This is a genomic window from Paenibacillus sp. TCA20 (assembly GCF_000732325.1).
Classification (GTDB): Bacteria; Bacillota; Bacilli; order Paenibacillales; family Paenibacillaceae; genus Paenibacillus; species Paenibacillus urinalis.
The window spans coordinates 1-57,671 of record NZ_BBIW01000016.1 but is presented as its reverse complement, the minus strand read 5'-3'; the positions used below and the strand labels follow the sequence as shown (position 1 = coordinate 57,671).

The following is a 57,671-nucleotide window of genomic DNA, read 5'->3' as shown; positions in this document are numbered from 1 at the left end:
ATCTGATAACTCTTCGACTTTTAACGTGTAAAATTTACGCTGAACATTCAGGATGACATCCAATCCCTGCTCCTTCAAACGTTTGAAATCCGTAAAACCATGCCTGAAGAACAACTTGAATTGGTATAGGAGCTTATATTTCCTTTTCATCTCTACAGCCAGGAAGCTGTCTTTCATAAACTCCAAAATCCGCTTTGGTGTCTGCCGGTAAAATGACCACTTCTCTACAGACTGGACATCCTGCCTGGCATAATAATGCTCAAAATGCTCCTGTTCAAGTAAATAGGCTGACAACTTCTGCATAAGTTGTGCCTTCTCCCGATCCAGTTCCATCAAGCGGTGAATACGTTGATCCAGATCTTGTAGTTTGGCGTTTAATTCTTCCTCTGACACTTCACTTGACCATTCCGAAACATCCCCATTTGGTAGATTGGCAAAAAACTTTTTCTTATTCTCTTGTTTGCCCAAACTAGCTACAAAAAAATGGTAACCTTGCCGTTCCATCTTTTCTTGTACATTCAGAACTGCAGCGTTGTTACCGGAAACAACCGCTACCTTCTTCCCCTGTATAACCGACAGATTCGCAAGGATGTTTAAGATCGTCTGGGTTTTACCAGTACCTGGAGGTCCCTCGATAATACTAATGGTGCTTTGTAAAGCCTGTTCAAGTGCAGTTCTTTGACTCAAATTGTACCTGAAAGGAAAAATCAGTTCGCTTGTAACCGGAATATCACGCTTTATAGGTTTTTTCAAAAGGTATTGGCTCAAAGCACTTTCCGGATCTACATAGTTTAACTTTGCAAATTCCTTTGCCAAAAAATCTTCCTTTTTCTCGTCTTCATCCTCACTCTTCGCAAGTTTTGAAATCGCACGCCAATAGTCCAGAATCTGACGCCCTTCAGCGTTTTGAATACTACTATTTCTAACTTGAATACGCTCCCTATCGTATGTACGAATACTCCCATTACTGAAACACACCCGAATCTTTAGACCGAAATCCAGCACCCTTTTTACATTATAGAAAGGATACTCATTGTGAAAAACAGCCATATCCTCAGTTATTTCTTGAACAGTCGGCGTCAGTATCTGTATATCATGAAGTGAATAACTATAAATCTTGGTAGAATCTTTATATTTAATCCTTACTATTGGAGGATCCATTTCATATGAGGATACATCCTCTGTCTTGTCAGCACCTTTTACGATGATCATATATCTCTCTTGGTCCATAACAACCTCTTTTGTATGTATAGTCGATGTAAGATAAAATGATTACATGATACACCTATGAGTACAGTCTGATTTAAATACTATACTAACTTTATTCATATTCCGTGAATCTAAATAGTGAAAACCCGCTAAATTAGCGAGTTTTCACTTGATGTGTATGGAATTACGTCATTCCTAAGGAAGAATAGATGCACTGAGTATGAAACAGTTAGATTATTCAAAAATAATTCGTGCTTTAATACCATTTTGTTCCAACAAATAAAGTAACCCTCCACCATCAATTAACTCGATTGGCTTATCTTTTGCAAATTCGTAGGCATCAGGACCATAACCTTTTGTTGTGACTAGAATACCTTTGTTTGCACCTTCATTTAACATTGTCCCGTATAAGTCCCTTACTGCTGAAACACCCACAGTGTTTTTATAACGTTTTGCCTGTATAACGACTTTACCTCCCACTATTGGCCTGGTATCAAATGCAACACAATCAACACCACCGTCTTTTGATGAACGAGTTAACTTAGCATCTAATCCCATTCTTGCGAACAAATCTGTAACTAACATCTCAAACTCATATGGATTTAACTCCATTAAATTAGGAAGACCTTGCAAAGATCCAAGCATATCTTCATGTTCAATAAAACGTTTGTCTACCATATCAAACTCTACAATTGGTTTTACAGCTTGTAGTTCAGCAGGTCGAGGGGACACTTGTGCTCCCAAATTTCTTAAACATACTGATTTCTCCACGCGATTTAAATCAAGCTCATCAAATTTTTCTTTAGTAACCCGAATTGAAATGAGGTATGGTGTAACATCTTTACCCGTAGCAGGATCGACCGAATGTACATACCCACTTAAAACTACAACATCAATAACTTTCCCCTGATCAGCTTCTAATACCTCATGAATGGTTCGAAGTGTTACACCGGCTACAATATCTGAATAGATATTCTTAACCTCTTGGATTTTTCTAGTCTTCTCACTTATTTCATCTTTTGTTTTTACATATTTATATTCCATTACTGTTGGCACAATATCCTTATTGGGAAGTTCGTAATCAATTACTAACTCTTTGGAATCTGGTATATACGCTAGTCGAAAAATTTGAGGGAAGCCTGTTGGGTATTCAGAACGTTCAAGCACCATAGTGTTATAAACGATAACTGCTTCACTTTCACCATTACGATAGTTTTCCTCAAGTTCATCAATTTCTAGATTTCTATCTCTAACTTTTAAATCAAACATAGACTTTTCATGATCATATTCTGCCTTTAACTTGTCTAATGTAACTAATCTTTCATTTTCTTTTGCCTCGTACTGAACAAAGTCATTCTCGAATTGTTGTTTTGCTTCATTAAGGTCTCTCTGATATTTCTTTTCTGAACCAGGCATTAATTTTGTAAAAAGGTTTGGCTGCTTTATCTTTCTTATGTAATCATCTAATTGAGGTTTAGTAGCCGGAATAGAAATATTAGTAGGTACATTAAAATCTTTAAAATTCTCAATAATCTTCAGAGAGGAAAATGAAACCACATCATTCACTTGCAAAGTGTGATCTAATATACCGTATAAGTCTTCTATTCGCTCAGCAAGTTCGCTATTTAAATCATCTGTTTCCTCTATTCTACTTTCTATATAACGTAATTTTGCTTCCTTTTCATCTTGAATCTGTTGTCTTTGCTGCACTTTTGCGATTCTTATTTGTTCACGTTCATATCGTTTTCTCTCAGCCTCACTTATTCTTGCCTGCCTTGCAGCTTCTCTTGCTATAGTAGCCATAAAGCCACTTCTTCTCGCCAACTTGATCTCCCCAATTCTATTATATGTTTTGTTAATACGTTTTTTATGAAACCCACTCTCTTCCTGTGTACTATTATACCTAACAAAAAGGGAATTACTACCTAATACAGCATATAGTATATTAGAACCAGACAATTAGATCACCAAATATTAATTTCAACTTCTAGTAATCATCCAATCTTCAATTAAGATTAAATCTATTGCCGATTTATTTGAGAGAAATTATAAAACAATTACCCTTAGGTTAACGAACACGAGAACTACCATAAGTAGTAGACTTACATAAAAAAGAACAAACACTCAGACAATACTCCTATGAAGTGAAATGGAGGCAGCTCTGCTCGTTAATGAGGGACATATGAGTATTCAAGAAGTAGTTAAACGATTGGATATCAGTAACAAATATCAAGCACAAACCTGGGCAGCAAAGTATTCGATCAGGTGGAACTATCCAAAAAAATACTCAAAGAAGAGGAAGACCTAAAACTAAGTTTTCGAATATGGAGGAGAAGAAATGGCATACCTACGAGCGGAGATTGAGTATTTAAAAAAAGCAGTAATCAAATCTACACAAGGAGTGACGAGTAAAGAGGCAAGGCTCGGAATTATTGATGAAATGAGAGCAAGATTTCCACTCCAATGATTATATTTAGCTCAAGTTTCCCGTTCTGGTTATTACAAGTGGAGAAATGCTCGACAGACAATGAATTAACGTAAAGAAAAGATGAAGCAACCGATCCCCGGTTGAATACCGAGTAACGGTTGCTGCTTAAAAGTGACTTTTTAGATCTGTCTATTTGAACAGGGGTATGACCTTTAGAATGCGGTCATTTTTATGATAGAAATATCGCAGTTTAATTTCCATAATTTGAAGAAGTGCTATGATCAGTCAAATCAAGAGTCTACTATAATTTTATCTAAAAATGCGACATCCCTACGCGGGTACAACGTAACAATCAACATAAACGTATTTAAAGATTCTTAGAAACGATGCCTAATTCTTTTAATTTAGATTTTATTACAGCATCGATCTCTGCTATTTTTCGATCTATTCCCTTTAGCTGACGTTCGGCAGATGTTATATCGATTATGTCATTCTCTATATCCTTATCGATATACCTCGAAATATTCAAATTATAGTCGTTATCTTTCAACTCATCTAAAGTAGCAAGGTAGGAGTAGTGCTCAATTTGTTTCTTGTTAATATAGGTATCGACAATTTTATTAACATCCACGTTCCTTAATTGGTTCTGGTTCCTTCCATTCGCATATTCATGAGAAGCGTCGATAAACATAACCTTATCGTCAGTTTCACGACTTTTTTTCATAACGACGATACATACTGGAATAGATGTACCATACATCAGGTTAGGGGGCAATCCAATGATCGCATCAATATAATTATATTTTTCAACGAAGAAACTCCGTATTTTCCCTTCTGGTCCTCCTCTAAACAGTATTCCCAGTGGTAATATTGCGACAAGAATACCTTTGTAATCCAATTGATGAATCATATGCTGAATAAATGCAAAATCAGCCTTCGATTGTGGGGCAAGTACCCCATATGACCTAAAACGTTCATCATCTAAAAAATGGAAATGTGCGCTCCATTTTGCACTATAGGGAGGGTTAGCGACCACCGCTTCGAAACGCATATCCAAATGTTTAGGTTGCTCTAACGCATCATCGTTACGAATATCAAATCGATTAAACGCAACCTCGTGTAACAACATATTCATTCTAGCCATATTATAAATCGTACTCATTTTTTCCTGACCGTAAAAGTGTCCTACCTTGGCCTCTTTTGCAATTTGTAGAAGAAGCGAGGCAGAACCACAAGTTGGATCGTATACACTCCTAAGTTCGTCTTTATCTGCCGTCACTATTTTAGCAATGAGTGCTGAAATTTCAGGTGGCGTATAGAACTCCCCACCCTTCTTGCCTGAGCTTTCCGCAAATCGCGAGATTAGAAATTCATATGCCTCCCCAACGAATTCCGGATCAATATTATCGCTTGCGAAAAGGAGATCGTAAATGGCTACCATAACATCAGTCATGAAGTTAGATTCAGAATTAACAAGGTTTCTTAATAGAGAAGCAGACAATTCCATATTAGCGAATAGATACCGCAGACTGTGCTCGCTGTCAGCTCCTTTTATGGAGCGATTAAAGCATTCAATACCTAACTGAAAGTATCCTACATTAAATAAACTTTTTTTAATCTGACTAACCATGGTTGAAAATAAGTACTGAGGCTCAATTACGTACCCTAAAGTCGAAACAAGCTCTTCCCTTATACTATTACGCATTTCTTCATTTTTCCATGCTTCCTCAAATGAGCATTTATCATAAAGCAGTGAATTACTAACTCGATCTTCAATTTTATGAGAAAGGTATCCATAACATATAATTCCCAGAAAATAATCGCGTATAGCCGACTCCTCCAAAAATCCGCGCATAGACTCAAGCCGTGCCCATAAATGATTATAAAGTTCTAATCGCTGTGAAGAAATCATCTCGATCCCTCCTGCAAGTAAGAGATCAATTGTTGATTAATGCTTTTCTCTTCTAGGTAGATACGTTGCATCAATAGTCTTTTTTTATTCAATAAATTACTATATAAATCACCTATAATCTTCTGTTCCTTCAGAGAAGGTACCACGACAGGTACTGCCCGAAGTTTTTGAATCGAGAGCGCCGCCACGGTCGTTCCTTGCGTCGCTTCACTTAAATAATTTTGGCTCTCAGGGTACTCATTTAAATACCACTCTAAATAAGGAGCATACAATGTTTCATTAACATTAATAACGGCAAAGTTTGAAGGGACCAGTCTGCCCAGATATTCCAATCTTACAGTTGCCGCACGACGTGATATTAAGTTAATAAGTACCATGTTTTTATCGGTTATAGGCAATTTTCCAACTTTCTTTTCCGTAACAAGAATCTCTTGAGGTTTATCACGACTACCTCGATTTTCATTTCCTAAGCTTTCATTCATTTCTTTCATTGTATAAAGCATTAACTTAACCGAACTGAAACCCGGTTCAGCCTGTACACGGGATAAGTTAGCTCCTTGAACAACGTTCCCATAATCTGCAAGATTTAACAATCCTCAGCACCTCACAATAACTTAAACTTCAATCCTTCTGTACTCATCAAAATGTTTAGCGATAAAAAGGTTGATATAGGTTTTAAAGTTTCTTTCCGTGAGAATAGATTGGCCTGTCCATTCATAAATAGACATGTTCTGAATGAAGCATTCCAACAGTCCCAACTTGTACAATATAAAAATTAAATTCCGTTGTTCACGTTTTGATCTTGAGTTGGATGTACTGTTCTCCATTATTGTTCTTATTATTCCGAGTAATAGATCTGTAAGCTCCACACCAATTTCTTCGCCTTTACGCTTGTAACTGCATTCTGAAACGAAGTACGGTTCACCTCTATATAGGGCATGAGCGTTTAGTTGTTTCTTCAAAGAATTTGCCAGATCAAGCCGTTCATACTCATATGCATGTTCAATATACAGAGCTGCGTTTAATTGAGAGGATTTATCGTATTCTCTGAGTAATCCGTACATGATCCGCTCAGGAAATTTAGTATATACAGTGTACTCGATTATCTCCGCCTTTAGTCTAGACCCAAACCGAATTGCGTCTGCTTCGATTTGGCTATAATGATAATGAAGAATATTCAATTGTGCGTACGGTGAAATCTTAGCTGCCATTTGGAATAACTTGATGATACCATTTCGCATCTTGGCATCTCCAGAATAATCAGTCCAATGAAAAGAATATTCTTTATTCAATTCGTGCATCATAATTAATGAATCATTTTTATAAATATCCGTTGGGAAGCAAAGCGCACCCATTAGTTGGACTGCATTATTCTTTTTTCCACTTTCATCAAAGAAAATGGAAAGAGTCGTATTATTCACAGCAGTTTCCAAGGATCAACCTTCTCTCTGTACAAAAACGTTGTTTTATGGCATAATTAATTATCAGTAAAATTATTAAAAATTCACTCGCAGCGCCTGAGTTTGCGCGTGATCCATTTTTTTCAAAAGGAACTTGCACTGCTTGATGTGCACGTTCCTTTTTGCTATTGCAAACAATTACCTTATAGCCCAATACTACACTCATATCAAGGATAAATCAACTGCTATTTTTTAAAATAGCAGTTGATGATGCATCCATCATTCTTCTCACAATAAACCGAACTAGCTCAGGCATTAATCAAACTTGCCACGATCATGAAAAATAGCCGACAAGTGAAACTTAAAACTTTTCAGAAATCATGATAGTGGAAAGAAAAGTTTTGATATATTTAGAAGTTGGAAGCTCTTAGACAGCAAAAATCCACAACCAGATTCGGTTGTGGATTTGACATATGGAGGCGAGGGGAGTCGAACCCCTGTCCGAAGATAACGCCACATAAGCTTCTACGGGTGTAGTCACAGTTTTGATGTCACCCGAGTAGCGCCCCGTAACCGGCTCTACGTTGGGTCAGCCTGTTTGTCTTCTTCAGCTAGCCGCAGGCGGAGACTAGACAGCGTATCCCACTAAAGTTGGGCCCTCATCCCGGTACATGGGCGATACAGAGCGAGAGCACGCACGCAGGTTATTAAGCTGCGAAAGCGTAGTTGTTTTGTTGTTTGCCGTTTAATAGGCTTTAGCGTTGATGAAGCGGACGCGTCCCCACTACCCGCTACTCATGCTCGAACTATCCCCGTCGAATCCAAAAACGCCCCCTTGTTATAAAGGGCCTCCTGGATAGATCGGATCAATAAGAGCACCAGTAGATCTATTCCGCATCCTTCCCCTCCATGGTGAAAGGATGACTAGAAGCAATTGGTTATACCAGAGCACTTGTTCTCTCTCGTACTTCCTTAGTATATCACAAAAGTATATATAATGCGACTTACTCCAATCTATAACTTGCAGGTAAACAAGGAGAGAGTTGGAAAAGCGCGTCATACCTAACCTATTCTGACCAGCTGCAACAGAGCTAACTCAGACATTAATTATCACTTCACTCCAAATCAACTTACCGAGCAATCTTCTGCTTCTCGCGCAGTGCACGCTGGATATCACGCTGTGCATCCCGCTTCGCGGCGGTGTCACGTTTATCATATTGCTTCTTACCTTTACCCAGTCCAAGCAGCAGCTTCGCATATCCATTACGAACATAAATCTTGAGCGGTACGATGGAGTATCCCTCCTGCTTCGACAGACCCAGCAGCTTGTTAATCTGTGCCTTGTGCAAGAGCAGCTTACGCGTACGTGTAGGATCATCAGGGTTATTGCGGTTCCCTTGTTCGAACGGGCTGATATGCATGTTATGAATATGGATCTCGCCGTTCCGAATGGTCGCAAACGCATCTCCAATATTCGCACGCCCATTCCGCAGAGACTTAATCTCTGTCCCAGTCAGCACCATTCCTGCTTCATACGTATCCTCGATGAAATAGTCATGGGAAGCCTTCTTATTCTGCGCTAATACCTTGCCGTCATTCTTCTTCGCCATGTTCTCTTCACCTCTTCGTATCGTATTGTAGCAAGCACTGACGGTCATTTCGTCTATAAGACTGCGGGAAATAACAATCATTTCCGGACTTCATTGTATCAAATTCTATGATGAGAAATCAAGGTAACAAACCCCTATATGCGTTGTACCCCGCTGCCAGCGGTTTGAAGCACTTGCACTTCCCCATCTCGCATTGTAAAAAGAACACTCGGCTCAAGCTCCGGCTGAGCTTCACTGTAGTTATTCAGCAGTCTCCAAGGTTGAACAGACCCCATATTCCACGCTTCCTCGAGCGTACACAACCCCTTGCGAACCAATCGGCTGATCCCCTGAATCAGCATTTGAGCCGATCCGGCAAGCAGCTCCGGCTGAGCGGTCAAATGAAGCTTTCCTAATTCCGTCAGTGTTACTCTTCCACCAATATGCGTCTGATAATCCCCTGCCGGTAAACCCGCCAAATGGGCCGCATCGCTGACAAGTATGGCCTTTTCCTTTTTTACACGCATAATGACCTTCTGGACCGCATCCGGCAAATGAAATCCATCCGCAATAAAGCAGGTGTACAGCTCATCAGCGGCTAGCTGCTCCCATATGTAGTTGGGATGTCTCGGAAGCATCAGATGTGCCCCATTGCCAAGATGAGTAGACATCAGCGCCCCGGCTCTTACGGCCTCAAAAATCTGCTGACTGCTCGCCGCTGTATGCCCTATGGATACAATGATTCCTTCCTGCACACACTGCTCTATAAACAGCTGGCTCCCAGCCCACTCGGGTGACATCGTCACAATCCGGATCATCCCTGTGGCAGCACTCTGCAGGCGCTGAAACAGATCTATATCCGGTGCAGTCACAAATTCCGCTGGGTGTGCTCCCCTGGGGCCGTCCTCTGGTGAGATAAAAGGACCTTCCAAATGCACCCCCGCTATGCTCCTCCTTGTGATCTCATTTACTGCACAGGCTGCCGCAATTACTCGCAAGGACTGACTCATTGCTTCTTCACTGTTTGTAATTACAGTCGGGCAGTATTTGACGACACCAACGGCTTGTAACAGTCTAGTTACTTGGTGAACCTGCTCCACCGTAAGATCTGGGCTATTAAAATCAATACCCATGTATCCATTTACCTGCAGATCAACTAGACCTGGCGCGAAATAGACCGTTTCATTATTCATACCTGCTAGAGCGGCCAAGCTATCATCTGTCATCTCCACCCTGATTCGTTCCCCAGTGGCATAATGCACAGCTTCCGTATATCGCGTGTTAACCATCTAGACTAACCTCCTTCTCATATAAAAAAGCGTCTTAACGACGCTCGATAACATGGAAAATTAGCTGTAAAAGGCTATGTCTCCGCTTAAATACACTCTTTATTTTAAAGGGGATTCATGTTCATTCATTTCACCCCAAGCTGCCAAATCTACATACAAAGTACACCTCGGGTGGGTTCTTAAAATGCTGGCCGGACAAGCTTCGCTAATCTTACCGTTCACCGTGTTATATACCGCCTGCTTTTTGGTTGGTCCTGGTACCATACAGAACAGCTCTGTTCCGGACATGAGTGCGGGCACCGTCAATGTAAGCGCATAGGTGGGTACTTCGTCGAAGCTCGGAAAGCAGCCATCATTCACCTGCTGCTGCCTGCACGCCTCATCCAGCTCCACCGGCTTCACCCAAGCCTGATCTGAAAAATCAGCCACCGGAGGATCGTTGAAGGCAATATGGCCGTTCTCACCAATTCCCATAAATACAAAGTCAATCGGTCTCTCCCTCAAGAGCCCTTCATACCTGCGGCACTCCGCTGCCGGTTCCGCCTTCCCGTCTAGTGGATGCCATGCGTTTAGCCCCGGTTCTGCCGCCTGTATGACCCGCTCCTCTACAAATCTGGCAAAGCTTTGTTCTGCCGTGCGGGACAACCCGATATACTCATCCATATGAAAAGCTTCCACCCTGCCCCACTCCACATCGGCTGCTTCCATAAGCGCTTGCAAAAATTCATTTTGCGATGGAGCTGCAGCAAAAATAACTCTCACCCGGTCCTGTATGCGTAGCCGCTGCTGTAAAGAACGAACGGCCTCTGCGGCAGCCGCCTTCCCCATCTCTTCGCGTGTTGCATATATGCTGACCTTCAGCTGATCTGCATGCGTTTGAAATACTGGTGTAATCATGAGCTCACTCACCCTCTCACCCGCCTTTCTTCCTAACAGCCTAATGAGGATTCCATTTCAATTTTGCATTCCTGCTGCTCCCCTACACCATTGAAAAATGCTCTTTGAGCTTAATCTCCTGCTTCAGACGCGAGGATGCATACGTCCCCAAAATAATCTCCAGCGAATGCCTTCCCTCTGTCCCCGGTACCACCGGTGTACGTCCTTCACGCACTGCATAAGCCAAATCTCGAAGCTGCTCCCGATGCCCGTCTGGAATGACGGCAAAAGGGGCAAACTCCGGCAGTGTAACCTCTGCTCCATCCAGCTCCAGCATTACAATATCATCCTCTTCAATGATCAGTGTGCCCGTTTCGCCATATAGCTCTAAACGCTGACCCTTCCCTTTATAAGCGGTTGTCGTAATCTCCAGTACACCCATCGCACCATTTTCATATTGGAGCAGTGAGGTTACCGTGTCCTCCACCTCAATATCTCGCAGCACATTTCGGGCTCTTCCCTCAAGCGAAGCAACTGGGCCTGCCAGCCACTGGAGCATATCCACGGTATGTATGCCCTGATTCATCATGGCTCCGCCTCCGTCCATCGCCCATGTTCCACGCCATCCCGCACTGTCATAATAAGCCTGACTCCGATAGATCTTCACGTAGGCGGAACACAGACTCAGCTTGCCAAGCGCACCAGAGGCAATAAGCTGTTTCGCATACTGTGCTTGCGGTGACATGCGGCGGGGAAATACGGTAGCAAGCAGAACTTCCTCCTGCTCACAGGCTTCAATCATGCGCTCTACGCCTTCCATCTGGATCGCCATCGGCTTCTCGACAAGGATGTGTTTACCCGCTCTTGCCGCTCGAACGACCTGCTCCTCGTGCAGTCCGCTGGGTGTACAGATGGATACCACTTCGATGTCGGGCCTTGCTAATAACTCATCCAGATTCGAGTATGCGGCTGCCCCATATTGTGCAGCGAATCGCGCTGCCTGATCCGGATTCACATCACATACCGCGACAAGCTCTGCTTCCGCTAGCTTTGCGATCTCACTGGCATGAACCTCGGCAATAATTCCGCAGCCCACAATCCCATATCTCACAGGCATCATTCCTGCTGACATAACCACTCACCCTTTCTTTATATGTTCCTTTTTAGAGTAAACATGGACCCGCTCTGCCTGCTCATCTGCCAGCAGTGTGGCTCTTGTAGCTGCCAAGAGATCCTCATGCGTAAATTCATGCGGCTTCCCCTCAATCCGGTTTATAAAATCCTCCACGATGCGAACAGGAGGCATACGCAGCGGCACTTGCTGCAAGGGCTCCTCATGGGTCATCACGAGCAGCAGCTCCTCTTCACCATCCAGCTTCGCTGCCGGATCACCTGCGAGCCGAATTTCGGCGCTCCCCAAGGTGCCTGTCACGAAGATGCGTCCATCTCCCCAAGTCCAGCATTTCTCCGGGGCATGCCAATCCGCATACAGCTGAGCACTTACCCCGCCATCCAGTACGGTTTGAACAGCGGCCGTATCGTAAAAGTCTGGATACTGTGGCAGGATTCTCTTGCCCATTGCTGCCTGAATGCTGTGAATCTCTTGACCCGTCAGCCAGCGCAGCAGATCAAAGTCATGCACCAGCAAGTCAATAATAATGCCTCCCGACTCCTGCTTGTTGAAGTGCCAGGCTGGACGGGTCTCCGGCCGCAGCCGATGCGGCTTCCGCATGGTAATACTCATGATCTCTCCCAGCTCACCATTCAGCACCATTTCGCGCAGCGTATATAATGAAGGTCGATAACGCTCTGTTAACAGCATCCCTAACTGAATATTCCCTCTATTGATTAGCTCCTCAAGCTCGTTATACCCCTTCCAGTGAACAACCGCTGGCTTATCCAGCATCAGGTGCTTGCCGTATTTCTCACATTCGAGCGCGATCCCCAGCTTAAGGTTATTGATGGCAGAGCTCCCTATGATTCGAACCTGCTCCGGCTCAAGCAGCTCCTTACTGCTGTCTACAAGCTGCAGCTGGTACTTGGCAGCCAGCTGATTCGCCAGCACTGGATCACCTGGTTCAAATATGCCCGCACACGCATAACCGAGCTCCAGCATCTCCTCGATAAAAATCGAGATATGCGGATGCTGACAGCCGATCACCGCAAACCTCTCCGCCCTTCGTGATCCCGGCAAGCCTCTTACAGATGACATCATACCTCTCCTTTCCACTAAGAGATTTTTACAAAATGTCATGCTCCAATACGCCTAACTCTGCTTAAATGCTCTCCGCCCTCGCCTCTATCTTCAATTGCACTTGCCTTTCACCAATAAAATTGCAGCTTCACTTTAGCTCTTTTTACTTCCCTATGCTGCTGCTACTGCTGAATCCCTCATCTCACCTGTACCACTTCCCAAGTAACGCCTGAATCTAGCGGCTTCCCCTTTATCTCTGGTGCTGTGCCTTCACCTCTGCCATCAATCTTTGAATCTCCTTCAGGTCATAAGCAAGGCGCTCGACCGCAGGATAAGGCGCTGCACATTCCAGCGTAATCCACCCGCTATATCCGCTCTGATGCAGAGCCGCCAGCAGCGGCGCGTGATCTACCTCGCCCTCTCCCAAACGGCACTGCATAAATGCCTCATTCCCGTGGCGAGTCAGATTGACAAACGTCCCTTCCTCACCCGCAGTCGCCATTCTCCGCTCATCCTTTACATGGACATGGCGGAGAGAAGCACCGAGCTGCTGAACCGATTCAGCCCCATAATCAACATCGGAGATGTACATGTTGCCTGCATCATGGATGAATCCCAGCCTGTCATCCCCTGTTAATCCCTGCAGCTTCATAGCGCTAACGGCGTCCTCTGTCAGCGTTTGGTTATGAATCTCAATAAGGATTTGAACCCCTGATTCCGCCGCCTCTTCTACACAGGCTCGCAAATACCGGGCTGCCTGCTCGTAGTGATGCTCCTCTGCCTTAAATGCATTGGGGCCACCCGGAAACACACGAACATAAGGGACGCCCAGTACACTTGCAATCTGAATGAGCTGCCGAACATCTTCTACAGCAGCCTTACACTCCTCTACCGTCAAGTTAGAGAAGTATCCGACATATCCTGCTAAGGCTGGAATGGCAAGTCCCAGCTCCTCTGCCCGCTCTCTCACTTTTCTGGCTTCCTGAAGCGGCATATCTAGCGGAAGGTGAGGAGAACGACAGGCAATCTCAATACCATCAAAACCAAGTTCAGCCGTAATTCTCATTGCTTCCGAAAGGCTGTACTCGATCAGGGTCCCACTGAAAGCCGCGACAGGAAATAAACGGTCATGAGACACAATGCCATCCTCCTGCCTGTCAGTACGCAGCTGCGAGTGAGCACGCGGAAGCGGATTATAATTAGATGATTTTGTCTTGTCCTGATCTTCCCGACTTGCCTCATTATGATCCATCCTTACTCTCCCTCCTTACGGGCAACATCCAGTTCCGTATCATTTAATGCCCGACGCCGTATGGTTCTGCACGAAGTACTTCTCCGCAAACAGAAATACGAGCAGAATCGGCAGCAAGCTCATCAGCGCCGCAGCGACCATCAGCTGCTCATTGCCGACCCATTGACCTTTTAGACCCAAGATGCCGATCGGCAGTGTAAACTTCTCGCTGGAGCTCAAATAAATGGACGGTGCCAGAATCTCATTCCATTTGGTCATGAATGTAAAAATAGAGAGTGTCGCGAGCGACGGCAGACTCAGAGGCATATAAATGCGCCAGTAGATCCGCAGCGGATTGGCTCCTTCCATCTTCGCTGACTCCTCATACTCACCCGGTATGCTGAGAAAAGCCTGCCGCATCAGAAAGATGCCGAACGGCTGGGCAAGCCATTCAATAACCCACAGCGGTGTAAGTGTATCCAGCATGTTCATCGAGTTGAAGATGATAAAATGTGGAATGATGATAACCACGGGAGGGATCATCATCGTGCCGAGTACAAACATGAACAGAACGTTTTTAAAGGGGAAACGGAGCCTGGCAAAGGCATACCCCACCAGCGAGCAGGACAGCAAGGTTCCGACCACAGACAGAATGGCAACAATGAAGCTGTTCATCGTCTGCGTGCCGAAATCCCCCAGCTTCAATACCTCCGCATAGTTGGACCACTGAAAGTCTTTTGGGAACCAGGTCGGCGGTACGGTGGTGTATTCTGCATATGTTTTTAATGAGTTCAGAATCGCCTTAACAAAAGGAACCAGCATAATGAGCGAGCTGATCATGATTGCGATATAAGCGATGATTTTACCTGATTTCTTACGAGAGGATTTCATGAATTGACCTCCTTCCTATAGGAAGACGCTTCTTATCATTTAAAATAAGACCTTATTACTGCTAATCTGATTAGATCAGGAGCTTGAATGAGCACCAGTGATTAGCTCTAGTGAACAGGTTCTAGGATCTAGCTTCTAGCGACCGAACTCTAACCTCTAACCACCTAGTTATAGTGCACCCAGCGGTTTTGCAGCTTCATCTGCACGAGCGTCAGGCTGAACAATATCACGAACAGCACCCAGGCGATCGCCGAGGCATAGCCCATGTGGAGGAACGAGAACCCTTCACGGTATAGGTAGAGCATTAGCACAAGACTGGAATCACGCGGGCCTCCTGCTGCTGCAATGTCCCCGCCGCCTGTCATGACATAGATCTGCTCAAACGCCTGAAACGTGGAGATTGTACTGAGTATGATGACTAGAAACGTCGTCGGCGAGATCAGCGGTACGGTGATACTCCTGAACTTGCGAAGCACACCTGCACCATCCATCTCAGCGGCCTCGTACAGCTCATTTGGGACATTTTGCAGACCTGCCAGGAACAGCACCATAATGTACCCGATGCCTTTCCATACAGCTATAATGACGAGCAGCGGAATAACCCAGTTTTCACTGTTCAGCCATTGCTGTGGCTCAAATCCCCATTTCACCAGCAGCGAGTTCGCAAACCCGAACCGGGGATTAAATATCGCATCCGCTACGTACAGAATAACGGTCCACGAGGAAATAACCGGGATAAAATGTGCCATTCGGAACCATTTGAGTCCCTTTAGCTTCTGATTCAGCATCACAGCCAGAACCAGGGCGAGAATCGTCTGCAGCGGCACAAACAAAATGGCAAAATAGATCGTATTCCACAGCGACTTCCAGAACAGCGGCTCGTTAAACAGCTTGTTATAGTTCTCTGTCCCGATCCACTGCGGCGGGGTCAGCATGTCATAATCGGAAAAGCTGAAATACAGGGAGACAAGTAGCGGGCCGGCGACGAACACGATGAAGTGAATAAGATACGGGGACACCATCAGGAGTCCCCATCTTCCTTCCGATCGCAAGTAGCGGCTGCGGCCCGCGGACTTTAGCTTATGCCCTCTCTTGGGCACGGCCCTCGTCGATTTGCTCAGTGTCATCCGCGGCAGCTCCTTTGGCTTCGTTATTTCTCATAAAATGCATCCAGCACATCCTGGATTTCTCCATTGGCCTTCGTCAGTGACTCATCCACCGTAGCGTCACCAAGGAAAGCACGCTCTGCATTCTCATTGAATTTGGATACCCACTCTTCCCATACGGCATTGGTATCCAGTGTCCCGGCAAATTCAAAGCTGTCGAGGAACGCCTGACGATTCGCAGGCTTCTCCCCGGCGGTCAGGAATACATCGGAGTTAGCTACTGACTTTTTGACCGGAACGGCTTCACCCAGCGCTGCCCATTCCTTCTGTACCTCATCCTCGGTAGCCCAGAACTTCATCCATTCCCATGCTGCAGCAGCCTTAGCCTCATCGGCTTTCGCACTAATGACCCACGAGTTCGCAATAACCGGAGCAAAGCGTTTTCCGTCCGGACCTGTCGGCAGCACGGTGACATCATAATTCAGTCCCGCTTCATTAGCTGCCTGAACACGGGCATAAATGCCGATCCGCATCGCGGCTGACCCGCTCGGGAACACAGCCATCGCACTTTGGAAGCTCTTCAGATCCACGGGATCGGTGAAGATGCCTTTTTGCATACCATCGACGATCCAGTTCATCGCCTCTTTGTTGCCATCGGAGTCTACAATTGACTGTGTGCCGGTCTCGTCGAGAATGCCGCCGCCGTACGATTTCAGTACCGTGAACCAGCCCTCGGTTATGCTGAAAAAAGTAAGTCCGAACTGACTAACGGTATTCGCATCGAACCCTTCCTCTGCAGCAGCCTTTCCGCTTCCATCTACCGTCAGCTGAGTCGCAGCTGTCTTCAGATCTTCCCAGCTCCACTCCTCTGTCGGATATTCGACTCCGGCTTTATCAAACAGATCCTTGTTATAATACAGGACCCCGATTTGAATGCCTTGCGGAATGCCCCAGTATCGTCCATCTGCATCCTTGTTGAACTCCAGTCCGTAATAGTCATCCTTGTTCAGATCACGGTCAATCCACTCGGTTACGTCCTTCAGCGTGCCTCTCTCGGCATACTTCATGACGAGCGCTCCGTCCGACAGCCAGACATCCGGTGCTTTACCTGCGGCAATCTGTGTGTCGAGCTTCTGATAGAACTGTCCATACGGCGCACTCTGCGTATCTACTTTAATATGCGGAAACTTGGCAGTGAACTTCTCGATCAGTTCCTTCATCTTGGCGTCGCTCTTGCCATCAGAGTAATATCCCAGCGTGATGGCTACCTCTTCCTGAACCGTTTCCCCATTGGTCTCTGGATCTGTGCCGGCTCCTTCACTGCCTCCATTCGTGCCTCCTCCACTGCAAGCTGCCGCGAATACAGAGAACACAAGCAGCATACATACGAGTACGGACACCTTCTTACGCTTGACCATTTAACCGCCCCCCGCTATAGTAATTCCATCCACATCTTATATTGTAAATATTGTAAGTGAGGGAGGAATGGTTAATCCTACACTAGTTGTCTTTTCCTGCACTCACCTGATTCACATCGCAAAGAGAGGTGGTTCATATCTTATCCAGCCTGTCTATTAATAAGAGACTCATTGCAATCAGCCTGATCTTTGTCTGTCTGCCTGTAATCATCCTCGGCTCCTATTGGTACAATGCATCGACCCGCACTATTGAAGAGTCTGCCATCGCATCCAACGAACGAATCGTGACTCAAACCAGCGAATATCTGAATCTATATATATCTAATCTTGAAACTTCAACCTACCCCTTTCTCTCGAATCCGCATATCCAAACCCTAATCAATCGTACCAGCATGACCCCTTATGAGTACTTGAAGCTATCTGATGCCATCGAAAAAGGACTGTTCGCCCAAATGCTATATGGACGTGATGATCTGGTCGGGCTCTCCGTTCTTGCCAAGAACGGCATGCAGGTCAGTGATTACAGCCGCTCAGAAGAAATGCTCGATATGCGGAGCATCAGGCAGCGTAATCGGCTGCTGTTAGCGGACATGGATCAGATGGATGATTTTCATATGACGGGGATCCGCTATATTGGTTCAGAGCCCGTGCTGACATTAATCCGAAAAATATCGAGCAGTAAAAGCTACCTCTATGAGGGACTGCTCGTGGTTGATCTGAATCTCGATCAGATTGCCGGTATTTGCAGCAACGTATCCAGGGAGGACCTTCACCTGTGGATTGCCGATACGCAAAATAACCGCATCCTGTATCATCCGGACAAGGAACGAATTAACGATCTCTTACCTGCATCCCTTGCGGAGAAATTCTCAGCAGAGCCTGCCGGCTTAATACATGAATACGAAGGCAACAACGAAAATATTTTATTATATGAGGAGGCCACTCTCTCCAAATGGGCGGTCGCACTGGAGCAGCCTAAGAATGCCGTCGTGTTCGAGCTCCTTAATCTAAGATCAACCACCGTATATTTGTTTGTCATCATTATGCTGGTGACGCTGCTTGTTATGGGCGGCTTCTCCTTACAGATCAGCCGCGCCTTATCGCTGCTCCAGCATTTCATGAAACGCGTACAATCCGGTGATTTTTCTACCCCTATCACCCGTATGACCGGGCGCAAGGATGAGATCGGCGGGCTGTTCCGCAGCTATTCCCATATGGTCGGTGAGCTCAAACGACTCGTAAGCGAGGTTCAATCCGCCAAGCTCAAAGAGCGTGAGCTGAGTCTGAAGCAGAAGGAATCGGCACTTCATGCGATGCAATCCCAGATTAATCCTCATTTTCTGTACAATACACTTGAAGTCATTAATGCTCATGCCATCCTCGACAACCAAATGGTGATCAGCCGAATGACAACCTCACTCGCCGATCTGTTCCGCTATAACCTGAAGAATGCTCATCAAATTGTTTCGCTTCGGGAGGAGATCGGACATTTAAAGGCGTATTTGGATATCCAAAAGGCGAGGTACCGAAAATTAACGGTCGATATCTGCATCGAGGAGTCTGTAATGGATCAAATTCCGCTGGTTCGGCTGACACTGCAGCCGCTCGTTGAGAATGCATTTATTCACGGCTATCAGCACCACCGTCTGCCGCCATCCTATATCGGTCTGACGGGAACAGCGGATACGGAAGGGAATTATATACTGCGAATTATGGATCATGGTAAAGGAATGGATGAGCATCGAATGGAGCTGCTGAATCAGTTCTTCAGGAACGGTGAGGAATCTAGAGTAGAATGGGAACCACTGCTTCAATCCAGCGGAATCGGGCTCACCAGTGTTCATGAGCGGCTTAGGCTGTCCTTTGGAAGTCATTATGGATTGAGCGTTCATTCCTCCGGTCCTGCCGGTACCATCATTGAAATTAAACTGCCACTCCGTTTACAGCCGGCCCGTCCATAACAAATAAGGAGGGATCTTGTATGTATAAAGTCATTATCGCGGATGATGAGTACATGATTCATGCCAGTCTTGCGAAGCAGGTGGAGTCCTCGGGGCTCCCGTATCAGGTAGTCGGTGAGGCTGAGGATGGACAGGAAGCACTCCTGCTGCTATCCGAGCAGCCTGATCTGATTGTAACAGACATCTGCATGCCTGCGATGGATGGACTCACGTTTATCGAAAAGGCTAGAGCAGTGAACCCCCATGTTGTGTTCCTCATTATTTCCGGCTACAGTGATTTCGAATACGCCCGGACTGCACTGCAGCTTGGTGTGGAAGATTACCTGGTCAAGCCGGTAAGCCCTGACAAATTCAGAGCAGCACTTGAATCGATCCTTCACAAAATCGAGTCCCGCAAACATCAGCTAATTCACCAGAAGCAATGGGTCGTTCATCAGCTGGAGCTGCTAAACGAGCTGGAGAGCAGCATATGGAGATTGGATGAGACGGCAGCCCGTCAAGCAGCTGTCCACCTGCTGGAGCAAGGACTGCCGCAGGATGCGCCTGCTGGACCCCCGAACCTGATCATCAATCAGATCAAATTAGATCTTAGCGAGATGCTTAAGACGCGGGGAATTGATGTATCTTATCTTCTTTCAAACAAAGGCGCAGCGATTCAGCTGGATTCCTCCGAACCCGAAGCCGCCTTTCTTCAATATGTATCACTTCTCTTAGACCAGATTAAGCAAGAACGCAATTTTGGCTCACGTAACCAGATTCTAAGAGCAATTGCTCATACGCGGAAGCACCTTCATGCAAGCGACCTCTCCGTACAGCAGGCTGCAGATATGGCGGGGATGTCTGTAACCTATTTCAGCAGGCTGTTTAAGGAGGAAACAGGGGCGAGCTATGTACAGTATCTCATCAAGCTGCGAATGGAGGAAGCTAGAATACTGCTTGAGCAGCAGGCCTGCAGCGCATCCGAAGCGTGCGAGCGAACGGGGTATACGGATTATCCCCACTTTAGCAAGACGTTCAAACGGTATTATGGTATTGCCCCCGCCGATTATATGAAGCACCACCGCAGTTTATAACCGGTAAAGTAAAAGGAAGGCTCTTGCACACAATGAGAACTTAAAGAAATCTATAGAAATAGGCCAACCAGATATCTCTGGCTGACCTAATCATACTGGCTATACGGATTCTATTTCTTTTTCTTACGGACAAATGCGGCCATTCCGTTTCCGCCGCTTTTCCCTTTAGGCTTACGCTTGCGCTTGCCGGAGCCTTCTCCACCTTTAGCCGGGTTGCCGCTTGGCGCCTGTGCTGCTTGTTCGCCAACGAATACGCCGCTCTTCGACGTTTTTTTCTTGCGGCCCTTACCCTGGCCTGAATGTCCACCACGTCCGCCTTCTGCAAAACCGGTAGAGGATCCGCCTGGTGAGTTATAGCCGCCTTTGCCGGAGCCAAAGCCGAAGCTCTGTCCTCCGCGTGATTCTGTACCGGAAGCTCCCTGCTGTCCGGCTCTGCCGCCATTCTTGCCGCGGTTTCCACCGCTGCCGCCCTTGCCTCGGCTGTCCCGTCCGCCCTGATTACCGCCTCGGCTGTCTCTGCCTCCGCGGCCGTCACGGCCCTCGCGGCGGGATCCGCCGCCGAAGCCGGCACCAGGTCCGCGCTCCTGCCGGGGCTTCATGTCTACCATTTCAAAATCAATGGTGTACTCATCCATATTCACCCGTGCTACACGGATCTTCACTTCATCCCCGATACGGAATATCTTCGAGGTCCGCTCGCCAATAAGAATCATGTGCTGATCATCAAAATGATAATAATCATCGGTCAGCATACTGAGACGAATGAGACCCTCTACCGTGTTCTCAAGCTCAATGAACATTCCGAAGCTGGTCACACTGCTGATCATGCCGTCAAACTCTTCTCCGACCTTATCGAGCATATACTGTGCTTTCTTCATCTTCTCGGTGTCACGTTCGGCCTCAACGGCTACACGTTCCCGCTCTGAAGATTGCTGAGCAATGTCAGGCATCCGGCTCGCCAGGTACTCCTGTCGGTTCTCGGGAAGCGCGCCGCCATTCTCGAACACTTCTCGCATGACACGGTGAATCACAAGATCCGGATAACGACGGATCGGTGACGTAAAGTGGCTGTAGAATTCCGCAGCCAGACCAAAGTGTCCGGACATTTCGGAATCGTATTTCGCCTGCTTCATGGAACGAAGCATCATCGTGCTGATAACGGTCTGTTCCTTCGTGCCTTGGATATCTTCAAGCAGGGACTGAAGCGCTCTTGGATGAATAGAATTCCCGCGTCCCTTAACGTGAAACCCAAAGTTTGCAGCGAAGCCCAGGAAGTTCTGCAGCTTCTCCTGATCCGGGTCCTCATGGACACGGTAGATGAACGGCACTTTCAGCCAGTGGAAATGCTCTGCTACGGTTTCGTTAGCCGCCAGCATGAATTCCTCAATGATCTGCTCCGCCACCGTACGCTCTCTCTTGACGATATCAACCGGCTTACCTTCCTCATCCACAAGAATCTTGCTCTCTTCAAAATCAAAGTCTACCGCGCCACGGCGCATACGCATGTCACGCAGCTTCATCGCGATTTCCTTCATCAGCTTGAAGTCGTCCACCAGCTCGCTGTACCGCTCGATCAGCTCAGGATCTTCTTCCTCCAAGATTTTGTACACATTCTTATAGGTCATACGTTCTTTAGTCTTGATCACACTGGTGAAGACCTCATGGTTTACGACCTTCATCTGCTCATTGAATTCCATCACACAGGACATGGTCAGCCGATCCACTTGGGGATTCAAGCTGCATATTCCATTGGATAAACGATGCGGCAGCATCGGAATAACCCGGTCTACCAAGTACACGCTGCAGCCCCTGTTATACGCTTCCTGATCCAGCTTGGAATTCTCGCGTACATAGTAACCGACATCGGCAATATGAACGCCTAGACGATAATTGCCATTCGGCAGGCGCTCTACGTTGACCGCATCATCCAAGTCCTTCGCATCTTCACCGTCAATGGTTACAATATTCAGCCCGCGCAGATCTCTGCGTCCCTGCTTAATAATTTCATCCTCCGTAATGGAGTCAGGGGCCTGTTCTGCCTCTTCTATAACTTCCTCCGGGAATGCTTCAGGCAGCTGATGCTTGCGAATGACGGACAAAATATCGATACCCGGGTCGTCTTTATGCCCAAGAATTTCGATGATTTCCCCTTCTGCAGCAGCACGACCTTCCGGATAGCTTACGATATTGACGACAACCTTCTGGCCGTCCACCGCATTATTAAAGCCCGTCCTCGGGATAAAAATATCGCGATTAATACGCTTGTCATCTGGAATAACAAACCCATATACCTCTTGGCTCTGGAACACGCCAACGACCTGTACTACCGCGCGCTTGACGATACGGATGACTTCACCTTCCAGCCGCCCGCCTTCCGGACCTTTGGAGGTTACACGAACCAGCACGGTATCTCCATTCATCGCACTCTTCAGGTCGTTTGCATGAATATAGACATCCGGATGCTCACGATCCTCGGGTATGAGAAAAGCAAAGCCCTTCGCGTGAGCCTGCAATCTTCCCTTCACCATCTGCATGCGTCCTGGCACACCGTAACGGTTCGTACGGGTCAAGACAATTCTTCCCTCGTCCTCGAGCTGATTCAGAAGCTTCAAGAACGCTTTGAACTCAGCCGCATCTTCGATGCCGAAATGCTGCTCCAGCTCTTGATACGTCATCGGTTTATAGGCCGTCTCCAGCATAAAATCAAGTAATTGTTGTTCAGTTATCATTTAGTTCACCTCTAGGAAACATAAGAGTAGGCCTTTATGTACTTTGTCAGTCTTGATTATCATTAGTAAAATCTTACCCTAGTATACACGAATTTAATCCAAGAATGGATTTTGTATATACCCAAATAGGGACCTTCCATCAATATGAGTCTCAAATCAGGCAAATCGCCTTAGTTACAAAAGAGCCTTCGTTCCTCTGAGGAACGAAGGCTCTAAGCGTCCATGTGTTGAATTATTCAAATACAGCGACGAGAATCGCAAGGATCATAAACCCTGCTGCGAGACCAACTGTAACCCGTTGCAATACAAGTTCCAATCCGCGTGCTTTGGTTTTGCCAAATAGATGTTCCGCACCGCCGGAGATGGCACCGGAAAGACCCGCACTTTTACCTTGTTGAAGAAGAACGACGACGATTACACCGATGGCGAAAATAACGAGAAGCAATTTCAAAACGATATCCATAACTTCCACCTCCTATACGAAATGTGCGTAACTCCACGCAGTAAACAATATTTTTATTGTACCATACGCTCTGCACATATACAATCCGAAAGTCCTTAAGCTTTCAGATCAATCGAATGACCTGAGGTCGGATGCGGCGCACTCTGAGAGAGCATCTGCGCCATCTGATTGCCCATCACTTCCGCTTGACTCTTCGCCATATTCAGCACCTGAATGGATGCTGCCTGCTTAACGGCTGTCATGGACATGACTGTAGACATTGCTGCGATATCCATTACGCACCTCCTTTCTCTCCTCTATATCGGCAGAACGAACATTAAACTGCAATCGTGCATCATACACTGGGGGTAAGCCAAAAAAAGAGCCGCCCCGATGGGCGACTCTCCGTACTAAGCGGTTAGCTTATTATTTTTTCAGGTTGTAGAAGGAAGTCAGGCCGTTGTATTGAGCGAGTTCACCCAATTGATCTTCGATGCGAAGAAGTTGGTTGTATTTCGCGATACGGTCTGTACGGGAAGGTGCACCCGTTTTGATCTGTCCTGCGTTTGTTGCAACCGCGATGTCAGCAATTGTGCTGTCTTCGGATTCACCGGAACGGTGGGAGATAACAGCTGTGTAACCAGCGCGTTTCGCCATTTCGATTGCATCAAATGTTTCTGTAAGTGTACCGATTTGGTTAACTTTGATAAGGATCGAGTTACCGATCTTCTCGTCGATACCTTTACCAAGACGCTCTGTGTTTGTAACGAACAAGTCGTCACCAACAAGTTGGATTTTGTCTCCCAGTTTCTCAGTAAGGAGCTTCCAACCTTCCCAGTCATCCTCGGAGCAGCCATCTTCGATTGTAACGATTGGGTATTTATCAACCCAAGAAGCAAGAAGGTCTACGAACTCAGCGGAAGTAAAGGATTTGCCTTCACCAGCGAGTGTGTACTTGCCATCTTTGTAGAACTCAGTGGAAGCAACGTCCATTCCAAGAAGAACATCTTCACCTGGTTTGTAGCCTGCTTTTTCAATAGCTTCCATGATCGCGCCAAGAGCGTCTTCGTTGGAAGTGAAGTTAGGAGCGAAACCGCCCTCGTCACCTACAGCTGTGTTCAGTCCTTTTGCTTTCAGAACGGATTTCAGGCTGTGGAAGATTTCAGCACCTGTACGAAGAGCTTCCTTGAAGGAAGGAGCGCCTACAGGCAGGATCATGAACTCTTGTACGTCCACGTTGTTGTCCGCATGCTCACCGCCGTTAACGATGTTCATCATTGGAACTGGAAGCTGTTTCGCGTTGAATCCGCCAAGGTATACATACAGTGGAAGATCAAGAGCGTCTGCAGCTGCGCGGGCTACTGCCATGGATACAGCAAGGATTGCGTTCGCACCGAATTTACCTTTGTTTGGCGTACCATCCAAAGAGATCATCAGTTTGTCGATACCCAATTGATCAAGAGCGTCCATACCGATAATTTCTGGAGCGATTTTTTCGTTTACGTTCTTAACTGCGTTCAATACACCTTTACCAAGGTAACGGTCTTTGTCGCCATCACGAAGCTCAACCGCTTCGTGTGCACCCGTGGAAGCACCGGATGGAACGATTGCGCGTCCGATTGCACCGGACTCTGTATATACTTCAACTTCTACTGTAGGATTACCGCGGGAGTCAAGGACTTCGCGTGCGTATACGTCAGAAATAATTGTCATGAGTAATTACTCTCCTTTATTCTTCGATTCATTTTTGCTAGCTAGCATAGCATCTTCTATCATTAAACCCTATACGCGCATAGGATTGCAAATCGATTCGTTTAACAGCTTACTTGCGTCCTGAAATAACGGAATGTCCGGTCATTTCCGCAGGCTGCGGAAGTTCCATCAAATCAAGGATCGTTGGAGCGATATCTGCCAGAATTCCGCCATCGCGGAGCTCTACATTCTCAGATGTCACGATGAATGGAACCGGATTTGTTGTATGTGCTGTGAACGGTTTGCCGTTCTCGTCAAATACCATATCCGCATTACCATGATCCGCTGTGATCAGTACAACGCCGCCTTTTGCAAGAACAGCCTCTACCACACGACCCATGCATTCATCGGTCGCTTCTACTGCTTTGATCGTTGGCTCCAGCATACCGGAGTGACCCACCATGTCTGGATTTGCAAAGTTCAGGATGATCGCGTCATGCTTGTCTGCCTCGATCTCCTTCACACAAGCATCCGCAACTTCATAAGCGCTCATCTCAGGCTTCAGGTCATAAGTTGCCACCTTCGGCGAATTGATAAGAATGCGAGTCTCGCCAGGAAGCTCAACATCGCGGCCGCCGCTGAAGAAGAAAGTAACATGCGGGTACTTCTCTGTTTCCGCAATACGAAGCTGTTTCTTGTTGTTCTGAACAAGCACTTCACCAAGTGTATTATCCAGGTTCTTCGGAGAGTATGCTACATATCCTTCAACGGTTTCGCTAAAGAGTGTAAGACATACAAAGTGAAGTCCCTCAGGGAATTTGTCTCCACGATCGAAACCACGGAAATCCTGGTTGGTAAACACTTGAGACAGCTGAATTGCACGGTCAGGACGGAAGTTCAGGAATATAACAGAATCGCCGCTTTCCACGAGTCCCACAGGTTGTCCATCTTCCTTAACGATGACCGTTGGTTCAACGAACTCGTCGAATACGGATTTCTCGTAGGATTCCTTGACAGCCACCATCGGGTCCGTATATACCGGTCCGTCTCCATACACGATCGCACGATAAGACTTCTCTACACGTTCCCAGCGTTTGTCGCGGTCCATTGCATAATAACGTCCTTGCACGGTTGCGATTTTACCAATGCCCACTTCCGCAATTTTTGCATTCAATTGCTCCAGGAATTTGATACCGCTGTCCGGGGATACGTCGCGTCCATCGAGGAATGCATGGATGTAAACATCGTGCATATCTTCTTTTTTAGCCAGATCGAGCATAGCGAACAGGTGATTGATATGGCTATGAACACCGCCGTCGGACAATAGTCCGTACAGGTGAAGCTTTTTACCCGTTGTCTTCGCAGCACGAACTGCGCCTACGAGTGTTTCGTTATCGAAGAATTCACCTTCACGAATGGACTTGGAGATCCGAGTTAGATCCTGATATACGATACGACCTGCACCGATATTGAGGTGACCTACTTCCGAGTTCCCCATTTGCCCTTCCGGCAGTCCAACCGCTTCACCGCAAGCAGTGAGGGTTGTATGCGGATATTTCGCCATGTAACGATCATAATTCGGCTTCTTCGCTTGAGCTACTGCGTTACCCACTTCTGTGTTACGCAGTCCGAAGCCGTCCATAATAATCAGAGCTACAGGTTTTGGTGCAGTCATCTTACTTCGCCCCCTGAACGAGCGCGATGTAGGATTCAGGCTCCAGGCTTGCTCCGCCTACCAATGCACCGTCAATATCGCTTTGTCCAAGATATTCAGCTACATTCGCTGGCTTCACGCTTCCGCCGTATTGAATAACAACCGCATTCGCTACATCTTCGTTGTACAGACCTTTGATGATGCTGCGGATGTAAGCAATAACTTCGTTTGCATCTTCTGCAGTCGAAGATTTGCCTGTTCCGATCGCCCAGATTGGCTCGTAAGCTACAATCACTTGAGCTGCTTGGTCAGCAGCAAGTCCTGCAAAAGCCGCCTCTGTTTGCACTTTGCAAACGTCCTTCGTTTGATCTGCTTCACGCTCTTCCAATTTCTCGCCTACACATACGATCGGTGTAAGACCATGACGGAATGCAGCGTGGACTTTCTTGTTCACGGTCTCGTCGGTTTCGTTGAAGTACTGACGACGCTCGGAGTGTCCAATGACCACGTAATCTACACCCAGATCCTTCAGCATCAAACCGCTGATTTCACCTGTGAATGCGCCATTGTCTTCAAAGTGAAGGTTTTGTGCACCAATCTTGATGTTTGTGCCTTTCACTGCTTCTACCAAAGCCGGCAGGTTCGTAAAAGGAGCACAAATTACGCTCTCCACGCCTTCTGCTTCGACTTTGCCTTTTACCGCTTCGATAAACGAAGTGGCTTCCGGTACAGTTTTAAACATTTTCCAGTTACCTGCGATGACTTTTGTTCTGCTCACCGTTTATCGCCTCCTCAAATGGGATTCAAAATTATTTATCGTTCAATGCCACAACACCTGGGAGTGCTTTGCCTTCCATGAACTCCAGGGAAGCACCACCGCCTGTAGAGATGTGGTCCATCTTGTCAGCAAGATTGAATTTCTCTGCTGCCGCTGCAGAATCGCCGCCGCCGATTACAGTGTAACCTTCCGTTGCTGCACAAGCTTCTGCAACTTGACGAGTACCATGTGAGAATGGCTCAATCTCGAATACGCCCATTGGTCCGTTCCATACAACCAGCTTGGAGTTTTTGATCACTTCTGCATACTTCGCACGTGTCTTCGGTCCAATGTCAATGCCTTCCCAATCTGCAGGGATTTCATCGATGTTGACGATCTTCGTTTCTGCATCAGCGCTGAATTCTTTCGTAATTACGATGTCTTCAGGCAGAAGGAAGTTTTTGCCCAGCTTTTTCGCTTTATCGATGAAGCTAAGAGCAACGTCCATTTTGGATTCATCCAGAAGTGAAAGTCCGATTTCATGACCTTGAGCTTTGAAGAATGTGTAAGTGAGACCTCCGCCGATCAGTACGTTGTCTGCAAGGTTCAACAGGTTGTCGATCACATCAATTTTATCTTTTACTTTTGATCCGCCGATAATGGCTGTGAAAGGACGCTCTGGGTTGGACAATGCTTTGCCAAGTACAGACAATTCTTTCTCCATCAATAAGCCAGATACAGCTGGAAGATGATGCGCGATACCTTCTGTGGAAGCATGAGCACGGTGTGCTGCACCAAATGCATCGTTCACGAAAAGGTCAGCCAGTTCTGCAAATTGTTTTGCAAGTTCTGGATCGTTCTTCTCTTCTCCAGGATAGAAACGGACATTTTCAAGCACAAGCACGTCGCCGTTGTTCAATTTCTCGATTTCTGCTTTTACTGCTTCACCGACAGCTTCATCCGCTTTTGCAACCGGTTTGCCAAGCATCTCGGACAGACGGTTTGCAGCAGGTGTCAGACGAAGAGAATCAACGAATTCACCTTTTGGACGACCCATATGGCTCGCAAGAATCACTTTCGCACCGTTCTCGATCAAATATTTGATCGTTGGCAGTGTTTCACGAATACGAGTATCATCCGTAATCTTTCCATCTTCGAGCGGTACATTAAAATCGACGCGAACAAAAACGCGTTTTCCTGTTACTTCTACATCACGTACACTTTTCTTGTTCATCTCCACGTTCCTCCTAAGCGCTATCTACCACAGCCAATCACCGGCATCTTATATGCAGTTACGGTCCGGCCTTAAAGTGGACAGCCCATTTTTATTAAACAGCAGCATGATAAAAGTAATAATCTCTATATAATGTAATCTTCTATATCCGGTTTCCCCGGTTCTCTGGCATTAAAGATAAAATCATGGTGAAGAGGAGACCAAAAGCCTTGTTCTCCTCTTCACCTTATTTTAAATTCCTATCGTTGGTCTTACAGACCTTTGCTTGCGATGTAAGCAGCGAGGTCTACGACACGGTTGGAGTAACCCCACTCGTTGTCATACCAAGAAACAACTTTAACCATGTTGTCGCCTACTACCATAGTGGAGAGAGCGTCAATTGTGGAAGAAGCTGGGTCGCTGTTGTAGTCGCTGGATACAAGCGGCTCATCGGAGTAGTTAAGGATGCCTTTCAGCGGTCCGTTAGCTGCTTCTTTAAGCGCTGCGTTTACTTCGTCTACAGTTACGTTTTTGCCAAGCTCAACAACCAGGTCAGTTACGGATACGTTCTTAGTAGGAACGCGCATTGCCATACCGTTCAGTTTACCTTTCAGTTGCGGCAATACAAGGCTAACAGCTTTAGCTGCACCTGTTGTAGAAGGAATGATGTTCTCAGCTGCTGCACGAGCACGACGAAGGTCTTTATGCGGCAGGTCAAGTACTTGCTGGTCGTTAGTGTAAGAGTGAACAGTTGTCATCATACCTTTAACGATACCGAAGGACTCGTCAAGAACTTTAGCAAATGGTGCCAAGCAGTTTGTCGTACAAGAAGCGTTAGAAATTACTGTATGGTTAGCTGGGTCGTATTTCTCTTCGTTTACGCCCATAACGATTGTAATATCTTCGTTTGTAGCTGGAGCAGAGATGATAACTTTTTTAGCTCCGCCTTTAAGGTGAGCTTCTGCTTTTTCTTTCGCTGTGAAGATACCAGTGGACTCAACAACGATTTCAACACCGTTAGCTGCCCAAGGCAGGTTCTCAGGGTTGCGCTCAGCAAATACTTTAACTTCTTTGCCGTTAACGATCAGCGCGCCTTCTTTAGCTTCTACAGTTGCGTTCAGACGACCATGAGTTGTGTCGTATTTAAGCAAGTGAGCCAAAGTGCTTACGTCTGTCAAATCATTGATTGCTACGATTTCTACATCGCTGTTGTTCAGCGCTGCGCGGAATACGTTACGTCCAATACGTCCAAAACCGTTAATACCTACTTTTACCATGAGTAAGTTCCTCCCAAGTTTTGCTTTTATTTTATATATTCAAGACAAGCCTGTTAGGGCCCATCAAGACAACGAATCAGTGAATCAAATTCTATAAATCTTTAACAATTTCAGCTGCCGCCGCTTCATCAATGACAAGAATATCTTCCTGTCCGAAGCGAAGCACCGCCTGTATCGAAGCTGCCTTGCTCTTACCGCCTGCGATGGCGATAACAAGCTCAGTGTGTCTAATGTCCTCCAAACGCATACCTAGTGTCAGCATCGTATGGACGACCTCTCCCTCGTTATTGAAATAATAGCCGAAGGATTCTGCCACCGCACCTTCATCGCGAATTTCAGTAACCGTCTGAGGCGCCAGCTTGCGCCGTTTGGCCATTTCCATCGCACCGCCTATTCCATGAATCACGATGCGTGCCTTACGGATCATATCCAGAATTTCCTGTATGTTGGAGTCTTGTATAAGTGAATCATAGGCATGATTGCTTAGTAGATCAGGTACGTGCAGCAGCCGATATTGTGCTCCTAGCTTCTTGGCCATCATGGAAGCAATCGTATTTGCCTGAAGCTCCAGACTTTCTCCAAGTCCGCCACGTGCAGGCACAAACCATACATCTCTCTTAGAAGATGAAGGGGTCAGATGCTCTGCTATCGCTGCTGTCGTGGAACCGCCCGTTACAGCTACAACGTCTTCATCGTTCATGACGCTGAGAAGCGCCTTGGCACCGGCACGTCCAAGCTCACGCTTGGCATACTCTGAGTTCTCAGAATCACCTGGAACGACGATGACCTTACGAAGTCCATAAGTTCTTCTAATCTGCTCTTCCATCTCCGATAGTCCAAACAGTTCCTTGGCTACCGGTTCAAGCATTTCAAGCAGCTCTTCTCCAGCCTGGCTGATTCTCATTCCCACCGTCTCGATCTCTATGAGTCCTTGCGACTTCAGCAGATCTGTCTCTGCTCTAAGTACACGCTCTGTCATATCCATGGCGTTCGCAAGAGTTCTCCTTCCAATCACTTCCGAAATCATGATCTGGCGTAGAATGGTATACCTCTTCTTCATTACGTCCATGAGATCAGGTAGAAGCTGCTTCTGCACTTCTAATATCGTTCGCATGCTATCCACTTCCGCAAGCTCCTTCATTCCGGTCTCTGAGGTGGACTAAAAATGTCCCGGGTTAACTTTTTAAGTCCCACGTATATTTTAACTAAATCTGACGTGCGATGCAAGGGGTCCAAAAGTATATTTTACAAAGCCTTTTCCCTTTATTCGCTTGTGTAAAATATCACAATTTGAAAGTTGTATCTCATTCTCTTATCCCTTCAATTATTCCCTTCATCTATAGGTTGTACATATATGGCTCACATCAAACTCAATCGGGAGACTCTCTTGCAAATTTTTTTACATTCGGATATAATCAATATTGCTGTCACCGACAGTTATAACATGCGCCCGTGGTCCAACGGATATGACGTAGGCCTCCGGAGCCTGAGATCGAGGTTCGATTCCTCGCGGGCGCGCCATTATTATTAATGGTTCCATATACAATTAACCGATGAAACCGAGCAGGTTTCTTTTTTTATCAAAATAGTTTGACTTTCTTTGACTTTTTGTTTGAAATTGTTTATGATGTGGTTAATACGGAAACAGTGAGTATATGTAGATGTAGTTCCTGTTCTCGTGTCTCGTGAACTTAAACTCTAAATTTTTTTGAGGAGGTTTTTCGCATGAGTTATATTCCTATGGTCGTAGAACAAAGCAATCGCGGTGAACGCGCTTATGACATTTATTCCAGACTGCTGAAAGATCGCATTATTTTCCTTGGCAGTGATGTCAACGATGTCGTCGCTAATTCCATCATTGCTCAAATGCTGTTCCTAGCTGCGGAAGATCCGGAAAAAGATATTCATTTATACATTAACAGCCCTGGCGGTTCCATCACTGCGGGTATGGCGATATACGATACAATGCAATTTATTAAGCCCGATGTCTCCACAATCTGTATGGGTATGGCTGCTTCAATGGGCGCTTTCCTGCTTAACGCTGGTGCGAAGGGCAAGCGTTTTGCTCTCCCTAACAGTGAAGTCATGATCCATCAGCCGCTTGGTGGAGCACAAGGTCAAGCCTCTGATATTGAAATTCGCGCACGCCGTATTCTCAAAATGCGTGATAAGCTGAACCACATTCTGGCTGAACGTACAGGACAGCCGCTGGAGCGCATTGAGCGTGACACAGACCGCGATAACTTCATGTCCGCTGAAGAAGCGAAGGCATACGGTTTGGTTGACAAAGTTCTGGAGTCTTCCACACCTGAACAAGGTCTGTAAGACATAACAAAAATCCTCGATCCTGAAATTCAGGACCGAGGATTTTTTATTTTTCTAAATTCCATGGGTAAAAAATTTTACTTCAGCTCATATCGAACCGTCAGCTGTGTAGACAGCTTGATCTCTCCGCTCTCAATTGCTGTGTTGGCGCTGTCTTGACTTGAAGCAGCAGACTGCAGCTCCATGGATTCCTTGTAATAAGCTACTGGTTCATCAATACTTCCCTGGCTGACACTAAGAACGATACCCAGCTGACGCTGTGCCGCATTTGCGATCGCTCCAGCTTTAAGCTTCGCATTCGCCATCGCCTTGTCTATCACTTGTGTTTCAAACGCTTCTGTATCCTCGATAGAGAATACAACGTTATCGATCTGATTGGCTCCTGCATTGGTCGCAGCATCCAGCAGCTCACCGACTTTCTCTAGATTACGGTAAGACACTTTAAGCGTGTGATAAGCGGTGTAGCCCTTAATTTTCTGTCCATCCTTCTCGCTGTAAGTATAATTGGGCTGTACATAGAATTGATTCGTTTGAATATCCTTGCTGTCCACTTTCCAGGTATTTTTCAAGAGTGTAGTGATCTTTTGAATTTTGGCTGCATTCGCTTTTTGTGCCGCCGCTGCAGTATCCGCTTCCGATGATGCACCAATAGACAGGTAGGCAATATCCGGCTTAACTTCAATCTCACCTTTTCCTGTAACCGATACGAAGTTCTGTGTTGCCGCTGCCTCTTGGGCCAGCGCCGTCCCCCCTGCAGACCAGCTCCATCCTCCAACTAGTAGTGCTCCGGCAATGGCTGCGGCAGCGAAAGGTTTCATCCATTTCTTGTTCATCACTTCATCTAACCTCCTTGAATTTGCAATCTATACCACTCAGACGCAGTCTTCTTAAAAAAAGTTTCAATATCCTCAAGCATGTCCAAAAAAACGAAAAAGCCACGATTCATCACTATGTCATTAAGCTAGAATTCAGCTTTAATGGCATCGCGATTACTCGAGGCTCTCTCTGTATTTAGGCGTTACAAAAAAGATGGCGGAATTATTGGTTCTCCAATTCTTCTTTGCTTACGAGACTTACTAAAGCGTTTACAGCCTGTTCTGAATCCGCACCTTCTGCACTAATGACAACTTCAGTCCCTGTGCTGATTGCAAGGCTCATAATTCCCATGATGCTCTTTGCATTTACTTTTTTATCATCTTTTTCCACAAAAATCTCAGACGAGTACTTATTCGCTTCTTGTACGAATAGTGCGGCTGGTCTGGCATGAAGACCCGTCTTCAAACGGACTACTACCGGGTGCTTTGTCATGGAAACTTACCCCCTCTACAAAATCTATACAACAATCAATACTTCATAATTATAAACATTATACCATTATAGCATGAATGAAACTAGAAAAAAAACGAGTTATTGTCTACAAGTTTGAGTTCGTAAATAAACCCTTCTCTGTTCTAATTTTTTCAGCCATTTCATCAATTTTGCGCAGGCGGTGATTCACACCCGATTTGCTCACTGTCCCTTTTAGTAATTCCCCAACTTCCTTCAAATTAATATCCGGATGGGCAAGCCTTACCTCAGCGACTTCTCGCAGCTTATCAGGCAGGGTATCCAGCCCTACTTCCTTATCCAGGAATTTGATGTTCTCAATCTGGCGGACAGCTGCACCAATCGTCTTATTCAAATTGGCCGTCTCACAGTTTACAATCCGGTTCACCGAATTTCTCATGTCCCGCATAATTCGAACGTCCTCAAATTTGAACAATGCCTGATGGGCACCGATGATGCTCAGCATTTCGATGATCTTCTCGCCTTCTTTGATGTAAAAAATAAAGCCCTTTTTTCTTTCGATGCAGCGTGCATTCAGATTGAACTCATTTGCAAGATCAACTAAGGCCTGGCAATGCTCTTCATACATGGATGCAATCTCAAGATGATAGGAAGATCCTTCCGGATTGTTCACCGATCCACCAGCCATAAAGGCCCCCCGCAGGTAAGCCCGCTTACAGCAGTTTTTGCGGATAACCGCTTTCTCTATGCCTGGTGTGAACATAAATCCTTCCGATACGATGTGAAGCTCCTTTAATATTTCCTGAACTCTTGCCGGAATTCGGACGATATATACATTATTCTTTTTGAGCCGCATTTTCTTACGAACTAACAACTCGGTGTGCACTTGAAAGTGTTTTTTGAGCAAAGAATAAATTCGCCTTGCTATCGCGGCATTCTCCGTAGAAACGTCCAAAATAACCTTTTTGTTCGAGAGCTGAACCGCTCCAAGCATACGGATGAGTGCTGACAGCTCCGCTTTTTCACAGCAAGGCTCGCTTTCGATCATGGTTAGTTCTTTTTTGGTCTGTGCCGCAAATGACAAGGGTCTCACCTCTTTCGAATCATCCAATTTTGAACGAGCGTATAGATATGATGACTGAGCTTATTGGCATCATGTCTAAGATAGGTCCTGTATAGAACAAGCCGATCTGCAATACACTCGTTAGACAGCTTAAGTATTTCTTCCAGATCCATCTGTACAGGCTTAGCGCCTTGCTCCGCATACATCTCCTGTACCGGTTCTGGTATATCTCCATTATTTACAATAACGTAGTCGAACAATCTCGTCCCGATGTGCGCATCAATAGCTTTGAGATGGTCACTTACCGTATATCCGTCGGTTTCCCCTGGCTGGGTCATCACGTTGCAAATAAAGATCTTCGCCGCCTGGGAGGCAACGACAGCTTCTGCCAGTTTGGGAACGAGCAGGTTGGGCAAAATACTGGTGTAGAGACTGCCTGGACCTATAATAATGGCATCTGCTTGTTCGATAGCAGCGACAGCCTCTGGCAACGGCTCCACGTGATCCGGTTCAAGGAACACTCGTTTAATCCGGCCGCCATGCTCAGGGATCTGCGACTCACCGGTTACGATTGTGCCATCTTCCATTTCTGCGTGTAAAACGACGGCTTCACCGGCAGCGGGAAGCACCTGTCCACGTACTGCAAAGACGCGGCTGATCTCCCGGACTGCAGTCACAAAGTCGCCCGTTATATCGGTCATACCTGCCAAGATAAGATTGCCAAGACTATGTCCTGCCAAGCCATTACTTCCACTAAAACGATAATTAAGCAATTCTGACATCAGCGGTTCCACATCAGCAAGCGCTGTGAGTACATTACGGATATCGCCGGGAGGAGGCATCTGCAGCTCATCGCGCAATATGCCTGAGCTCCCCCCGTCATCAGCTACCGTAACGATTGCCGTGATATCAAGCGGCTTATTCTTTAACCCCCGCAGCATAACAGACAGCCCTGTACCCCCGCCCATTACGACGATATGCGGACGTTTCATTTGTTCAACAGCCACTTTCATCACTTCACCTTCTATAAGAAGTTGCTCAAGTTAAGCTATTTATCACCTAAGGGAATCCATTTCATACTACCTCTAACAGCGTTATGAAAACTGATTCTGACAAGAGCGGATTATACATCATATGCTGTAACCTCCGCAATGGCTATTATTAGCATGAACTTTCATACGGAATGCTCACCACAACTTTTAAACAGTCAGCCTCTAGAATAATCATGCTCTGCCTTTATGATAAATGATGCCTAACTGCAACCTTTCTATACTAAATCTCTTGATTCTGACCCGTTAATGACGGTCACGATCCGCATCCCGATGCGTTACAGATACAGATTCTGTCTCACTTGCACCAAGCATCTTGCCAAGGTATTCAGATATGGCAACCGAGCGGTGCTTGCCGCCGGTACAGCCAATTCCAATGATGACTTGGCTCTTCCCTTCCTTCCGGTACTGTGGAATAAGAAAATGCAGCATATCCAGCAGCTTCGTCAAGAAGGACTGCGTCTCTGGCCATTTCATTACATATTCATAGACATCACTGTTCTGCCCGGTGTTTGGACGCAGATGCTCCACGTAATGAGGATTCGGCAAAAACCGTACATCAAATACAAGATCCGCATCAATTGGAATACCGTATTTAAATCCGAACGACGTTACATTGACCGACAGCATATTCGCCTCAAGATGTGAGAAACGGGAGATGATCCGCTCCTTCAGCTGTGCAGGCTTCATATTACTCGTATCAATGACCTGTGTGGCTGAATTTTTGAGCTCCTCCAGCATCTTGCGCTCCAGTCTGATTCCGTCCAGCGGCATGCCATCTGGTGCAAGTGGATGACGGCGTCTGCTCTCCTTATAACGCTGTACCAATACGCCATCCTGGGCATCAAGGAACATGATCTCACAATGGATGGTGAAGTGATCCTTGATGTAGTTCAAAGACTCCGACAATGCCGTAAAAAATTCGCGTCCTCGTAAATCGATGACGAGCGCCACTTTGGAGATCTTCCCGTTTGACTGCACAATGAGCTCCGCAAACTTAGGAATGAGAACCGGTGGCAGGTTGTCGACACAGAAGAAGCCCAGATCTTCAAGACTTTGCACTGCAATCGTCTTCCCTGCTCCTGACATCCCTGTAATGATAATAAGGGTTGCTCCTCCTGCTGGTGATTTTTCACCTTCTGACATGAATATCCCCCCTATCAATTTCAGTTCGTCCCGTATAACTTCTTGTATGAATTAAGATCGAATTAACAGTCCAGCGGCTCCGACGATTCCTGCATCATTGCCAAGCGTAGCGGGTACAATAGATACCCCATCTTGCAGTGGTTCAGGGGTGTAGCTCGCGAACACGCTGCGCACTTCGTCGAACAGGATGTCTCCTGCCTTCGATACGCCGCCCCCGATAATATAAAACTGCGGGTTCAGTACAGCTGCTACTGCAGCCAGTGATTTGCCGAGATAGAAGGCTGCACGACGAACAATACGAAGGGCTACCTCATCTCCTGCTTTGGCTGCATCGAACACATCCTTCGCCATAATCGTTGGTACAGTGCTCAGGCTCGTGTGATCTCCGCGTTCAACAGCGTCCTTCGCCATACGAATAATACCGGTTGCAGATGAAACGGTTTCCAAACAGCCCATCTTGCCACAGCCGCACTTAATCGCCTCAAGATCCGGGACAACGCTGACATGGCCAAGCTCTCCAGCCATACCCGAGAAGCCTTGATAGATCTTGCCATTAATAATAATACCGCCGCCAACGCCTGTTCCAAGCGTATAGCACACACAATTCTCAACGCCAGCGCCCGCACCAGCCCATGCCTCGCCAAGTGCTGCTACATTCGCATCATTATCTATTTTGACAGGCTTGCCAAGTCTTTCTTCGAGAATGGAACGAATCGGAACATCTCGAAATCCTACGTTAGGTGCCAGAATAATAATTCCTTCGCGCACATTAGTGAATCCGGCAACTCCTGCACCAACTCCTGCAAGCTGGTCCCAACTGTATGGTGACTCCTCTGCGATATGACGGACATACTTCTCGATGTTGTTAATAACCGTATCTACACCTTTGTCCACTTCTGTAGGTCCTTCATAGGTATGTAGAAGCTTTCCTTGCTCGTCGCAGATTCCGACTTTGATTGCGGTTCCGCCCAAATCCACTCCAACGTAGATATTTTCAGACATTGCTAGCAAGCCACCTTTATCATCTGTAATATTTATTCTTACGTTATCACTATAATTGAAGGAACAAAGTCGGTCAAGACGAAGAAAGTGCTAAAACACCTTATAAAAAGCGACCTGTAACAAAAAATTCTTGAATGCTCTCCATAGAATTTCAGCTAGTACAGCTGCCCATAAAATCAGCCGGGCACAAAAGAAACGTGCCCGGCTGGTCATGTGAATCTTGTATTCATTTATGGATTGAGAGTCTCGCTCCAGTCATGAGTCATGCTGCCTTCCAAATACTTCTCACAGTCCATAGCGGCCATACAGCCTGACCCGGCCGCTGTGATTGCCTGGCGATACTTCGTATCCTGTACGTCGCCGCATGCAAACACGCCTGGAATGTTTGTTTCCGTTGTGCCTGGATGAACTGCAATGTAGCCCCCGGCATCCAGTGTAATCTGTTCTTTCAGGAATTCCGTATTGGGACGGTGTCCAATTGCGACAAACACGCCGGAAGCTTCTATCAGCTCTTCTTCGCCTGTCTCGTTGTTCTTCACCTTGAGACCTTTGACCCCTGACTCCTCCACTACGACCTCAAGCGGTGTACGATTAAGAGCCCACTCCACTTTTTCATTCCCACGTGCACGGTCCTGCATAATCTTTGAAGCACGCAGCTCCTCCCGGCGGTGAACGACGGTCACGCTGGAGGCAAAACGAGTCAGGAAGTTGGCTTCCTCCATCGCTGAATCTCCTCCGCCGATGACGACAATTTTCTTGCCCCGGAAAAAGAAACCGTCACAAGTCGCACAGGTGCTGACACCGCGGCCTACGTTTTCTTTTTCCCCTGGAATACCAAGATACTTGGCAGAGGCTCCCGTTGAGATGATAACGGCATCGGCCGTTATTTCCTCCCGCCCTTCCACTTTGATACGGAATGGCTTCACAGACAAGTCGATGTCGTCCACCCAGCCGCTCTTAAACTCCGCACCAAAGCGTTCAGCCTGCTTGCGCATGTTGTCCATCAGCTCAGGACCTAGAATCCCTTCGGGAAAGCCCGGGAAGTTCTCCACCTCTGTTGTGGTTGTCAATTGTCCACCTGGCTCAAGACCCTCGATCACGAGTGGATTCATATTCGCACGAGCCAAGTATATGGCTGAAGTCAGACCTGCGGGTCCTGTTCCAATAATAACCGATCTATAGTGAGACATACGGATACCTCCCTAGCGTTTATTGTGGAATGCTACGATTTCTTCTCCTTCAGAGCCTGAAAGATGTGTTCAATTCGATGCTGAATATCACATACACGATCAATTTGCTTCACGTATCTGCTTACAGTTGATGCAGAAATCCCGTATCTTTGGGCCAGTTCTGAATACGTTGTTCCCTTAGATACATACTTCATCGTCAGATATTCCAGGGCAGCTGACCATCCTTCTGTATGCTGAATGGCCGGCATGTCAGGAGACACTCTCATCAGATAGTCTGCCCATAAATGCTGAACACCTTCACGCAAATGCTCAGATCGTTTATTCATTTTCTCGAGAGCCATGTCGACGACTGCCTGCTGCCGATCATCCAGTACAGGAGATGACTCCTGCCCCTGTTCGCTTCGGCCAAAACGGTATTGCGTCAGTACCGGTGTGCCTTGACCGTAAGAATTCGACAGAGATTCCGAAGCTCCGTCATCCATATCGGTTTCGTTCAGATCCCCAATCTCACGGAGCACAGACAGCGCCATTTGCTTCAGCTCCAGACTCTCCCCTTCCTCCTCCAAAAAAGAAGTAAGAGCCTGCTGAACCTCATAGTCTCCAATTATTCGAAGCGCCCTAATGACATTGGCCTTCGTTGCATCATCGCCGTGATGAAGAGCCCAGAAGAAGGAAGAACGGATTAACGGATCTTTTTTGATATCATCGGGCACATGGCTTCCGTACTTCTCCCACAGACGAAATTGCTCTTCGAACGGTAAATGATAGTGGTAGCTTACAGGACCTACGCTTTGATCCTCTCTTCTCGAATGGAGCTGGTCCAAATAAAACTTCGGTACCTCTGACTCCGGATCCAGCTGACTGACCATCTGCCACAGTCGTTTCGCTGTATCATACCTTTCGGTATTGCATGCGGCGACAGCCGTATAATGCACGAGTGAAGGATCACTCCCAGCCTCTCCACTCTTCATCAGCCGGCGGAAATGCATATAGGCCGCTTCGTGCTGACCTAAGATCCCCATCGTAGTGCCCAGCTTAAATACATGCTCTTGTTCAAAAGGAACCAGGGTCAAGAGCTGCTTCAATAGCAGTGCCACTTGCTCTGTGTCTCCTTCGTTCTGATAAAAAATCGCCAGATTGCACAGTGCATGCAAATTGCCGGGCTCCTGCTCAAGCAGATCGTATATCGTTTGCTTGGCTTTCGGGAATCGTCCCATATAATAGTAAGCCAGAGCTAGATTGTTGCGTGCTGATACAAAATCAGGATGCTCGGAAGCGATGCTCTCCAGCATTTCTGCTGCCTGTGCAAATTTGCCTTCCTCCAGCAAGCTGCGCGCATAATCATGCTCTGCAACGCCTTCTCTTGCTTTGATCCTTTTAACATGAGGCTTGCGTTTGAGCTCGTGAGATAGAAGCTCCATCATTTCCTCTGCTTCTTCGAGAAAGTGCCCTTGCTCATCCTCCTCCAAATAGGTCACCAGTGCTTCCTCGGCAGATTCAAACTGCTCCATGTTGGCGTAGTTATTGGCCATATAGAAGTAGCATTCTGTCATTCCAGAGTCAACGTGCTTCATGATATGCTCCAATACTTCATTCGAGCCGGCATAATCACCCATCTCTGATAATATACCCGCCATATTACAATGATTCACCGGATTGTCCGGTTCATATTCAACAGCTTTGCGAAAATATTTAAGCGCCTTGTCATAATGATTGCGATCCAGCTCGCGGACGGCTCTTTCAAAGAAGAAAGAAGCATCGAGATGAACCTGTATAACATTATTAGAAGAGCTGTCAGTCCGCTGTGGCTTGCTTTTCATATGTGCCAAGGCACCTCCCCATAACATACAATTTCATACTCTCCAGTATAACATAATCTGAGCAACTCTTCGCCGGTATTGCAAAACTATGCACTCAATGAAAATATATACTATCCATCTTCATGGAGTGGTAATAAAAAAAGCTCTCCCGTCTATAGGGAGAACTTCTATACACCAGCATCCTTAAACAACGTGGCAATTGAGCCGCCATCAAGAATAATACGAATCGCTCTCGCCAGCATCGGTGCAACGGACAAGACCGTGAAGCACGAAGGATTACCTGATTCGGGCAACGCTATGGAGTCGGTGACCACAATCTCAGAAATATGAGGGTGCGTAAGCCTTTCCAAGGCTGGTCCTGAAAATAGACCATGCGTCGCGCAGACAATAGCAGGACCGGCTCCTCTCTCTTTAAGCCCCTCCACCACATTTACAATGGTCGTACCTGTATCAATTAAATCTTCTATTATAATCGGTGTCCTGCCATCTACATCCCCGATAACATGAGTAATAACCGATTCATTATGATTGGGACGCTTCTTAATCATGATGGCGAATGGTGAGTCCAGTCTGCTGGCCAGCTTCTCCGCCATGGAGGCCCGGCCTGCATCCGGTGACACAATAACCGGATTCGCAATATTTTTACTCTTCAAGTAGTCACATATCAAATCAAGAGCCGTCAGGTGATCAACGGGTATATTGAAGAAGCCCTGGATTGCTGCAGCATGCAGGTCGATCGTTACGACTCTGCTCGCACCCGCTGTCGTCAGTACATCCGCCAGCAGCTTGGCAGAGATCGGCTCTCGTGGTGCGGATTTGCGTTCCTGCCTTGCATAGCCATAATAGGGCAAAATGACATTAATCGTTCGGGCAGATGCCCGCTTGGCGGCATCAATCATCACGAGCAGCTCCACGAGCAGTTCGTTGATCGGTCTCGACAGCGATTGGACTAGAAATACATCACAATTTCGGATCGTTTCCTCATAGTGCACATAAATCTCACCACTCTTGAAGCGGGATATTTTGAGCTTACCCGATTCGACTCCAAGCTTGCGGCAAATATTTTGTACAAGCTGAGGGTTGGACGAACCCGAAAATATACGGAGAGAATGCTGCATACATACCTCCTGGAGCTGAATTTTTGACGTCACTACTAGTCATCCGTAATACAACCTTATATTTCCATTATACTCTTAGGCGAGCGGATTACAATGGAACAGACGACCGTTTTCGCTGCTCGAATACGGCAAGCTCAGTGTAGCCGATTTCTCTTAGAAGTTCTCTTGCCTGATCGACATGCTCGCCTACTTTCGCCGGATCATGTGCATCAGATCCAACCGTGATTGGAATATTCAGTTCACAGGCTTTCTCAAGTATTCGCCGGCTCGGGAACATCTCCGCACAAGGCTTGGATAGACCAGAGGCATTCAGCTCTATTGCCATCCTGCTTGCGGCAATCGTCTCAAGGACGGAGCTCTCCAGCTGCAACCATTCCTCTGCTTCCACTGGCTTGGGTGTATAGCCGAAACGTTTGATCACATCAATGTGCCCGAGAAAATCATAGAGCCCTGAGCGTGCCGCCTTCTTCACTGCATCGTAATACGTCTTGTACACTTCAAGAACATCCTTGTTCTCCCAGTTATGCACCTGCCGATAATCCGAAATGTCCCATTCCTTCAAGAAGTGAACGGAGCCGATGACATAATCAAAAGGATAGGCATGAATGATCTGCTCAATCTTCTCCTCCCATCCCTCGATGTAGTCACCTTCAAGACCGACGCGCACCTCGATTTGTCCCTTGTACTTCTCCTTCAGTGATAAACACTCCTCCACGTAGCGGGGAAGCTCCTCCATTGGCATGGCCATTTCAGGATAATACGTTGCCGGATCGACGTGGATCAGCGGCATATGATCGGACAGCCCAATTTGGCTGTAACCGAGCCGAACGGCTTGCTGTACATAGGCTTCCAGCTCTCCAACGGCATGCCCGCAGCGGGCATGATGTGTATGAAAGTCGATTAGCATAGACATAGAGCTCTCACCTTCCTTAATCCCGGCGTGGACGTTCATGACGAAGACTGAGCTCCTGCATGATCTCATCCAGCGGCAGCTTCCGTTCTTCAAGGAGAACGAGTAAATGATAGATCAGGTCACTGACCTCAAGTCTGAGCTCCTGATTATCCTTATTCTTGGCAGCGATGATCGTTTCTGACGCTTCCTCACCGATCTTCTTGAGGATCTTATCTACGCCTTTATCGAACAGATATGTCGTATATGCACCTTCAGGGCGCTCCTTCTCACGCTCTGAGATGACACGCTCCAGCTCAGCCAGTACTTCAAACCGGACTTCCGATGCAGAACCACCCTCACTAGTACCGCGTACAGTCACAGAAGCATTCGTTCGAGCCAGTCCACGAATCTCACGATAAAAACAGCTGTTCTCGCCCGTATGGCAAGCTGGGCCTTTTGGCTCTACCAGCATAAGCAGCGTGTCTCCATCACAATCGTACTTCATAGTTATGATCGACTGAACATTACCGGACGTCGCCCCCTTATTCCACAGCTCGTTCCGCGAACGAGACCAGAACCAGGTCTCTCCCGTTGAGATGGACTTCAGCAGCGACTCTTCATTCATATAGGCCATCATCAGCACTTCTTTGGTGTCCGCATCCTGAACGATGGCAGGGACTAGACCCTTTTCATCAAAACGGACGGCTTCTATTGCTAGTTCTGTACTCATCGAATTTCAACCCCTTTGGATTTCAGCTGCTGTTTGAGATGCGGTATCGCGATCTCTTTATAGTGGAAGATCGTTGCAGCTAGCCCTGCATCTGCTTTGCCTTCTGTGAACACTTCTTCAAAATGCGCTTCTTGCCCTGCACCGCCTGAAGCAATAACGGGAATGCCGACTGTCTCACTGACAGCCTTCGTCAGTGCGATATCGAATCCGTCCTTCGTTCCGTCTGTATCCATGCTCGTTAAGAGTACTTCTCCAGCTCCCAGCTGCTCAGCTCGTTTGACCCAATCCAGTGCCCGAATCCCCGCAGCCTTTCTCCCGCCGTGTGTATATACCTCCCAATCGCCAATGGACTCGTTCCACTTGGCATCGACGGCAACCACAATACACTGAGAACCGAACCGCTGTGCACCTTGAGTAATTAAATCCGGATTCAGTACAGCGGCTGTATTAATCCCGATCTTGTCCGCACCCGCACGCAAAATTCTCTTCATGTCATCCACATGCTTGATTCCCCCGCCGACTGTGAAAGGAATCGCAATTTCTCCAGCGGTTTGACGGACGACCTCAATCATCGTCTCCCGCCCTTCTGCTGAGGCCGAAATGTCCAAGAAGACAATCTCGTCTGCCCCTTCCTTATCATACAAGGCAGCCAGCTCTACAGGATCACCGGCGTCTCTCAGATTGACGAAATTGACTCCCTTTACTACTCTGCCGTCCTTTACATCCAGGCACGGAATGATTCGCTTGGCCAGCATAGGTCCACCTCTTCTCTCGCTCTTTCGTCTATACTCGCTTACGTTAAACCATTGTTATTCATCGTCTCGATCGCCTGTCTCAGATCAATCGCTCCCGTATACAAGGCCTTTCCAACGATCGCACCGCTGACGCCCTGATCTCTGTATCTGTGCAGACGCACCAGATCTTCCATCGTGCTGACTCCGCCGGAAGCAATCACCTGCTGTCCGCTGACCTCAGCTAAGGATACAATGGCTTCAATATTCGGACCCTGCATCATTCCGTCTCTCGAAATATCCGTGAAAATAAAAGTCTTAGCTCCGTATGCAGCAAGCTCCTTGGCCAGCACCTCCGCTTTAACCTGAGAAGTTTCAAGCCAGCCTCTTGTCGCCACATAACCGTCTCTTGCATCAATGCCAATAGCTACCTTGTCACCATAGGAAGCAAGCACCTTCTCTGTAAACTGCCGATCCTCGATTGCCGCAGTACCGAGAATAACCCGGCCGACGCCAAGTGACAGAAGCTGTTCTACATCCTCAATCCGGCGCAGCCCGCCTCCGACTTGCACAGGAACATTTACAGCGGAGGCAATTTTTCCGATGACTTCAGCATTCACCGGCTTACCTTCCTTCGCTCCATCAAGATCGACCAAATGGATGAAGGAGCCTCCCTGCGCCTCCCACTCCTTGGCAGCATCTACCGGACTGTCGTTGTACACCGTCTCTTGGTTATAGTCTCCTTGCACCAGCCTTACACATTTGCCGCCTCGAATATCAATCGCCGGATATATAGTGAACAAAGACATACTAATTCAGGCCTCCCCCATCATCTCTCTGGATTCTCACACCAATCTTGACCCCATCATTCAAGAGAGCTATAGCTATAAGCTCCTCGTTACAATAGATTCTTAAGACTTATTCATCCTCTCATTTAGAAGCTTCCGCTAAACGCAGGAAATTGTTCAGGAGCTGCATTCCCAGCTCTCCGCTCTTCTCGGGATGAAACTGCATGCCATATACAGAGCCTTGGCCGACAATTGCGGTCACTGGATACCCATAATCCGTAACTGCCAGCAGATTCGATTCCACTTCCGGCTTCACATGATAGGAATGGACAAAGTACACATGCCCTTCCTCCAGTCCATCAAACAGAGGGCTATCCTCATGCTTGAATTCAAGCTCATTCCATCCCATATGTGGAACCTTATACTCTGCTCTCTCTTCAAATCTGACAACATCCCCTGGCAAAATACCGAGACCTTCATGATTCCCGTGCTCTTCACTCCGGCTGAAGAGCAGCTGCATCCCAAGACAAATACCGAGCAGCGGTGTTCCGTTCTCGCTTACCTGCTTAACGACCGTATCGAGCTTCGTTTCCCGAAGATGCTGCATCGCATCTCCAAATGCACCTACACCCGGCAGAATGACGCCGGAAGCCCCTAGAATCTCCTGTTCATTTCCTGTTACGAGTGCTGTATAACCGAGTCTTTCGACAGCTTTGCTTACGCTGTGCAGGTTCCCCATTCCATAATCAACAATAGCTATGGTCATAAGGCTACAGCACTCCCTTCGTCGATGGGACACCGGTAACACGCGGATCGACTGCTGTCGCTTCGTCCAGTGCTCTGCCAAGCGCCTTAAATACAGCCTCAATCATATGATGGGTGTTCTGACCGTAATGAACGATAACATGAAGCGTAATGCGTGCTTCAAGCGCAAACTTCCATAAGAATTCCTGAACCAGCTCTGTAGAGAAGCTTCCTACCTGCTGGGAAGGATACTGCGCCCGATATTCGAAGTGCGGACGATTGCTGATATCGATCACGACCTGTGCCAGCGCCTCATCCATCGGTACAAATACACTTGCATAGCGCTTGATCCCTTTTTTATCACCTAATGCAGTATGCAGCGTTTGGCCAAGACAGATGCCGATATCCTCCACAGTGTGATGATCGTCAATTTCGATATCGCCTTTGGCGACGACTTGGAGATCAAATTGACCGTGCTTGGTAAACAAGTCAAGCATATGGTTCAGAAAGGGTACATCCGTCTCTATCTCGGAACGACCCGTCCCATCCACACCGAAGGCAAGCTGAATGTCGGTCTCATTCGTTTTTCGGCTGACGCTCGCTCCGCGTCCTTCTTCAATAAAGCTGTTGTCCTGATTTCCCATTTTACGCCTCCGCTCTTCAGCATCTCACTTTTATTTCATCGTACTTGTTGTTATTTATCCTCTTGCTTAATGTTAATGCAAACCTAGCGCAGACGAAAAATTCTATACAATTAATCGCCCTCTTGCTGCAATCTAATTTCAATTGCTCTTGCATGGCCTTCTAGCCCTTCATGACGGGCGAGCTCCATAATGGCCTCTCCATTCTTGAGGAGCGCTTCCTTGCTGTAATAGATAAGGCTCGACTTCTTCGTAAAATCGTCCACATCGACCGGCGATGCATATCTTGCCGTCCCGTTGGTCGGAATAATGTGATTAGGTCCTGCAAAATAGTCTCCGACCGGTTCAGAGCTGTATGGTCCAAGAAAAATGGCGCCCGAATGTCGGATATAGGACACATAAGCCATTGGCTCCTGTACCATCACTTCCAAGTGCTCCGGTGCCAGCTTATTCACAACTTCAATGCCTTCCAATATGGAATCGACAACGATAATCGCTCCATGTGCCTCTACCGAAGCTCTCGCAATGGCTTCTCTCGGCAGCTTCCGAAGCTGCTCCTCTATATCCTGCTGTACCTCTTCAGCCAGCTGCTGGGACGTCGTCACAAGAATGGCGGAGGCCATTTCGTCATGCTCCGCCTGAGATAACAGGTCGGCGGCAACATAGTCCGCTTTCGCGGTTTCATCCGCCAGGACCACAATCTCACTCGGGCCTGCAATGCTGTCGATATCGACGGCCCCGAACACTTCTCGCTTCGCGAGCGCCACATATATATTGCCCGGTCCACAGATCTTGTCGACCTTCTCAATGCTCTCTGTGCCGTAAGCCAGGGCGGCAATCGCCTGCGCGCCGCCCACCCGGTACATCTCGTTAACACCTGCTTCCGCAGCAGCCACGAGAATGTACGGGTCAATACCCTCACCGCCGCTCGTTGCCGGCGGCGTCACCATCACGATCTCGCGCACACCAGCCACCTGTGCTGGAATGACATTCATCAGCACAGAGGATGGATATGCCGCCTTACCGCCTGGCACGTAGACACCCACACGGTCCAGAGGACGGATAATCTGTCCAAGCAGACTTCCATCAGAATCAAAGTCCATCCAGGAGCTTCGCTTCTGTTTTTCATGAAATTTACGTATGTTGTGCGCAGCTGCCCGAATTGCGGTAATAAATGAAGGCTCCACTACATCATAAGCGGCCTTCATCTCCTCCTCCGTCACCTTCAGCTCGGCTGCAGTTAATTCCGTCCGGTCATGGAGAGCAGTATACTTCAGCACAGCTGCGTCTCCATCGCTCCGGACATCCTGAATGATTTGACGAACCGCTTCATTCTGTTCCTTCGTTCCATAATCCACATCACGCTTCAGACGAAACTCCTTAGCCGGTACGATTCTCATCACCGAATCCTCCTCATCGACACACTTTCAGGGCTAACAATCCTTTATTGATTTCGTTAAGTATTCAACTGCTTAATGATTCATTCCATGAAGCACCGTCAGGCTAAACCTTATATTGTCAAGGTTCACACCCATATACCCGCTCCAGCATTTCATGTCATGAACCATTTATCCTCTATTCTGCAGGTGCTGCAGTTACCTTCTGCAAGGCATCACATAAACTCTGAATCTGGGCGTTCTTCATCCGGTAGCTTACCCGGTTCGCAATCAATCGGCTGGTGATCTCGAACATGCTCTCGAATTCAATGAGTCCGTTCTCGCGAAGCGTCTGGCCTGTCTCCACCATATCAACGATCCGGTCAGCCAAACCGATTAATGGAGCAAGCTCAATTGACCCGTTCAGCTTAATGACCTCTACTTGCTGACCCTGCTCTCTAAAATACTGTGAAGCCACATTCGGATATTTCGTGGCCACCCGTTGTCTGATGCCCGGCTCCCAGTCCGGCAGTCCGATAACAGACATCCGGCAGCGAGCGATCCCTAAGTCAAGCAGCTCATACACGTCTTTGTTTTCCTCCAACAAAACATCCTTGCCGACAATACCGATATCGGCTGCTCCGTACTCTACATAAGTGGGAACATCCACCGGCTTGGCCATGATGAATTCCAGCTGTGCCTCCGGCAGTGGAATGACCAGCTTGCGGGATTCATCGATATCGGCTGGAATCGCAATGCCTGCCGCACGAAACAGCTCAGAAGCTTTCTTATATATTCTTCCTTTTGGCATAGCTACCTTTAAAATTTCGCTCATGTTTGACACTCCCTCCTTCTAGCCTCCTGCTGACTTAGATAGAATTACTGTAAGTATACACCTTCTCATATTTTCCCTGGAGCATAGACACCGCATAGTTAGAGCCCTGCTCACCCATTTCAATGGCCTGATTATAACGATCGTCATCTCTTGCCATCAGCCTGGTGACAACAATTCGTCCTTCGCTTCTCATCTCGCCTGCCCGTGACAAGGCCTCTGTCCGGTGCTCCTTGGTATATTCAATAAGTACAGGCAGCGGCTGCTCCACACGAATTCCCCTTACCCCGTCGACAATTCGGTTTGTCTTGAGCGCAAAGCCGGTAGCGGGCACGTCTTTACCAAACTGCTTCAGCAATTTGTCATATCTGCCTCCACTGCATACCGGGGATCCCAGCTCGGCTGCATATCCCTCGAAGGTCATGCCTGTGTAATAGGAGAAGTCGCCGATCATCGTCAGATCAATCAACACATGCTGTGACACCCCGTACGCTTCAAGCACCTCCCATACGCTGCAGAGATGGTTCATCGAGCTGCGAGCTTCACGGCTTGCACTCAGCTGCTCTGCCTTACTGCAGATCTCCTTCCCTCCGCGCAGGCGCAGAATCGCGTTCATCCGTTCCTTCGATTCGTCTTCAAGCGGCAGCTCGTCAATCTTCTCACGATAACCGACATAGTCACGCTTCAGCAGGACTTCCTTAAGCTCCTCCTGCAATTCCTTCTGGCCTGGAACAATTTCTTCAAATAGCCCGTTCAAGAACCCCACATGTCCCATCGCGATCTTAAAGGACTGAACTCCTGCCGCTTTCAAAGAAGCAATAGCCAGAGCAACCACCTCCGCATCGGCTTCAGGCGAGTCGTCTCCAACCAGCTCCACACCTGTCTGAAAAAATTCCGCTTCCCTTCCGGCTTCCTCTTCAATGGCTCGGAACACATTCGCATGATAAGACAGACGCAGAGGCAGCTTCTCCTCCTTGAGAAGTGAAGATACAACCCGTGCAATTGGTGCTGTCATATCAGAACGAAGGACAAGCGTAGTTCCTCGATTGTTGAGCAGTTTAAACAGTTTCTTATCCGAGGTCGAGCTGGCAACACCCACCGTGTCATAGTATTCCATGGAAGGCGTTATAATCTGGCGATATCCCCAGCTGCCCATGCACTCCAGTACCCGATACTCGATGCGGCGCAGTTTATCAACCACATGAGGCAGATAGTCGCGTACACCAGCTGGTTTTTCAAAGCCCTTTGGTTTAGACATTTGAATTTCTCCTCATTATTTATATTGTCATTGTATTCACGAACATATCTTTATTGCGTTAAAGTGCTACCAATCTAACAAATTAAAGAATTATTCGATATAATATCACGTCTTCCATAACACGTCAATTCATCTCGAGCTTTAGGGAGCATCCCGTTCACATAGTAATGGAGTTTTTTTATACGAAAAAAGGACCTCACTGGGTCCCTATTTTTCTTTTCTATCCTAGTCATAACCTATTTGCGTTGCTGTTGACTCGCCTTGATTCACATCGGCTCACTTTTCGACTCATTTTCAGTAGTAATCTCAGCCTTGGACTTCAGCTCTCGAAGCGGATTACCGCCAACAAAAGCCCCCGGTGCAACATCTTTATGAACTACAGACCCGGCAGCAACGACCGCACCATCTCCAATGGTCACACCAGGCAGGATCGTTGAATTCGCTCCGATCAGCACATGATCACCGATCACAACATCCCCAAGCCGATACTCCTTAATGAGATACTCATGCGCGAGAATTGTCGTGTTATACCCGATGACAGAGTTGGTGCCGATCTTGATCCTCTCCGGAAAAAACACATCCACCATCACCATAAGTCCAAACGCGGTATAATCTCCTACCTGCATTCGCAGCCGGCTTCGGTAGATCCAGTTCTTCAAAGGCAGAATCGGGCAGTATCTTGAGAGCTGGATCCAGATGAAATTGCGAACCCCCTTAAAGGGACTCACCGTACGGTAAATATGCCACAATGCATTGTGTCCCTCTACAGGATAACGCTCCACCTTTCTCACAATTACTGCTCCTTCTGGATTATAGTCAATATATCGTTCATGTCATGCAAAATATAATCCGGCCCGTACTCCCGCAGCTTCGCCTCACCCTTCAATGACCAGGCTACCCCTGCTGCTAAGACTCCCGCTGCTTTTGCAGACTGGATATCGACAGGACTGTCACCAACCATCAAGGTTTGGGCTGGATCGGCTCCAAGCTCCTCAACTGCCTTTTGAACCGGCTCCGGATGCGGTTTGGGATGCGTCACATCTGTAACCGTAACGATGACCTCCATATACTTCTTAAGATCATACATTTCCAGCACCTTCAGTGTACTTGGCCGAATCTTTGTCGTAACTACACCCATTCGAATTCCTTGCTTACGAAGCTCCTCACAGACCTCTGTAACATTCGGGAAGGGATTCACCATGGCATCATGATGGATCGCATTGTATGCACGATAGCCTGTAACATATTCAGCTACATCGGTCTTTCCTGTAAAAGCCTGCATTTGCTGCTCCAGTGTCCCACCCATATGCGGAATAATCTCTTCGCGCGGAAGTGCTCGTGGGCCAAGCTGCTCCAGGACATGCAGAAACGAGCTGATAATCAGCTCGTTCGTATCTATTATTGTTCCATCTAAATCAAATAAAACCGTGTTAATCATGCTGGACTACTCCTTTTTCTGATCAGAGCTCCCCTTGTTGCTGTGAGAAGCGTCTTTGTTGTCCTTTTCCTTATCCATACTTGTCAGCTCGTCATCTGCCTTCACTGCCGGTGTCTTCGTGGACACAATCGGATCTGAATAACGTTCCTTAGAGGCACCCGTCACTCGGCGCACAACAATCAGTACGATTGCAATCAACACAAAAGCGATAGCCAGCAGCTGTGAGATTCGGATATTGCCGTAAGCCGGGTCTAAATAGCCTTCTACGAAGCCCATAGCGGTCATCGGTGACCACATACCGTGGATCAGCGATGCAAGCCATTCAGGGCCTTGGAATGCCAGGCTGTCAGTACGCAGTCCTTCAATAAAGAAGCGTCCGATGGAATACCAGATGAAGTAAGACAAGAAGAGCTCCCCGGCACGCATAAATCTTTGACGACGCAGAATGAAGAATAGCAGGAGCCCAACGATGTTCCAGATCGACTCATATAAAAATGCCGGATGATGATATGTACCTTGTACGTTCATCTGATTAACTATAAAGTCAGGGAGATGAAGGGTATTTCTGAGGAAAGATTCTTCCACAGGCCCGCCATATGCTTCCTGATTCACGAAGTTCCCCCAGCGGCCGATGGCCTGACCGATAAGTAGTCCCGGGGCACATATGTCTACAATTCTCCAGAAGTTATATCCCTTATGTCTGAAATAGAAAAATGCACAAATGATGGCCCCGATCAGGGCACCATATATAGCAATACCGCCCTGCCATATCTTAAATACATCCCAGAAGTTGTCCTTGTAGTCATCCCATTGAAAGGCAACATAATAAATTCTTGCCCCAATAATGGCCGAAGGGACACCCAGCAGTAATAAATCCATAAAGAAATCAGAAGGTATACCGAAACGTTTCCCTTCCTGCATAGCCAGCAGTAAACCTGCAATGGCTGCGGTCCCTAATATAAGCCCATACCAATGAACATTAAGAGAGCCAATGGAAAAAGCAATAGGATCAAGTAATAAGGTGCCCATTTGTCCACTCCTTAAATTTATCATCACTTTTGTTAATTATATCAGTCAGTCCATATCATCATTATCTTCCGCGATCGTTGCCGTCAGCTTGTTCGTAAATTGAAGCGCAGCGTTAACGCCCATTCGTTTCAAGCGGAAATTCATTGCCGCTACTTCAATAATGACCCCTAGGTTACGACCAGGACGAACCGGAATCGTTACGAGCGGCACATCTGTATCAATAATACGAGTCGTCTCCTCGTCCAGTCCAAGACGGTCATACTGTTTATCCTGCTGCCACGCCTCAAGCCGTACAACAAGTGTAATTCTCTTATGGTTTCGAATAGCCCCTACACCAAATAGTGTCATTACATTGATAATCCCGACGCCGCGAATCTCAAGTAAATGTCTGATCAGCTCAGGTGCAGTACCATGTAATTGATTATCTGCCGTTTGGCTGATCTCAACTGCATCATCTGCAACGAGACGATGACCCCTCTTCACGAGTTCAAGAGCCGCCTCACTCTTACCAATTCCACTGCTTCCGGTGATGAGAAGACCGATGCCATATACGTCGCACAAAACCCCATGAATGGTTGTCGTCGGCGCAAGCTTCCCTTCCAAGAAACCCGTAATGCGGCTGGATAAGATCGTAGTCGACATTGGGCTGCGCAGAACGGGCAGGTCACGCTCATTACTGATATCGACCAGCTCCTGTGGCACATCAAGACCGCGTGTCACCACAATACATGGTGTTTCCTCATGACATAGACGGCTCATTCGATCACGACGTTCTTCTTCAGGCAGCATCCGCAAGAAAGCAAGCTCTGTTTTGCCAAGCAGCTGTACCCGTTCCGTTGGATAGTATTCAAAATAACCTGCCATTTCAAGGCCTGGTCTGTTCAGATCATCTACTGTAATCGGACGCTTGAGTCCTTTTTCACCCGATACAACCTCAAGCTGAAATTCATTAGCCAGCTCTGTTACTTTTACTTTTTTAGCCATGTTGGATTCTTCCTTCCATTACAATCAGGATGACTCCTGCGAATTATGTTACTGTTGAATCCATTTCATAATACCTTAGTATGCGAAATAAATTCGGTTTACGTGTGTTATGTACATCTCTTTACCTAGCTTCAATGTCATTATCGTATAGGAAATTAGTGCTGAATGCAATGTTCATACCATGGCAGGGCAATCTAGCACCTATAAAAAAATGAAAAGGGCTGCCCTGGCGCTAAGCCAAGACAACCCTCTCTATTCTGTCCAAAGATCTTAGTCTTGAACAAGTACATTAGCTTCTGTTTCTTTATCGAAGATATGAACCTTGTTCATGTCAATCGCCATTTTTACAGTGCTGCCATCACGAGTGTTGGAACGTCCATCAACACGGGCGATAGTAACATCACTGCCTACACCGCTCAGGTACAAGAGCAATTCGTGACCAAGGTTCTCACTTACGTCTACTTTAGCAGTAAACACGGTATGCGGGGAAGCTTCCAGGAATACTGGCTCTTCATGAATATCTTCTGGACGAACACCCAGAATCACTTCTTTACCTGCATAACCTTTGCTCTTCAAGATTTGAGCTTTCCCTTGTGGGATTTCTACATCAAGACCGGTAGCTGTAAAACGAAGTGTGTCTCCTTGTTGAGACAGCTTACCGTTGATGAAGTTCATTGTTGGAGATCCGATAAAGCCGGCAACGAACAAGTTCGTCGGATTATTGTACAGCTCTTCCGGAGAAGCAGCTTGTTGAATATATCCGTCTTTCATTACTACGATACGATCACCCATCGTCATCGCTTCGATCTGATCATGCGTTACGTAGATAACGGTTGTTTCCAAACGCTTAGCCAGTTTAGTAATCTCTGCACGCATCTGTCCACGAAGCTTAGCATCCAAGTTGGAGAGCGGCTCATCCATCAAGAAGACTTGTGGATTACGAACGATCGCACGTCCCAAAGCGACACGCTGACGCTGACCACCGGACAGAGCTTTTGGTTTACGATCCAGCAAATGCTCGATATCGAGAATTCTAGCTGCTTCGCGAACGCTCTTATCAATTTCTTCTTTTTTCACTTTGCGAAGTTTCAAACCGAATGCCATGTTCTGATACACGTTCATATGCGGATACAGGGCATAGGATTGGAATACCATCGCGATATCGCGGTCTTTTGGAGCCACGTCGTTAACGACACGATCACCAATATATAGTTTACCGTCGGAGATTTCCTCAAGGCCGGCAATCATTCGAAGTGTTGTGGATTTACCGCAACCGGAAGGACCTACAAGTACCAGAAACTCTTTATCCTTAATGTCTAAGTTGATATCAACTACCGTCGCCTTATCTGAACCTGGATATTGTTTGTAGATATGTTCTAAACGTACACCAGCCATGATTATTGCCTCCTCAGCATAATTTCATTAATTAATGTAAACGAATACACACAGCAGTATCAACAATGTAATCGAATTCATTTCCTGTTCTTATATTAACCTAGTTAGGTCTCTTATGACTATGCACAATTCATACAAAAAAATCAGAGCCTTTTCGTCACTTTGTACAAGAGCAGTGTCAGCTTCACCAAAACCGCGTCTTTAAAGCTCCGAACATCTAGACCGGTCTCCTGCTTTATCTTGTCCAGCCGGTAGATCAGCGTATTTCTGTGAATGTAGAGACGTTTCGCGGTTTCGCTGACATTACAATCGAGCTGAAAGAAGATCTCGAGTGTTGATATGGTTTCCTCGTCAAAAAGTATGGAGGAATCCTTCACCTCATCCAAATAGCCCGATCTCTGCTCTTCAGGTATTCTGGATACCAAGCGCTCAAGTGTAAACTGCCAGGGGAAGTACACATGCTCACTCATTTTAAAAACTTTCCCAAGCTGAATTGTCTCCATGAGCAATGAGGTTACGTTCGGCAGGCTCTCCAAAGTATACAACGGAGAATGAACCGATAGATTAAATACCCCTACCCATTCATTAGCTACCACTTCATATAGACCCTCGGCAAACGCCATCAGCTCGCTCTCAAGTGCAAATTCTGTCCTATCAGTGCTCTGGTCCATATCTTTGAGCTCTGTTCGATCCAGTACGATGGCTTCTTCTGCAAGAACAAGCCATTTATCCTGCTCTAGCAGTACAAGCATGATCTCTCCGCCAAAGTAAGATTGCAGCAGCTTGTACATCGATTTCGAAGCAATACCTGAATCGTGGCCACCCTCATATGTTATATAAAAGGGTACAATCCCTTCGCTGAAGACTGGCGTAAGCTTATCCAGCCCTTCAGGTATAGCGAGTAGCTCGGCACTGTCTATCTGATCAAGAATCCAGGTGCTCAGTAACTTCATATTTGACTGATCAGTTGTTTGATCCGCATGCGAAGGAGAGACAGACTGCATTGAAGTAATGATCCATTCTATAAGAGCTCTCTCTGATGCACTGACTCGATGAGCGGAGACAGATAGTACAAGCGGCTGTTCCTCTTTTTCATTATTCAAATGAAAGTATAGCTGATCATTGACGACAAACGATGCTTCTCCAAGATCTCGTTCAGCAATCGATTTGGTATCATCTATACTTTGGAGCTCATTAATTTCAAACGAGGTGTCCATGATTTGCTGCAGCTTCTGTAATAACACTGTATAATCCATTACCATCTCTCACCACTTTGCAACTTTATGTTTTACACCAATAAATAAGCAGGTAAGCCAGTATTCAACAGACCATTAGACAATCTAACGATCTCAACGTATTCAGATTATAAGTATGACGATTTATTATCATATCCTGAGTGATCAAATATCATTGAATGATTTAATCATATTAAGCTCAGCTTTATTATACAACAAAAAAAGCCATCAGTATGAAACTGATGACTTTAGTGATGAGCCATGAAGGACTCGAACCTTCGACACCCTGATTAAAAGTCAGGTGCTCTACCAACTGAGCTAATGGCTCATAAGAAAACTGGTGGAGGATGATGGATTCGAACCACCGAACCCGTAAGGGAGCAGATTTACAGTCTGATGCGTTTGGCCACTTCGCTAATCCTCCAGGATTAAAAAAGTGGCTCGGGACGGAATCGAACCGCCGACACGAGGATTTTCAGTCCTCTGCTCTACCGACTGAGCTACCGAGCCAAGGTATTGTGGCAAAAAAAATAAAGTGTCGGGTAAACCCTTTCCCACTTTATACGTGGAACATGTGCTTTATTAACATTTCTCAAAAGTTAAATGGCGGAACTGACGGGATTCGAACCCGCGATCTCCTGCGTGACAGGCAGGCATGTTAGGCCTCTACACCACAGTTCCTAACTTTTTTGAAAAATGGTGCCGGCGAGAGGACTTGAACCCCCAACCTACTGATTACAAGTCAGTTGCTCTACCAGTTGAGCTACACCGGCGTATATGGTGGAGACTGAGGGGATCGAACCCCCGACCCTCTGCTTGTAAGGCAGATGCTCTCCCAGCTGAGCTAAGTCTCCAGTATAATATGGTAGCGGCGGAGGGGATCGAACCCCCGACCTCACGGGTATGAACCGTACGCTCTAGCCAGCTGAGCTACACCGCCATATTTTTATCACACAACTTGTCCAATGTTATCATAGCCGATTATAAAAATCAACTAGATAATTAGTGGCGGAGAGAGAGGGATTCGAACCCTCGCACCGCTTACGCAGTCTAACCCCTTAGCAGAGGGTCCCCTTATAGCCACTTGGGTATCTCTCCAAAAGATGTGTAATTACCTTCAAGGATTTACTCCCTGAAAACTAGATACGAAACAATGTGCGAAGTTAGAATCTTTGTTTACCCGGTTTTGTTCCGGGCCCCGAGAAAGTATTCGGATTGACCTTCGAAGCATTCGCTTCACTTTCTTGGGTATCTTTT

General features: G+C 46.8%; 51 protein-coding genes, 9 tRNA genes and 1 other RNA gene (1 of these 61 running past the window's edge). 5 read left to right on the top strand and 56 right to left on the bottom strand.

From position 1 onward, the window contains the following. Both TCA2_RS22900 and TCA2_RS22895 read right to left on the bottom strand, forming a co-directional pair. Positions 1 to 1,230, bottom strand: the beginning of a protein-coding gene (locus TCA2_RS22900) for an AAA domain-containing protein (RefSeq protein WP_047913919.1). Its footprint begins 1,557 nt before the window's first position; 1,230 of the gene's 2,787 nt are visible here — the first part of the coding sequence; the start codon lies at positions 1,228 to 1,230; its stop codon lies off the left edge, out of view. A 213-nt stretch (positions 1,231 to 1,443) separates the two neighbouring features. Next, positions 1,444 to 3,033: a restriction endonuclease gene (locus TCA2_RS22895; protein WP_052512279.1), complete on the bottom strand. Its 1,590-nt coding sequence runs from the start codon at positions 3,031 to 3,033 to the stop codon at positions 1,444 to 1,446. 514 nt (positions 3,034 to 3,547) lie between these two features. Between TCA2_RS22895 and TCA2_RS27915 the strand changes: the two genes are divergently transcribed. Next, on the top strand, positions 3,548 to 3,676 hold the full coding sequence (locus tag TCA2_RS27915; RefSeq protein ID WP_274337888.1) for a hypothetical protein: 129 nt from the start codon (positions 3,548 to 3,550) through the stop codon (positions 3,674 to 3,676). A gap of 328 nt (positions 3,677 to 4,004) precedes the next feature. Here the strand turns inward: TCA2_RS27915 and TCA2_RS22890 are convergent, their stop codons facing one another. The 13 genes from TCA2_RS22890 to TCA2_RS22835 all read right to left on the bottom strand — a co-directional run bounded on the left by TCA2_RS22890 (position 4,005) and on the right by TCA2_RS22835 (position 17,543). Next, positions 4,005 to 5,549, bottom strand: coding sequence for a type I restriction-modification system subunit M (locus TCA2_RS22890; protein WP_047913917.1), 1,545 nt, complete (start codon positions 5,547 to 5,549; stop codon positions 4,005 to 4,007). Further along, the gene (locus tag TCA2_RS22885) at positions 5,546 to 6,142 is read right to left on the bottom strand and encodes a restriction endonuclease subunit S (protein ID WP_047913916.1); all 597 of its coding nucleotides are present in this window, start codon (positions 6,140 to 6,142) and stop codon (positions 5,546 to 5,548) included. The genes TCA2_RS22890 and TCA2_RS22885 overlap by 4 nt, the downstream gene beginning before the upstream one ends. A gap of 21 nt (positions 6,143 to 6,163) precedes the next feature. Beyond that, positions 6,164 to 6,982 carry a DUF3800 domain-containing protein gene (locus tag TCA2_RS22880; protein WP_047913915.1) on the bottom strand — a complete coding sequence of 273 codons (819 nt, stop codon included), beginning with the start codon at positions 6,980 to 6,982 and terminating at the stop codon, positions 6,164 to 6,166. A gap of 438 nt (positions 6,983 to 7,420) precedes the next feature. After that, positions 7,421 to 7,784, bottom strand: a transfer-messenger RNA (tmRNA) gene (gene ssrA, locus TCA2_RS26785). Positions 7,785 to 8,079: 295 nt separating this feature from the next. Next, the gene (smpB, locus tag TCA2_RS22875; protein WP_047913914.1) at positions 8,080 to 8,559 is read right to left on the bottom strand and encodes an SsrA-binding protein SmpB; all 480 of its coding nucleotides are present in this window, start codon (positions 8,557 to 8,559) and stop codon (positions 8,080 to 8,082) included. A 134-nt stretch (positions 8,560 to 8,693) separates the two neighbouring features. After that, positions 8,694 to 9,827: an N-acetylglucosamine-6-phosphate deacetylase gene (locus TCA2_RS22870; protein WP_052512275.1), complete on the bottom strand. Its 1,134-nt coding sequence runs from the start codon at positions 9,825 to 9,827 to the stop codon at positions 8,694 to 8,696. 99 nt (positions 9,828 to 9,926) lie between these two features. Next, positions 9,927 to 10,724: a glucosamine-6-phosphate deaminase gene (locus TCA2_RS22865; protein WP_081872780.1), complete on the bottom strand. Its 798-nt coding sequence runs from the start codon at positions 10,722 to 10,724 to the stop codon at positions 9,927 to 9,929. Between the two features lie 82 nt (positions 10,725 to 10,806). Further along, positions 10,807 to 11,835 carry a Gfo/Idh/MocA family protein gene (locus tag TCA2_RS22860; protein ID WP_052512274.1) on the bottom strand — a complete coding sequence of 343 codons (1,029 nt, stop codon included), beginning with the start codon at positions 11,833 to 11,835 and terminating at the stop codon, positions 10,807 to 10,809. 6 nt (positions 11,836 to 11,841) lie between these two features. Next, positions 11,842 to 12,918, bottom strand: coding sequence for a Gfo/Idh/MocA family protein (locus tag TCA2_RS22855; RefSeq protein WP_238546491.1), 1,077 nt, complete (start codon positions 12,916 to 12,918; stop codon positions 11,842 to 11,844). Positions 12,919 to 13,147: 229 nt separating this feature from the next. Continuing rightward, complete coding sequence (locus TCA2_RS22850; protein ID WP_081872776.1) at positions 13,148 to 14,149, bottom strand: sugar phosphate isomerase/epimerase; 1,002 nt, start codon at positions 14,147 to 14,149, stop codon at positions 13,148 to 13,150. Between the two features lie 39 nt (positions 14,150 to 14,188). After that, the gene (locus tag TCA2_RS22845) at positions 14,189 to 15,019 is read right to left on the bottom strand and encodes a carbohydrate ABC transporter permease (protein WP_047913912.1); all 831 of its coding nucleotides are present in this window, start codon (positions 15,017 to 15,019) and stop codon (positions 14,189 to 14,191) included. 164 nt (positions 15,020 to 15,183) lie between these two features. Further along, a complete protein-coding gene (locus tag TCA2_RS22840; protein WP_047913911.1) occupies positions 15,184 to 16,146 on the bottom strand; it encodes a carbohydrate ABC transporter permease in 963 nt (320 codons plus the stop codon). 23 nt (positions 16,147 to 16,169) lie between these two features. Continuing rightward, the gene (locus TCA2_RS22835) at positions 16,170 to 17,543 is read right to left on the bottom strand and encodes a sugar ABC transporter substrate-binding protein (protein WP_047913910.1); all 1,374 of its coding nucleotides are present in this window, start codon (positions 17,541 to 17,543) and stop codon (positions 16,170 to 16,172) included. A gap of 128 nt (positions 17,544 to 17,671) precedes the next feature. On the opposite strand from TCA2_RS22835, the gene TCA2_RS22830 reads away from it, so the two are divergent. Beyond that, positions 17,672 to 19,504 (top strand): sensor histidine kinase, encoded by a 1,833-nt coding sequence (locus TCA2_RS22830; protein ID WP_047913909.1) that lies wholly within the window; start codon positions 17,672 to 17,674, stop codon positions 19,502 to 19,504. A gap of 20 nt (positions 19,505 to 19,524) precedes the next feature. After that, positions 19,525 to 20,577 carry a response regulator gene (locus tag TCA2_RS22825; protein WP_047913908.1) on the top strand — a complete coding sequence of 351 codons (1,053 nt, stop codon included), beginning with the start codon at positions 19,525 to 19,527 and terminating at the stop codon, positions 20,575 to 20,577. 110 nt (positions 20,578 to 20,687) lie between these two features. On the opposite strand, the gene rnr is transcribed toward TCA2_RS22825, so the two are convergent. The 9 genes from rnr to TCA2_RS22780 all read right to left on the bottom strand — a co-directional run bounded on the left by rnr (position 20,688) and on the right by TCA2_RS22780 (position 31,455). Continuing rightward, entirely contained in the window at positions 20,688 to 23,306 is a 2,619-nt protein-coding gene (gene rnr / locus TCA2_RS22820) for a ribonuclease R (RefSeq protein WP_047913907.1), read from the bottom strand. 232 nt (positions 23,307 to 23,538) lie between these two features. Continuing rightward, positions 23,539 to 23,769, bottom strand: coding sequence for a preprotein translocase subunit SecG (secG, locus tag TCA2_RS22815; protein WP_047913906.1), 231 nt, complete (start codon positions 23,767 to 23,769; stop codon positions 23,539 to 23,541). A 95-nt stretch (positions 23,770 to 23,864) separates the two neighbouring features. Then, on the bottom strand, positions 23,865 to 24,044 hold the full coding sequence (locus TCA2_RS22810) for a YjfB family protein (RefSeq protein ID WP_047913905.1): 180 nt from the start codon (positions 24,042 to 24,044) through the stop codon (positions 23,865 to 23,867). A gap of 130 nt (positions 24,045 to 24,174) precedes the next feature. Continuing rightward, positions 24,175 to 25,461, bottom strand: coding sequence for a phosphopyruvate hydratase (gene eno / locus TCA2_RS22805; protein ID WP_047913904.1), 1,287 nt, complete (start codon positions 25,459 to 25,461; stop codon positions 24,175 to 24,177). Positions 25,462 to 25,570: 109 nt separating this feature from the next. Further along, on the bottom strand, positions 25,571 to 27,115 hold the full coding sequence (gpmI, locus tag TCA2_RS22800; protein ID WP_047913903.1) for a 2,3-bisphosphoglycerate-independent phosphoglycerate mutase: 1,545 nt from the start codon (positions 27,113 to 27,115) through the stop codon (positions 25,571 to 25,573). A 1-nt stretch (position 27,116) separates the two neighbouring features. After that, positions 27,117 to 27,872, bottom strand: a complete 756-nt coding sequence (gene tpiA / locus TCA2_RS22795; protein ID WP_081872774.1) for a triose-phosphate isomerase — start codon at positions 27,870 to 27,872, stop codon at positions 27,117 to 27,119. A gap of 31 nt (positions 27,873 to 27,903) precedes the next feature. Next, on the bottom strand, positions 27,904 to 29,085 hold the full coding sequence (gene pgk, locus TCA2_RS22790; protein ID WP_047913902.1) for a phosphoglycerate kinase: 1,182 nt from the start codon (positions 29,083 to 29,085) through the stop codon (positions 27,904 to 27,906). Positions 29,086 to 29,336: 251 nt separating this feature from the next. After that, entirely contained in the window at positions 29,337 to 30,341 is a 1,005-nt protein-coding gene (gene gap / locus TCA2_RS22785) for a type I glyceraldehyde-3-phosphate dehydrogenase (protein WP_047913901.1), read from the bottom strand. A 91-nt stretch (positions 30,342 to 30,432) separates the two neighbouring features. After that, a complete protein-coding gene (locus TCA2_RS22780) occupies positions 30,433 to 31,455 on the bottom strand; it encodes a sugar-binding transcriptional regulator (protein WP_047913959.1) in 1,023 nt (340 codons plus the stop codon). 332 nt (positions 31,456 to 31,787) lie between these two features. Between TCA2_RS22780 and TCA2_RS22775 the strand changes: the two genes are divergently transcribed. Together TCA2_RS22775 and clpP are read left to right on the top strand one after the other, a co-directional pair. Further along, positions 31,788 to 31,862 (top strand) — tRNA-Arg (locus tag TCA2_RS22775). A gap of 204 nt (positions 31,863 to 32,066) precedes the next feature. Next, the gene (gene clpP, locus TCA2_RS22770) at positions 32,067 to 32,666 is read left to right on the top strand and encodes an ATP-dependent Clp endopeptidase proteolytic subunit ClpP (RefSeq protein ID WP_047913900.1); all 600 of its coding nucleotides are present in this window, start codon (positions 32,067 to 32,069) and stop codon (positions 32,664 to 32,666) included. 77 nt (positions 32,667 to 32,743) lie between these two features. Here the strand turns inward: clpP and TCA2_RS22765 are convergent, their stop codons facing one another. The 32 genes from TCA2_RS22765 to TCA2_RS22610 form a co-directional block, all read right to left on the bottom strand. After that, a complete protein-coding gene (locus TCA2_RS22765; protein ID WP_047913899.1) occupies positions 32,744 to 33,499 on the bottom strand; it encodes an SIMPL domain-containing protein in 756 nt (251 codons plus the stop codon). A 205-nt stretch (positions 33,500 to 33,704) separates the two neighbouring features. Further along, positions 33,705 to 33,974: an HPr family phosphocarrier protein gene (locus TCA2_RS22760; protein WP_047913898.1), complete on the bottom strand. Its 270-nt coding sequence runs from the start codon at positions 33,972 to 33,974 to the stop codon at positions 33,705 to 33,707. A gap of 106 nt (positions 33,975 to 34,080) precedes the next feature. Next, complete coding sequence (whiA, locus tag TCA2_RS22755; protein WP_047913897.1) at positions 34,081 to 35,037, bottom strand: DNA-binding protein WhiA; 957 nt, start codon at positions 35,035 to 35,037, stop codon at positions 34,081 to 34,083. A gap of 5 nt (positions 35,038 to 35,042) precedes the next feature. Then, positions 35,043 to 36,029 (bottom strand): gluconeogenesis factor YvcK family protein, encoded by a 987-nt coding sequence (gene yvcK, locus TCA2_RS22750; RefSeq protein WP_047913896.1) that lies wholly within the window; start codon positions 36,027 to 36,029, stop codon positions 35,043 to 35,045. 282 nt (positions 36,030 to 36,311) lie between these two features. After that, positions 36,312 to 37,211 carry an RNase adapter RapZ gene (gene rapZ, locus TCA2_RS22745; RefSeq protein WP_047913895.1) on the bottom strand — a complete coding sequence of 300 codons (900 nt, stop codon included), beginning with the start codon at positions 37,209 to 37,211 and terminating at the stop codon, positions 36,312 to 36,314. Positions 37,212 to 37,262: 51 nt separating this feature from the next. Then, a complete protein-coding gene (locus tag TCA2_RS22740; protein ID WP_047913894.1) occupies positions 37,263 to 38,213 on the bottom strand; it encodes an ROK family glucokinase in 951 nt (316 codons plus the stop codon). 230 nt (positions 38,214 to 38,443) lie between these two features. Then, the gene (gene trxB / locus TCA2_RS22735) at positions 38,444 to 39,403 is read right to left on the bottom strand and encodes a thioredoxin-disulfide reductase (protein ID WP_047913893.1); all 960 of its coding nucleotides are present in this window, start codon (positions 39,401 to 39,403) and stop codon (positions 38,444 to 38,446) included. Between the two features lie 32 nt (positions 39,404 to 39,435). Further along, on the bottom strand, positions 39,436 to 41,223 hold the full coding sequence (locus tag TCA2_RS22730; protein WP_047913958.1) for a tetratricopeptide repeat protein: 1,788 nt from the start codon (positions 41,221 to 41,223) through the stop codon (positions 39,436 to 39,438). A 167-nt stretch (positions 41,224 to 41,390) separates the two neighbouring features. Then, the gene (locus TCA2_RS22725; RefSeq protein WP_047913892.1) at positions 41,391 to 42,341 is read right to left on the bottom strand and encodes a ribose-phosphate pyrophosphokinase; all 951 of its coding nucleotides are present in this window, start codon (positions 42,339 to 42,341) and stop codon (positions 41,391 to 41,393) included. A gap of 88 nt (positions 42,342 to 42,429) precedes the next feature. After that, positions 42,430 to 43,248, bottom strand: a complete 819-nt coding sequence (gene hisJ / locus TCA2_RS22720) for a histidinol-phosphatase HisJ (protein ID WP_047913957.1) — start codon at positions 43,246 to 43,248, stop codon at positions 42,430 to 42,432. Positions 43,249 to 43,270: 22 nt separating this feature from the next. After that, a complete protein-coding gene (gene hisIE, locus TCA2_RS22715; protein ID WP_047913891.1) occupies positions 43,271 to 43,963 on the bottom strand; it encodes a bifunctional phosphoribosyl-AMP cyclohydrolase/phosphoribosyl-ATP diphosphatase HisIE in 693 nt (230 codons plus the stop codon). Then, on the bottom strand, positions 43,960 to 44,718 hold the full coding sequence (hisF, locus tag TCA2_RS22710) for an imidazole glycerol phosphate synthase subunit HisF (protein ID WP_047913890.1): 759 nt from the start codon (positions 44,716 to 44,718) through the stop codon (positions 43,960 to 43,962). Before hisF ends, hisIE begins: the two co-directional genes overlap by 4 nt. 38 nt (positions 44,719 to 44,756) lie before the next feature. Beyond that, positions 44,757 to 45,503, bottom strand: a complete 747-nt coding sequence (gene hisA, locus TCA2_RS22705) for a 1-(5-phosphoribosyl)-5-[(5-phosphoribosylamino)methylideneamino]imidazole-4-carboxamide isomerase (RefSeq protein ID WP_047913889.1) — start codon at positions 45,501 to 45,503, stop codon at positions 44,757 to 44,759. 121 nt (positions 45,504 to 45,624) lie between these two features. Beyond that, positions 45,625 to 46,248 carry an imidazole glycerol phosphate synthase subunit HisH gene (gene hisH, locus TCA2_RS22700; protein ID WP_047913888.1) on the bottom strand — a complete coding sequence of 208 codons (624 nt, stop codon included), beginning with the start codon at positions 46,246 to 46,248 and terminating at the stop codon, positions 45,625 to 45,627. A gap of 4 nt (positions 46,249 to 46,252) precedes the next feature. Then, positions 46,253 to 46,870, bottom strand: coding sequence for an imidazoleglycerol-phosphate dehydratase HisB (gene hisB / locus TCA2_RS22695; protein ID WP_047913887.1), 618 nt, complete (start codon positions 46,868 to 46,870; stop codon positions 46,253 to 46,255). A gap of 110 nt (positions 46,871 to 46,980) precedes the next feature. Continuing rightward, a complete protein-coding gene (gene hisD / locus TCA2_RS22690) occupies positions 46,981 to 48,267 on the bottom strand; it encodes a histidinol dehydrogenase (RefSeq protein WP_047913886.1) in 1,287 nt (428 codons plus the stop codon). Between the two features lie 175 nt (positions 48,268 to 48,442). Further along, positions 48,443 to 49,078 (bottom strand): ATP phosphoribosyltransferase, encoded by a 636-nt coding sequence (gene hisG, locus TCA2_RS22685; protein ID WP_047913885.1) that lies wholly within the window; start codon positions 49,076 to 49,078, stop codon positions 48,443 to 48,445. A 34-nt stretch (positions 49,079 to 49,112) separates the two neighbouring features. Beyond that, a complete protein-coding gene (locus TCA2_RS22680) occupies positions 49,113 to 50,333 on the bottom strand; it encodes an ATP phosphoribosyltransferase regulatory subunit (protein WP_047913884.1) in 1,221 nt (406 codons plus the stop codon). A gap of 266 nt (positions 50,334 to 50,599) precedes the next feature. Continuing rightward, entirely contained in the window at positions 50,600 to 51,124 is a 525-nt protein-coding gene (locus TCA2_RS22675) for a DapH/DapD/GlmU-related protein (protein ID WP_193746110.1), read from the bottom strand. Positions 51,125 to 51,126: 2 nt separating this feature from the next. Then, on the bottom strand, positions 51,127 to 51,771 hold the full coding sequence (gene ppaX, locus TCA2_RS22670) for a pyrophosphatase PpaX (protein ID WP_047913882.1): 645 nt from the start codon (positions 51,769 to 51,771) through the stop codon (positions 51,127 to 51,129). A 6-nt stretch (positions 51,772 to 51,777) separates the two neighbouring features. Next, a complete protein-coding gene (gene lgt, locus TCA2_RS22665; RefSeq protein ID WP_047913881.1) occupies positions 51,778 to 52,800 on the bottom strand; it encodes a prolipoprotein diacylglyceryl transferase in 1,023 nt (340 codons plus the stop codon). 45 nt (positions 52,801 to 52,845) lie between these two features. After that, the gene (gene hprK / locus TCA2_RS22660; RefSeq protein WP_047913880.1) at positions 52,846 to 53,784 is read right to left on the bottom strand and encodes an HPr(Ser) kinase/phosphatase; all 939 of its coding nucleotides are present in this window, start codon (positions 53,782 to 53,784) and stop codon (positions 52,846 to 52,848) included. 270 nt (positions 53,785 to 54,054) lie between these two features. Continuing rightward, entirely contained in the window at positions 54,055 to 55,179 is a 1,125-nt protein-coding gene (locus TCA2_RS22655; RefSeq protein ID WP_047913879.1) for an ABC transporter ATP-binding protein, read from the bottom strand. Positions 55,180 to 55,322: 143 nt separating this feature from the next. Beyond that, positions 55,323 to 56,435, bottom strand: a complete 1,113-nt coding sequence (locus TCA2_RS22650; protein WP_193746109.1) for a CdaR family transcriptional regulator — start codon at positions 56,433 to 56,435, stop codon at positions 55,323 to 55,325. A gap of 234 nt (positions 56,436 to 56,669) precedes the next feature. Next, positions 56,670 to 56,742 (bottom strand) — tRNA-Lys (locus tag TCA2_RS22645). Positions 56,743 to 56,752: 10 nt separating this feature from the next. Beyond that, a tRNA-Tyr gene (locus TCA2_RS22640) sits at positions 56,753 to 56,838 on the bottom strand. A 13-nt stretch (positions 56,839 to 56,851) separates the two neighbouring features. Beyond that, positions 56,852 to 56,924 (bottom strand) — tRNA-Phe (locus TCA2_RS22635). A gap of 94 nt (positions 56,925 to 57,018) precedes the next feature. Continuing rightward, positions 57,019 to 57,095: transfer RNA gene (locus tag TCA2_RS22630), tRNA-Asp, on the bottom strand. A 16-nt stretch (positions 57,096 to 57,111) separates the two neighbouring features. Next, positions 57,112 to 57,187 (bottom strand) — tRNA-Thr (locus TCA2_RS22625). A 5-nt stretch (positions 57,188 to 57,192) separates the two neighbouring features. Beyond that, a tRNA-Val gene (locus TCA2_RS22620) sits at positions 57,193 to 57,268 on the bottom strand. Between the two features lie 9 nt (positions 57,269 to 57,277). Further along, positions 57,278 to 57,354, bottom strand: a tRNA-Met gene (locus TCA2_RS22615). A 66-nt stretch (positions 57,355 to 57,420) separates the two neighbouring features. After that, positions 57,421 to 57,512, bottom strand: a tRNA-Ser gene (locus TCA2_RS22610). Positions 57,513 to 57,671 lie beyond the last annotated feature (159 nt).

What these genes read in the sequence shown, in the direction of transcription:
- TCA2_RS27915 (WP_274337888.1), top strand. Translation starts at nt 3,548, where the DNA reads ATGGCATACCTACGAGCGGAGATTGAGTATTTAAAAAAAGCAGTAATC.
- TCA2_RS22890 (WP_047913917.1), bottom strand. Translation starts at nt 5,549, where the DNA reads ATGATTTCTTCACAGCGATTAGAACTTTATAATCATTTATGGGCACGG.
- smpB (WP_047913914.1), bottom strand. Translation starts at nt 8,559, where the DNA reads ATGGCGAAGAAGAATGACGGCAAGGTATTAGCGCAGAATAAGAAGGCT.
- TCA2_RS22870 (WP_052512275.1), bottom strand. Translation starts at nt 9,827, where the DNA reads ATGGTTAACACGCGATATACGGAAGCTGTGCATTATGCCACTGGGGAA.
- TCA2_RS22865 (WP_081872780.1), bottom strand. Translation starts at nt 10,724, where the DNA reads ATGATTACACCAGTATTTCAAACGCATGCAGATCAGCTGAAGGTCAGC.
- TCA2_RS22860 (WP_052512274.1), bottom strand. Translation starts at nt 11,835, where the DNA reads ATGTCAGCAGGAATGATGCCTGTGAGATATGGGATTGTGGGCTGCGGA.
- TCA2_RS22855 (WP_238546491.1), bottom strand. Translation starts at nt 12,918, where the DNA reads ATGATGTCATCTGTAAGAGGCTTGCCGGGATCACGAAGGGCGGAGAGG.
- TCA2_RS22850 (WP_081872776.1), bottom strand. Translation starts at nt 14,149, where the DNA reads ATGGATCATAATGAGGCAAGTCGGGAAGATCAGGACAAGACAAAATCA.
- TCA2_RS22845 (WP_047913912.1), bottom strand. Translation starts at nt 15,019, where the DNA reads ATGAAATCCTCTCGTAAGAAATCAGGTAAAATCATCGCTTATATCGCA.
- TCA2_RS22840 (WP_047913911.1), bottom strand. Translation starts at nt 16,146, where the DNA reads ATGACACTGAGCAAATCGACGAGGGCCGTGCCCAAGAGAGGGCATAAG.
- TCA2_RS22835 (WP_047913910.1), bottom strand. Translation starts at nt 17,543, where the DNA reads ATGGTCAAGCGTAAGAAGGTGTCCGTACTCGTATGTATGCTGCTTGTG.
- TCA2_RS22825 (WP_047913908.1), top strand. Translation starts at nt 19,525, where the DNA reads ATGTATAAAGTCATTATCGCGGATGATGAGTACATGATTCATGCCAGT.
- rnr (WP_047913907.1), bottom strand. Translation starts at nt 23,306, where the DNA reads ATGATAACTGAACAACAATTACTTGATTTTATGCTGGAGACGGCCTAT.
- secG (WP_047913906.1), bottom strand. Translation starts at nt 23,769, where the DNA reads ATGGATATCGTTTTGAAATTGCTTCTCGTTATTTTCGCCATCGGTGTA.
- TCA2_RS22810 (WP_047913905.1), bottom strand. Translation starts at nt 24,044, where the DNA reads ATGGATATCGCAGCAATGTCTACAGTCATGTCCATGACAGCCGTTAAG.
- eno (WP_047913904.1), bottom strand. Translation starts at nt 25,461, where the DNA reads ATGACAATTATTTCTGACGTATACGCACGCGAAGTCCTTGACTCCCGC.
- gpmI (WP_047913903.1), bottom strand. Translation starts at nt 27,115, where the DNA reads ATGACTGCACCAAAACCTGTAGCTCTGATTATTATGGACGGCTTCGGA.
- pgk (WP_047913902.1), bottom strand. Translation starts at nt 29,085, where the DNA reads ATGAACAAGAAAAGTGTACGTGATGTAGAAGTAACAGGAAAACGCGTT.
- gap (WP_047913901.1), bottom strand. Translation starts at nt 30,341, where the DNA reads ATGGTAAAAGTAGGTATTAACGGTTTTGGACGTATTGGACGTAACGTA.
- TCA2_RS22780 (WP_047913959.1), bottom strand. Translation starts at nt 31,455, where the DNA reads ATGCGAACGATATTAGAAGTGCAGAAGCAGCTTCTACCTGATCTCATG.
- clpP (WP_047913900.1), top strand. Translation starts at nt 32,067, where the DNA reads ATGAGTTATATTCCTATGGTCGTAGAACAAAGCAATCGCGGTGAACGC.
- TCA2_RS22765 (WP_047913899.1), bottom strand. Translation starts at nt 33,499, where the DNA reads ATGAACAAGAAATGGATGAAACCTTTCGCTGCCGCAGCCATTGCCGGA.
- TCA2_RS22760 (WP_047913898.1), bottom strand. Translation starts at nt 33,974, where the DNA reads ATGACAAAGCACCCGGTAGTAGTCCGTTTGAAGACGGGTCTTCATGCC.
- yvcK (WP_047913896.1), bottom strand. Translation starts at nt 36,029, where the DNA reads ATGAAAGTGGCTGTTGAACAAATGAAACGTCCGCATATCGTCGTAATG.
- rapZ (WP_047913895.1), bottom strand. Translation starts at nt 37,211, where the DNA reads ATGTCAGAAGGTGAAAAATCACCAGCAGGAGGAGCAACCCTTATTATC.
- TCA2_RS22740 (WP_047913894.1), bottom strand. Translation starts at nt 38,213, where the DNA reads ATGTCTGAAAATATCTACGTTGGAGTGGATTTGGGCGGAACCGCAATC.
- trxB (WP_047913893.1), bottom strand. Translation starts at nt 39,403, where the DNA reads ATGTCTCACTATAGATCGGTTATTATTGGAACAGGACCCGCAGGTCTG.
- TCA2_RS22730 (WP_047913958.1), bottom strand. Translation starts at nt 41,223, where the DNA reads ATGAAAAGCAAGCCACAGCGGACTGACAGCTCTTCTAATAATGTTATA.
- TCA2_RS22725 (WP_047913892.1), bottom strand. Translation starts at nt 42,341, where the DNA reads ATGCAGCATTCTCTCCGTATATTTTCGGGTTCGTCCAACCCTCAGCTT.
- hisJ (WP_047913957.1), bottom strand. Translation starts at nt 43,248, where the DNA reads ATGCTAATCGACTTTCATACACATCATGCCCGCTGCGGGCATGCCGTT.
- hisIE (WP_047913891.1), bottom strand. Translation starts at nt 43,963, where the DNA reads ATGAGTACAGAACTAGCAATAGAAGCCGTCCGTTTTGATGAAAAGGGT.
- hisF (WP_047913890.1), bottom strand. Translation starts at nt 44,718, where the DNA reads ATGCTGGCCAAGCGAATCATTCCGTGCCTGGATGTAAAGGACGGCAGA.
- hisA (WP_047913889.1), bottom strand. Translation starts at nt 45,503, where the DNA reads ATGTCTTTGTTCACTATATATCCGGCGATTGATATTCGAGGCGGCAAA.
- hisH (WP_047913888.1), bottom strand. Translation starts at nt 46,248, where the DNA reads ATGACCATAGCTATTGTTGATTATGGAATGGGGAACCTGCACAGCGTA.
- hisB (WP_047913887.1), bottom strand. Translation starts at nt 46,870, where the DNA reads ATGGGAAATCAGGACAACAGCTTTATTGAAGAAGGACGCGGAGCGAGC.
- hisD (WP_047913886.1), bottom strand. Translation starts at nt 48,267, where the DNA reads ATGAGAATCGTACCGGCTAAGGAGTTTCGTCTGAAGCGTGATGTGGAT.
- hisG (WP_047913885.1), bottom strand. Translation starts at nt 49,078, where the DNA reads ATGAGCGAAATTTTAAAGGTAGCTATGCCAAAAGGAAGAATATATAAG.
- TCA2_RS22680 (WP_047913884.1), bottom strand. Translation starts at nt 50,333, where the DNA reads ATGTCTAAACCAAAGGGCTTTGAAAAACCAGCTGGTGTACGCGACTAT.
- ppaX (WP_047913882.1), bottom strand. Translation starts at nt 51,771, where the DNA reads ATGATTAACACGGTTTTATTTGATTTAGATGGAACAATAATAGATACG.
- lgt (WP_047913881.1), bottom strand. Translation starts at nt 52,800, where the DNA reads ATGGGCACCTTATTACTTGATCCTATTGCTTTTTCCATTGGCTCTCTT.
- hprK (WP_047913880.1), bottom strand. Translation starts at nt 53,784, where the DNA reads ATGGCTAAAAAAGTAAAAGTAACAGAGCTGGCTAATGAATTTCAGCTT.
- TCA2_RS22655 (WP_047913879.1), bottom strand. Translation starts at nt 55,179, where the DNA reads ATGGCTGGTGTACGTTTAGAACATATCTACAAACAATATCCAGGTTCA.
- TCA2_RS22650 (WP_193746109.1), bottom strand. Translation starts at nt 56,435, where the DNA reads ATGGATTATACAGTGTTATTACAGAAGCTGCAGCAAATCATGGACACC.